We start from the raw sequence: 55,832 nt of genomic DNA, 5'->3' as shown, positions 1-55,832 counted from the left end.
TCCAGCAGCGCATCCATCATGCCCTCGACGAACCATTCGGCCATGGTCTCGCCCGGATGCTGGCGCGCGATCACCCAGATCTTCTTTTCCGCCTGCGGGTTGCCGATCACGACCAGGTTCATGTCGCGGCCGTCGATCGTGGTGCCGATGTCGTGCACGCGCGCGATCGGGTTCTCGGCCACTTCGCCCAGCAGGCGCAGGTGGCGTTCCCAGGTGTAGGGCTCGAAATAGGCGTAGTAGATGCTGTCGAGTTCAGGCGTATGGTTGATCGTCATCACCTGGCCGTCGAAGCTGGTCGGCACGCGGAACCAGTTCTCGGTGTCGTAGCTGGCGGCGACCTGGTAGTCCTCGAAACCCTTCGGGTAGGTGGCCTGGCCCGCGTTCAGGATGCGGATCGCGCAGGCCTGGCCGCGCGCGCCCTGCAGGCGGAAGTGGAACCATTGATGGATGTCGGCGTGCGAATCCTTGCGCAGGTTCAGGTCGATCGCCTTGGGGCCGTCGACCCGGAGGACCTCGATGGCGCCGGAGTCGAAGGTCTGGCTGATTTTGATGGGCATGGCGGAATCCTTCATTGTCCGTTCAAGAGAAGCGCATCATACGGGGATGTAGCGTGCGATGCGCCAGGTTGGCGGGCCGCGACGCGGGCGGCCCACCCTGCCCGGCCTGCGCCGGTGCACTGCCTGATGGGATTACTGCGCGTCGAGATCGATCAGGTCCTTGGTGTACATCATCATGATCTGGCGCATCAGTTCGACGTTGCTGCGGTCCAGCACGACGGTCAGGTCTTCCTTGCTGTCGAGGGCAAAGTGCATGCGCAGCGCGCCCGGCATTTCCTTGCACTGGACGTACTGGGCGCGCGGGGTATAGGGGTTGTCCCAATCCTGTTGCGTGATCTGCGGGCCGGCCGGGGGGGCGACGAGGTTCGGGTCCCGGTTTGCCGGCAGGTGCTTCAGCAGCCAGAACACGATGGAGGCCGGTACATAGATGCCCAGGTCGCTGGCGCCCTTGTTGGAGAACTTGACCAACAAGAGATTGCCGACGCGATCGCAGGACATGGACATGCTCTTGACTTGACGAATTACCGCAGGTTTCACGACGATATTCCTAGGGAAAAGGTTGAAAAAGGCGCAGCGATTCTACCGCATCCCACCATCGCGTTGTGTGGTATCCGTGGTTCGAAAAACAAAACGGGGAGCTTGCGCTCCCCATTGTCGACTTGCTGCCGCCTCCTGCCGCGCGGGAGGGGCTACACGGCGTGCTTACTCTTTCGAGCCGCGACCGCCTTGCGAGTTGCGGCCGCCCTTGCTGGAGGCTGCGCGCGACGGGCCGCCCGAGCCGGCGCTGGCCGACTGACGGTTGCCGTGGCTCATGCTGCCGGCACGGCGGGCTTCTTCCGAGGTGAACTCGTGGGCCGTTCCCTTGGCGTGGGCGGCCTTGCCGCCCTGGCTGGCGATTTCACGCTGGCGTGCAGGGTCCATCGAAGCGAAACCGCGGTTGCGGGTGCCGCTGCTCTGGCTGTTTCCGCCCTGATTGCTGCCCTGCTTGTTACCTTGATTACCTGAGGCCATGATGATTTTCTCCCTTGTACGCATATGAACCGCCGCGTCCTGCGGCAGGCGTGTTACCGATCAAAACCGAAGCCCGATGAGTGACCGGCGAAATCATCTTAGGTAGCACTGATGAATGCCGGTATAGGACGCTTTCAGATGACTTTGTAGGACTTCACGCGACAGAAAATGCATTAATGAAATTGTACTTCCAGTAGTCAATAAACCCTTCAGTATCCGTCCTACACCGCATTCCTACGTCTTCCTATACTGTGTTCAAGGGTGTACGCGCATCATGGCAACATATGCGGGGCGCATGCCCCTGCAAGGACACAGCGAAAGGAGTGGACATGGACGCGAACCAACGTAGTGAGTTCAACAACCAGACCAATAATGGCGCCAACGAGAAATGGACGCCGGGCGCCAAGGGCAATACCCAGTCCGGCCCGCTGGACCATACCTATCCGCAAGAACCGGACCGGCAGGCCATCCGCGGCGAAAACGAAATGCGCCCGACCGACGATCCGGCGCGCATGGGGCAGCAGGAAGTGGCTGCCGAAGACGGGGGGCGCGTCGACGACGAAACCACCCTGCCGGGCCCGGTTCCCGACGACCTGCCCGGCGGCTCGCTGCAGAGCCAGCAGACCGGCGGCTCGGGCCCGCAGCAGGGCATCACCGACAGCCACCAGCGCCAGATGGAACAGCATTCGGGCGCCTGGGGCCTGCTGGAGCAGCCGGTCGGCCACCGCGACAAGCATTCCGGCACTGACCTGCGCGCCCATCCGGCCAACCAGCAGGGCCATACCCAGGACACCGAGCGCATGAACCCGCACGACGCAAGGCAACCCGAACTGCAGGGCGGGTCGCTCGGCCCGCAGCACGGCGTGGCCCCAGGCACTTACCAGTCCCAGGGCACGACTGCCCAGGTGGGCTACGGCAACAGCCAGAGCGACACGGCGAAGGGTCCGGGTACCGGCATGGCGATTGGCCCGAACGATACCAAACAGCAAAGGAGGGAACGATGAGCCAGCAAGAGAACCAGAACCGGCAGTCAAGCACCGACCGCAGCGGCTCGCAGACCGGCCCCGGCGGAAGCGAAGGAAAGGCGGAGCTGCACAAGTCGAACGACTCCGCCGGCGGCCTGCCGCGCAGCCCGGGCAACAGCGGCCCGCGCACCGAGGACAAGAGCTGGAAGCCGGGCCAGAGCATGCAGAACGTCCCCGATCCGGTGCACGAATCGAACGACGCCGCCGGCGGATTGCCGAAGAGCCCGGCGGGCGCCAACCGCCTGGCGGGCGACCGCAAGATGGACGACGATACCGGTTTCTCGCGCAAGTGAACTAGCGTAGCCCGGTTTCCCGGGGAAGGTGGCCCTGCCGCCCTTCCCGCTCCACGCCCCAGCCTTCAGGCCCCATCCGGGCCGATCATTGATCCACCTCCAAGCCGCAACACCCTGAGGGAACCCATCCGTTCCCGTCCGACTCCAACCGCACTCAACACGCCCCGTCGTCCGCACGCCGCGGTGGCGGCGCCTGTGACTGGAGACGAGACATGCCTGCAACGACGGATGACGCAAGGATCGCGGTTTCGGTGGTGGTGCCCGCCTGCGGCCGCATGGATCTGCTCGACCGCTGCCTGGACGCCCTGCTGCGCCAGCAGTTCGATCCGCATCACTACGAAATCATCGTCGTCGACGACGAGCCCAACCACAACACCCTGCACCTGGTGGCCGGCTGGCGCACCCGCACCCTCGAGCGCGGCCCGCGCCTGTCCTACGTCGCCAACCCGGGGCCGGTCGGCCCGGCCTCATCGCGCAACCGCGGCTGGCGCGCCGCGCGCGCGCCGATCGTCGCTTTCACCACCGACGACGCCGTGCCGGAACCCGGCTGGCTGGCCGAAGGCATGGCCGCCTTCGGCGACGAGATCGACGTGGTCTGCGGCAGCATCCAGACCCCGATGCCGGCCCGTCCCACCGAATACCAGCGCAGTGCCCACAGCCACGAGGAAGCCGATTTCACCAGCGCCAGCTGCTTTTTCCGCAAGACCGCCCTGGCCCGGCTCGACGGCTTCGACGAACGCTTCAGCGTGCCGCGCGGCAGCGATGCCGACATGTATTTCCGGCTGCTCGAACACGGCGTCGCCGTCGTGCATGCCCCACGCGCGCTCGTGGTCCACCCGCTGCGGCCGGTGCCCTGGGGCGCCAGCCTGCTGCAGATCCGCCACGCGGTCTTCGACGCCCTGCTCTACAAGAAACACCCGGCGCTGTACCGCCAGCGCGTCGAGCCGCGCCCGCGCTGGGACCATTACGTCGTCGTCGGCGTGCTGCTGCTGGCGCTGGCGGGCCTGCTGGCCGGGCTGCCGGTGCTCGCCGGCCTGGCCTTCGCCGCCTGGCTGCTGCTCACCGGGCGCCTGTGCGCGCAGCGGCTGCGCGGCGTGGCGCACACGCCGGCGCACGTGGCCGAGATGGTCGTCACTTCGGCGCTGCTGCCGCCGCTGGCCGTGTTCTGGCGCCTGGCCGGCGCGGTGCGCTACCGTGTCCGCTTCGCGTGAGGCCGCCATGCGCAGACTGAAAGTCCTCACCTGGCACACCCATGGCGCCTACCTGCATTACCTGTCGCACGCGCCGCACGATTTCTACGTGCTGTCCAAGCCCGGCCATCCGCCCGGCTACGGCGGGCGCTGCGGCAGCATGCCATGGCGCGACAACCTCATCGAGCTGCCGGCCGAGCGGGCACGCCAGCACGAATTCGACTGCATTCTGTTCCAGGACGTTCCGCTATTCGAGCCTCGGGCTGGCCGGCATCGAGGCCATGATGGCAGGGCTGCCCGTGGTCGCCCTGGCCACCACCGAAATGGCGACCGTGGTCGAGAACGGCGTGTCCGGCTACGCCGCGACCGACCTGGCCAGCCTGATCGGCCACATGCAGGCCTTGCTCGACGATCCGGCGCTGGCCCGTCACCTCGGCGAGGGCGCCCGCCGTACCGCACGCGACCGCTTTTCGATCGGCCGCTTCAGCAGCGACTGGGATGCCGCGCTGCGCCACGTCACCGGCCTGGGCACGACACGGCAGGAGCAAGCATGAAACTCAACGAAGTCCAGGCCGCGGCCAGCGTGGCGTCCGCGGCAGCCCAGGCGGCGCCCCAGGCACTGCCTTCCCCGCCGCTACCCGCGCTACCCGCGCTGCCCGGCGGCGCCGCGCGCCACCGCATCGCGATCATCAGCGACCACGCCTCGCCGCTGGCCGCGCCCGGCAGCGTCGATTGCGGCGGCCAGAACGTCTACGTGGCCCAGCTCGCCCGCGAACTGGCGCGCGCCGGGCACCTGGTCGACGTCTTCACCCGCCGCGACGCCGCCGAGCAGCGGCCGCTCGTGCACTGGTGCGACAACATCCGCGTCATCCACGTGCCGGCCGGCCCGCCGCGCTACCTGCCCAAGGAGCACATGCTGCCCTACGTCGACGCCTTCTCGCGCCACGTCGCCCGCTTCGCGCGGCGCCAGCCGGTGGCCTACGACATCGCGCACGCCAACTTCTTCATGTCGGGCATGGTCGCCCAGCACCTGAAGGCGACGCTCGGCCTGCCCTTCGTGATCACCTTCCATGCGCTGGGGCGGGTGCGCCGGCTGGCGCAGGGCACCGCCGACACCTTCCCGATCGCCCGCATGCGCATCGAAGCGACGCTGATGCGCGCGGCCGACCGCATCATTGCCGAATGCCCGCAAGACCGCCACGACATGGAGCGGCTCTACGGCGCGCCGCTCTCGCGCATCGTGATCGCGCCCTGCGGCTTCTCGCCTGACGAACTGTGGCCGGTGCCGATGGCCGAGGCGCGCGCCCGCCTGGGCCTCGAGGCCGAGCGCTTCATCGTGCTGCAACTCGGGCGGATGGTGCCGCGCAAGGGCGTCGACACCGTCATCCAGGGCGTCGCCATGCTGCGTCACCGCTACGGCGTCGATGCCCAGCTGCTGGTGGTCGGCGGCGATCCCGGCGGCGCCAACGGCAGCCACCCGGGCGACAGCGTCGAGCTGGGTCGCCTGCGCAGCGTGGCGGCCGATCTCGGCGTCGGCGCCCACGTGCGCTTCACCGGCCAGCAGCCGCGCGCCGCGCTGCGCGACTACTACAGCGCCGCCAATGTCTTCGCCAGCACGCCCTGGTACGAACCCTTCGGCATCACCCCGGTCGAGGCGATGGCCTGCGCCCGACCGGTGATCGGCGCCGAAGTCGGCGGCATCAAGAGCACCGTCAACGACAGCGTGACCGGCTTACTGATCCCCTCGCGCGACCCCGCCGCGCTGGCCGACCGGCTGGCGCGCCTGCAGCGCCATCCCGAGCTGGCGCGCGCGATGGGCGAAGCCGGGCGCCGCCGCGCCTGCGAGCACTACACCTGGCGCCACGTCGCCACGCAACTGGCCGCCATCTACACCGACGTGCTGGACACCACCCGCCCGGCGGCGCAAGCCGCCATCCTTCCGACCTGAGGAGCCCATGAGCACCACGACGCTGCACCACCCTTCCCTGCAGGGCAAGGCCGTACCGATCACCGGCGCCGCGGGCGGCCTGGGCGCCGCACTGGCGCGCCGCCTGGCCGCGTCCGGCGCCGGCATCTTCGGGGTCGACCTGCAGGCCGCGCGCCTGGCCGACAGCATGGCGCAGCTGCGCGAACAGGGCGTGCAGGCGCACGCGCTGGGCGTCGACATCGCCGATCCGGCCGCCGCGCCGCGCATCGTGGAACACGCGCTGGGCGTGCTCGGCCGTCTCGACATCCTCGTCAACAATGCCGGCACCGACGTCACCCTGCCGATCGCCGAGCTGCCCGACGCAGACTGGCTGCGCGTGATGGGCACCAACCTCACCGCCCCCTTCCTGCTGTCGAAATACGCGGCCGATGCGATGCGCCGCCAGGGCGGCGGGCACATCGTCAACATCGCCTCGACCGCCGCCAAGCGCGCCTGGCCCAAGGCCAGCGCCTACCACGCCAGCAAGTGGGGCCTGCTGGGCCTGTCGCATGCGCTGCACGCCGAGCTGCGTCCCGACAACGTCCGTGTCACCGCCGTGATCGCCGGCGGCATGCGCACGCCCTTCCTGCTCGAACGCTTCCCCGAGCTCGACGCCGACAGCCTGCAGGATCCCGCCGACGTGGCCGACGCCATCCGTTCGGTGCTGGTGCTGCCGCCGACCACCGTCGTGGCCGAACTCACCGTCCTGCCGCTGCGCGAAACCTCGTGGCCATGAAAGCGATCTTCCTCGACAAGGACGGCACCCTGGTGGACGACCTGCCCTACAACGTCGAGCCGCGCCGCATCCGGCTGGTGAGCGGCGCCGGCGCGGCCCTGCGCCTGCTGGCACGGCTCGACTACCGATTCTTCGTCGTCACCAACCAGTCCGGCATCGCGCACGGCTGCTTCGGCGAAGAAGCCATGGGACCGGTCGCCGACCGCCTGGCCGACCTGCTGTTCCGCGAAAACCTGGCGCTGGCCGGCTTTTATTACTGCCCCCACCATCCACTGGGCACCGTCGGGGACTATGCCGTGATGTGCGCCTGCCGCAAGCCCTCGCCCGGCATGCTGCTCAAGGCCGCCAACGACCACGCCATCAACCTGCGCGAATCCTGGATGATCGGCGACATCCTGCACGACGTCGAAGCGGGCAACCGCGCCGGCTGCCGCACCCTGCTCATCGACAACGGCAACGAGACCGAATGGCGGCTCGGCCCGCGCCGCGTCCCCACCCGCATGGCGCCCGACCTGTATGCGGCGGCCACGCTGATCGCCGCCCACGAGGAGCTTCGGTGAGCAATCGCTTGCCGCCTTCCTGGCGGGGCGCGCGCCGCATCCTGTGCGTGCGCCTCGATTCGCTCGGCGACGTGCTGATGTGCACGCCGGCGATGCGCGCCCTGCGCGCCTCGATTCCGGGCTGCTACCTGACCCTGCTCACCTCGCCGTCGGGCGCGGCCGCGGCGCCATACATCCCCGAGCTCGACGCCGTCATCGGCTACCGGGCGCCGTGGATGAAGCACGCACAGCCGGCCACCCCAAGCGCATTGCAAGACTGCGCAAAACGACTGACCGACGGGCCGGCCGTACCTGGCGCCGGGCGTTTCGACGCCGCCGTCATCTTCACCTCGTATTCGCAAAGCCCGCTGCCGGCCGCGACGCTGTGCCACCTGGCCGGCATCCCGCTGCGCCTGGCCTCCTGCCGCGAGAACCCCTACCAGCTGCTCACCGACTGGGTCCCCGAGCGCGAGCCCGAACGCGCGACGCGCCACGAAGTGCAGCGCCAGCTCGACCTGGTCGGCCACGTCGGTTGCACCACCGCCGACACCGCGCTCTCCTTCGCCGTCCCGGGCGCGGCCGCGGCGTGTGTGAAAACCATGCTCGAGGCGGCCGGAATCGACCCGGCGGCGCCCTACCTGGTGCTGCATGCCGGCGCCAGCGCCGCCTCGCGCCGCTACCCGATCCGGCACTGGCAAGACCTGCTCGGCATGCTGGGCGCGCGCTTTGGCTTTCCGCTCATCCTCACCGGCGACCAGGGCGAACGGGAATCGCTGCGCCCGCTCACCGAGACCCGGACCGGGCCGGTGCATTCGCTGATCGGCAAGCTCGGCCTGGGAGAACTGGGCGCGCTGATCCGTTCCTCGCGCCTGCTCATTACCGGCAATACCGGACCGGCGCACATCGCCGCCGCTGTCGGCACGCCGCTGGTGGACCTGTACGCGCCGACCAATCCCCAGCCCCCCCTGGCGCGTCGCGCACCGCCTGCTGTTCCACGACGTCAGCTGCCGCAATTGCCTGCGCAGCCGCTGCCCGCAAGGACACCACGCCTGTCCCGAAGCCCTGGCGCCAAATACGGTATTGGAGGCGGCCGCCGAGCTGCTGGCAAGCGCCCCGGAACAGCCGGCGCGCACCGCGGATGCGGCCCTGGCCTTCGCCTAACCGGGTCCGTATTGACGCTGTCCACATGCGAAAGCGCAAAAGACTGGGCGCAAACGTATAACAAAAACTCAAGTATTCCGACGAGCTCTGATATAATTTCGGAGTTCGTCGGGGCGTAGCGCAGCCTGGTAGCGTACCTGCATGGGGTGCAGGGGGTCGGAGGTTCGAATCCTCTCGCCCCGACCAACAAAATCAAACACTTACAGCGAAAGCTGTACAGATCAACAGTAGTGTATATTAGATGGTCATCTAATATAGACGCCATCTCAAACGATCCGCCACACGTAAATTTCAGGCTTGTTAGCCCGATGATGCATCGGTACTTTCGCCTATGGACGTGATGGTTCATCTCCACCCTGGGCCAGAAGTGACGCTCATATAGTTCCCAGCCATTGACAAAGTTACATCTTTTATGCAACTGAAAACCGGAAGTCACAAATTGACAACAATCAGCATTGTCTCGCAGTCAATTTTGTGTGAAGATGCTTCGAAGAGCCAAGCATCATTCCCTCAACGATTCCGGAGACAACGTGAATGTACACGTACCAAGAATTTTGTGAGCAATATCTTCTGGCATATGCACACAAAGGGGGCGTTAAGGTCAAAGCACTAGGTCGCATTGATCCGCAGTGGTTCGAAGAACTCAAGAAGGAGGTTGCTTGGATTATCGGCGGCCAACCTTCCTCTAACGTTGGTGACAAAGCTCATACAACTTATTGGACGCAACCACAAGGATCCGCACGGCAGTTCTCGCTCTACAACGCGACTGGCAAGAGTGATGAGTTCCTAACGGATTTTGCCCCTCCAAGCAAGGTGCCAAAAAAGCTAACCTTCCCCGACTTGGCCGCCATTTCGAGGTTTGCTGCACTGTTTGGGAATGACCTTGTTAATTTGCGTCTAAACGGCCTCGGTTCCAGTTCGCGACTCTCGCTGCATGAAGAGAGTCCAATTACTGCAACGCCATCAGGGCGCACGTTCCGTGTACGCTTCCACCTTCCAATCGTGACAAACGATGCTGCAAGGATGCTACTTGACGGTGAAGAATTTCACTTCGAAGCTGGCAATCTCTATTTCTTCCATCACGGCTGCGTCCACGCTGCGCTTAACGAGTCGGACAGTCACCGCTATCACTTCGTTCTCGACTGTGAACTAACACCTAAGTTGTTCCATAAACTATTTGCAGGTATCAGTAACGAACCTGGCTTCATACCGTTTACTGAAACCGAATCAACTCTTCTTTCCAAGGGAACTGCAGTCGAGTTTGGCGAATTTATTACCGAAGAAGGAAAGAGAATTACCGGAATTAACTATGGGCGTCGGGTGCCACGAGCAACCGACTGGTATCGCTCAAATTACCCCTCTGTGTTCGGTCGGATAGATAAGCTATTCAGCTCCTCAAAAACGGCCTAAGCTGTTAACGCTTGGGTAGGAGCTGGCGAATGCTATCTTGCGCTTCTATCCGAGCGCGCCGTTTTAGGTGGCGCGCTTGTCTTTAGCTTGGGAAGCCGCACATAGAATTGCTCAACCATGCGGGCTGCTGACCGATTCTTGCTCCACAATATCGCTTAAGATCATCGGCTAAAGCGCAGTATTCATGCGGCGCTTGTTGCCTTTGTGGAACAATTCTACTGTGTTCATCAAAGCCCACCAGCACCCGACATCGAATTTAACCCAGCCGAAGGACAGGCTGAGCCTCCCCTGGCGCACTACTTCAGCAACAAAGGGGATCCGTTCAAGTCGGTGTTGCCGGCGCTGACGGATGGCGGCGCGGAAGAGCGGGTGCCCGCTGGCTACAAGATTCCGATCAGGTCAACCCGCAAGTGGTGGAGGCCCGGAACACCGGGCCATCAGACAGGATCAGGGCCGCTTCAGCTGCCCGATGACGCTCGCCACCTTGGTGGTGATCACATCGACTGCCGGGCCATTGGCGCCGTGCGGCAGGATGACGTCGGCGTGGCGCTTGGTCGGCTCGATGAACTGCTTGTGCATCGGGCGTACCGTTTCCAGGTACTGGATGACGATGCTCTCCGTCGTGCGGCCGCGCTCGGCGATATCCCTTTGCATGCGGCGGATGAAGCGCACGTCGGCCGCGGTGTCGACGAAAATCTTCAGCGACATCATCTTGCGCAGGTCCGCGTCATACAAGGCAAACAGGCCTTCGATCACGATGACCGGGGCTGGCTTGACGGGAATGGTCTTGCTGGAACGGTTGTCGATCGTGAAGTCGTACTCCGGCATCTGGATCGTTTCGCCATTGCACAAGGCCTGGACGTGCTGCACCATCAAGGGCCAGTCGAAGGCTTGCGGGTGGTCGTAGTTCTGCTTGCGGCGGACTTCCGGACTGAGGTCGGATTGGTCGCGGTAGTAATCGTCCTGCATCACGACCGACACCATCTCGGTGCCGAAGGAAGCAAGCACTTGCTGGGTCACCGTCGACTTGCCACTGCCGCTTCCGCCGGCGACACCAATGACAAACGGGGAGAAAGAAATCTGATTCATCCCCGAATGATACCGGAGCGGCGGCCGAACCGACAGGCCGTCGATCCAAAATGCAGCCTTCGGCAAGCCTGCCGGGCCTGCCCGGGCTTGCCGGCGTGCGCGGGCAACACCCCGCCTACTTCCACTCCCCCCGCAAGGCCAGCACCTGCTGCTGCAGATACTCCGGCGAGGCCGCCTCCGGCGCCACCGGCTGTCCTACCGCCAGCGCCAGCCGCGAGCGGATGCCGCGCGCGAAGGAGCGCTCGAACAGGTTCGACGGGTCGCGCGTGAACACGCTGCCCCACAGGCCGCGCAGGGCCATCGGAATCACCGGCACCTTGTTGCGCTCGACGATCTTGGCGATGCCGCTGCGGAATTCGTTGATCTCGCCGGTACTGGTGAGCTTGCCCTCGGGGAAGATGCACACCAGTTCGCCCTGGTGCAGCGCCTCCGCGATGTCCACGAAGGCCCGCTCCATCATGAAGGGATCTTCCTTGGCCGGCGCGATCGGGATCGCCTTGGCGGCGCGGAAGATCCAGCGCAGGAAGGGCGTCCTGAAGATGCGGTGGTCCATCACGAAGCGGATCGGGCGCGGGCTGGCGGCGCCGATGACGAGCGCGTCGACGTAGCTCACGTGGTTGCAGACCAGCACCGCCGGGCCTTCGTCGGGGATGCGGTCGGCGTCGATGGTGCGCACGCGGTAGCCGGTGTGGATCAGCATCCAGGCCAGGAAGCGCATCAGGAATTCCGGCACCAGCGAGAAGATGTACGCGGCCACGCAGGCGTTCAGCAGCGCCGTCACCAGGAACATCTCGGGAATCGTGAAGCCCTGCCCCAGCAGCACGATCGCCACGCCGGCGGCGGCCACCATGAACAGCGCGTTCAGGATGTTCATGCCGGCAATGGTGCGCGAGACGTGTTTCTGGTCGCAGCGGGTCTGGATCAGGGCGAACAGCGGCACGATGAACAGGCCGCCGAACACGCCGATCAGGACCAGGTCGAACATGATGCGCCATGCGCCCGGCAGGCCCAGCAGGGTGAGCGCGCCCACGGTGGCGGCGCCGTTGAGCTCCGCATAGGCCACGCTGGCGAAATACAAGTCGATGCCGAACAGCGACAGGCCGATCGAGCCGAAGGGCACCAGGCCGATCTCGACCTTGTGGCCGGACAGCTTCTCGCACAGCAGCGAACCGGCGCCGATGCCGAGCGAAAACACGGTCAGCAGCAGCATGATCACGCTGTGGTCGCCGTGCAGGTAATCCTTGGCGTACAGCGGGAACTGCGACAGCAGCAGGGCGCCGTAGAACCAGAACCAGGAATTGCCCAGCATCGACAGGAACACGGTGCGGTTCTGGCGCGAGAATGCCAGGTTGCGGATCGATTCGGCAAACGGGTTGCGGCTGATTCTCAGCTCCGGCGCCGGCGCCGGCGACGGCGGGATGCGCCAGCTGGCCGCCAGGCCCAGCACCGCGCACAGCAGGGTGCCGCCGGCGACCAGTTCGATGCCCCAGGGTTTGACCCCGACCAGCAGGGTGCCGGCGACCTCGCCCAGCAGGATGCCGACGAAGGTGCCCATCTCGATCACGCCGTTGCCGCCGACCAGTTCTTCGGATTTCAGGTGCTGCGGCAGATAGGCGTACTTCACCGGGCCGAACAGGGTCGAATGCAGGCCCATGCCGACCACGGCGGCAACCAGCACCCACAGCGTGTGGGTCAGCCAGCCGATGCCGGCCACCAGCATGATGGCGATTTCCAGCAGCTTGACGAACCTGGCCATGCGCGCCTTGTCGAACTTGTCTGCGACCTGGCCCGCTGTCGCCGAGAACAGCACGAAAGGCAAAATGAACAGGCCGGCGATCAGGTTGTTCAGCATGCCCGGGTCGGCGGTGGTCCAGTTCGCCGTGTCGAAGGTCAGCGCGACCAGCAGCGCGGTCTTGAACAGGTTGTCGTTGAAGGCGCCAAAGAACTGGGTCCAGAAAAAGGGGGCGAAGCGGCGCTGGGTCAGCAGGGAAAACTGGCTCGGTTGGCTCATGCGGGTCGGCTCGGGCTTGGATCGTGAACAGGAAGTGGTAATCTACAGCAGGGACTGGCAGCAGCACAAAGCAATTGCTCGGCCTGCGTATTGCGTTGCCGATACTAATACGTAAAGTCTCGACTGGCGATACCGGATGGGTAAAAAGCATAGACCGTCGCGCCGTTCAAGCGGCGTACGGTGTCAAGCCCCCGCTTTGATAAACTTGGTTGAAACGTCTCAAGCGATCGTACAGACGGCAGAATTGTGCAGCGCAGCGCAGGTAGAATCCACGGATGACTCCTGCCGACTTCCTCCTCCGCTACGCCAGCGTGACAACCGCGCTGTTCGACCACATCGAACACGACATGCTGGCCCTGTCCTGTGCGTTCATCGACGATGACGAAGCCTCTCCACCGGCATGGCACGAGGTGCTGCCGCCGCCTGCGCGCCAGCCGCAGGACATCCCGCTCACCTGAACCCGGCCGGGACGGCGGGCGCGCGACCCCAAAAAAAATGATTCGAATTTGCGACAGATGCCGCAAAATTCGAATCATGTTTGCGCCTTGCCTGCCGGGAGGGCGCAAGCTGCGCCGGCCCGACCACGGGCATGATCAGGCCAGCGTTTCCAGGCGGATACGCGTAACCTTGCCGATCACCGCCGGCAACTGCTCGATCTTCGCGATCGCCGCGTTGATGTTCTTCTCGCGGGTCTGGTGGGTCAGCATGATGATGTCGAGGTTGACCTGGTTGCCCGGCTCCTTCTGCAGCACCGCGTCGATCGAGATGCCGGCGTCGGCCAGGATGCGGGTCAGGTCGGCCATCACGCCCAGCTGGTCCTTCACGTAGACGCGCAGGTAGTAGCTGGTGGTGATCTCTTCCATCGGCACGATGGCGACGTCGGTCATCTGGTTCGGCTGGAAGGCCAGGTGCGGCACGCGGCAGTAGGGGTCGACGGTGGCCAGGCGGGTCACGTCGACCAGGTCGGCGATCACGGCCGAGGCGGTGGGTTCCGAGCCGGCGCCCTTGCCGTAGTACAGCGACGCGCCGACGGCGTCGGCCTGTACCAGCACCGCGTTCATCGCACCTTCGACGTTGGCGATCAGGCGCGCCGCCGGGATCAGGGTCGGGTGCACGCGCAGCTCGATCCCTTCGCCGCTTTCGGTATGGGTGCGGCGCGTGATGCCCAATAGCTTGATGCGGTAGCCGAGCTGCTCGGCATACGAGATGTCGCGCGCCTGCAGCTGGCTGATGCCCTCGATGTAGGCCTTGTCGAACTGCACCGGGATACCGAAGGCGATCGCCGACATGATGGTGAGCTTGTGCGCCGCGTCCACGCCCTCGATGTCGAAGGTCGGGTCGGCTTCGGCATAGCCCAGTTCCTGCGCCTGCTTCAGCACGGTGGCGAAATCGAGGCCCTTCTCGCGCATTTCCGACAGGATGAAATTGGTGGTGCCGTTGATGATGCCGGCCACCGATTCGATCCGGTTGGCGGTCAGGCCTTCGCGCAGCGCCTTGATGATCGGCACGCCGCCGGCCACGGCCGCCTCGAAGGCTACCGTCACGCCCTTTTCCTGGGCCGCGGCGAAGATCTCGTTGCCGTGCAGCGCCAGCAGGGCCTTGTTGGCGGTGACCACGTGCTTGCCGTTGGCAATCGCCTGCAGCACCAGCTGGTGCGGCAGCTCGTAGCCGCCGATCAGTTCGACCACGATGTCGATGTCCGGACTATTGACCACTGCGAACGGGTCGCCCACGACCTCCACGCCGGCGCCGACGATCCCGCGCGCGCGCTCCAGGTTGCGCGCCGCCACCATCGTAATCTCGATACCGCGGCCGGCGCGGCGCCGAATGTCCTCCTGATTGCGTTGAAGAACGTTGAAGGTGCCGGCACCGACGGTGCCGATGCCCAGGAGGCCTACTTTGATGGGTTTCATGATCTCGTATCTCGTTAATCGACCAAACTAAGGTTCGACCGTGCCACCTCAGCGCCCGTGGCGTCGTCGGTAGCCGTCCAGGAAGCGTGCGATGCGTCCGCAGGCGTCCGTCAGGTCGTCGGAATTAGGCAGGAACACCAGCCGGAAATGGTCCGGGGCGATCCAGTTGAAGCCGGTGCCTTGCACCAGCAGCACTTTTTCCTCGGATAGCAGTTCGCAGATGAACTGCTGGTCGTCCGTGATCGGGTACATCGCCGGATCGAGGCGTGGGAACATGTACAGCGCAGCTTTTGGCTTGACGCAGGACACGCCCGGAATATCGGTCAGCAGCTTGTGCGCGAGGTCGCGCTGTTTCAACAGGCGTCCGCCGGGGCCGACCAGGTCGGCGATGCTCTGGTAGCCGCCCAGCGCGGTCTGGATCGCGTACTGGCCCGGCGCATTGGCGCACAGGCGCATCGAGGCCAGCATGTTCAGGCCCTCGATATAGCCCCTGGCGTGGCGTTTCTCGCCCGACACCACCATCCAGCCGGCGCGGTAGCCGCAGGAACGGTAGTTCTTCGACAGGCCGTTCAGGGTCAGGAACAGCACGTCGTCGGCCAGCGAGGCGATCGATACGTGCTCCTCGCCGTCATACAGGGTCTTGTCATAGATCTCGTCGGCGTAGATGATCAGGCCGTGCTGGCGCGCCAGCTCGACGATCTCGAGCAGCACCTCGCGGTGGTACAGGGCGCCGGTCGGGTTGTTCGGATTGATGACGACGATCGCGCGCGTGTTCGGCGTGATCTTCTTGCGCATGTCCTCGATGTCCGGCAGCCAGCCGCTCTGCTCGTCGCACACGTAGTGCACCGGGGCGCCGCCCGCCAGGCTGACCGCCGCGGTCCACAGCGGGTAGTCCGGCGCCGGCACCAGCACTTCGTCGCCGTTGTTGAGCAGGCCCTGCATGGCCATCACGATCAGTTCCGAGGCGCCGTTGCCCAGGTAGATGTCATCGATGCCCACGCCGGCGATGTTCTTGCCCTGCGTGTAATGCATCACCGCCTTGCGCGGTGCAAACATGCCCTTCGAGTCGGTATAGCCGGCCGCGCCATGCATGTTACGGATCATGTCGTGCACGATCTCATCGGGTGGATCGAAACCGAACACGGCCAGGTTGCCGATATTCAGCTTGATGATCTTCTGGCCGTCGTCTTCCATCTGACGGGCCTTTTCCAGGGCCGGGCCACGGATTTCGTAGCAAACATCGTCCAGCTTGTTCGATTTCAGGATCGGTCGCAAAGTGTCCCCTGTGAGGTATGGCGGGCGCACCCCCTTGGCGATGCGCTTTGTTGCACTGCGAAAAATACCATTCTGCCGAAAGCGCACGATTTAAGCAACCACGCTTCTCCCGGTTACAATGCTCCTTTCGCCGCGGCCTTGCCAGGCCGCGCCAACCCTGCCGTTCGCGGCCCGCTTCTGCGCCGCCCGCGGCCTACATTCGCGATACGATGAAGCTCCATTCCGACAATACCCAGCAGTACCAGACCGTCACCGGCTACGATGCCAGCGGGGTCGAGATCAACGCCGAGCGTTACAACTACAGCCTGACGGTGATGCCGGAAGTGCCGCCGCGTGCCTGGCCCGTCGCGCGCTTCGAAGACCTGACCGCCGCCCATTTCGAAGACATCGCCAAGGATGCGCCGGACGTCGTGGTACTCGGCACCGGCGAGCGCCAGCGCTTCGTCCATCCGAAACTGGTGGCCAGCCTGTCGGCCCTGCACGTCGGCGTCGACTGCATGGACAGCCAGGCCGCCTGCCGCACCTACAATGTCCTGATGGGCGAGGGCCGCAAGGTCACCCTGGCGCTGATCATCGGCGCCTGATTCCGGCGCAACCCGCGCTGCCGCAGCGCGCCACGCGCGGCCGGCACGGCTGCGCCCTGGCTCGTCCCTTCCGCACAAGACCAATAACGATATGAACCCATCGGCATTTGCCTTCATCATCACCGGCGTCATCCTGAATGCCGCCGCCCAGCTTCTGCTCAAGGCCGGCACCAATGCCCTCGGCGGCGCCATCCACCTTACCCGCGACAACTGGTTCACGACCGGCCTGAAGGTTGCCACCCAGTGGCCGATCGCGCTGGGCATGCTGTGCTACGGCGTCTCGCTGGTGGTGTGGATCCTCGGCCTGTCGCGCACCGACGTCACGGTCGCCTACCCGATGCTCTCGCTCGGCTACGTGATCGGCGCCTTCGGGGCCTGGATGTTCCTGGGCGAAGTGATCTCGCCACAGCGCATGCTGGCGATCGGCGTGATCATGCTGGGCGTCGTCCTGTTGGCGCGGAGTTGAGACGCAAACAAGACGCAAATATTTTCCATTTTGCATCTTGAAGAAATGAAATCTTGCGCCATATTGCGCGGAAGACCCCATCCTGGCCGGCCCTGCCCAGTCGCCGCGTACATACAGGACTAGCAAGGGCCGGCTGCGGCGATTATCATTCCGGTATCCGCCGCCCTGCCCCTGCAGGGACCCGGCGGCAACGCCATGACACCAGGAGAACCCCGTGGCCGAAAGCCTAACCGCCGCAACCGTCGAGAATTTTTCAGCCCCCATGACGGGAGGCCAGACCTTCGAGCTGGCCGGACGTCCCGCGAAGTACACCGTGCTGTACTTCTATCCCAAGGACAACACCCCGGGCTGCACGACCGAGAGCATCGCCTTCCGCGAGGCCCATCCGGAATTCCAGGCCGTCGGCGCCGAGATCTACGGCATCAGCCGCGACAGCCTGCGCTCGCACGAAGGCTTCAAGGGCAAGCTCGGACTGCCCTTCGAACTGATCTCGGATCCGGAAGAAGCCGTGTGCAATCAGTTCGGTGTCATGAAGATGAAAAACATGTACGGAAAACAAGTGCGCGGCGTTGAGCGCAGTACGTTTATCATTGACGCTCAAGGCCGATTGGTGAAAGAATGGCGTGGCGTGAAAGTCAACGACCACGTGGCCGAAGTGCTGGAATTTCTGAAGAGCCAGCCCTGAAAAAGGATGGCTCCAGCAACCAGTTTCTTAACTTTAGCTGGATTATTGCCACCTATTTTGAGTCTCCGAGCATCTCATCCGCTTTACTCCTCCCGCTGCCGCCGGACCGGCATCCTCCGGCTGCAGCCCAAACCTCAGCAAGACCCCAAAGTAGCATCGTTTCCGTGCAGCGGCGCGCCCGTGCTGCGCCCGCACGTCCCTAAGTCCCTATTTGAATCGAGAACCTGATGCCACTGCCAAAAATGCCAAGCAAGCCAGCGACCATGCTGCTGGCGAAAGATTACCCCAAGGCGGAACCGGGCAAGTCGCCCGTGCGCCCGGCGTCCGCCAAGGCCGATGCCGACCTCGAAGAACTGATCAGCGGCCAGGCCGTGCCGACGCCCAAGGCGAACAAGGCGCGCAAGGCCAAGGCGGCGGCGCCTGCCGCCAATGACGCCGCAGTCGCCGGTACCACGGCCGGCAGCACCGGCACCGCGCCGGTGAACGTGGTCGACGCCCCGGCCGCCGCAGCGCCGACCGGCGAAGCGCCGCTGGCCAAGGGCCCGGCACGCAAGTCGAAGGACGGCGTGGGCGCGCGCCTCCGCGAGCCCGATGCCGACCAGCCGCATCCGGTCAAGCACAAGGCTGTCGAAGTCACCGTCAAGTCCTCCACCAGCCGCAAGGCCGACCGCAGCGGCACCACCAAGGTGTTCGTGCTCGACACCAACGTGCTGATGCACGACCCGACCTCGCTGTTCCGCTTCGAGGAACACGACGTCTACCTGCCGATGATGACGCTCGAGGAGCTCGACAACCACAAGAAGGGCATGTCGGAAGTGGCGCGCAATGCCCGCCAGGTGGCGCGCACGCTGGACGCCCTGATCGCGAACGTCGACGACGACGCCATCGAGGCCGGCATCCCGCTGGCCAAGCTGGGCAACAAGGACGCGCGCGGCCGCCTGTACTTCCAGACCAACCTGGAATCGGCGCCGCTGCCGGAAGGTCTGCCGGAAGGCAAGGCCGACAACCAGATCCTGGGCGTGGTGCGTGCGCTCGAAGAGCGGATGAAGGGCCGCGCCATCGTGCTGGTGTCGAAGGACATCAACATGCGCATCAAGGCGCGCGCGCTGGGCCTGCCGGCCGAGGACTACTTCAACGACCATGTGCTGGAAGACACCGACCTGCTGTACTCGGGCATCGTCCAGCTGCCGGACGATTTCTGGAACAAGCACGGCAAGGACATGGAGTCCTGGCAGGAAAGCAAGAACGGCTACTCCACCACCTTCTACCGGATGACCGGGCCGGTGATCCCGACCCTGCTGGTGAACCAGTTCGTGTTCATCGAGCCGCAGAACGGCGAAGCGCCCTTCTACGGCCAGGTGAAGCAGATCAACGGCAAGACCGCGGTGTTCCAGACCCTGCGCGACTACAGCCACAACAAGAACAACGTGTGGGGCATCACGGCGCGCAACCGCGAGCAGAACTTCGCGCTCAACCTCCTGATGAACCCGGAGTGCGACTTCGTCACCCTGCTGGGCCAGGCCGGTACCGGCAAGACCCTGCTGGCGCTGGCCGCGGGCCTGGCCCAGGTGCTGGAGACCAAGCAGTACAACGAGATCATCGTCACCCGCGTCACGGTGCCGGTGGGCGAGGACATCGGCTTCCTGCCGGGTACCGAGGAAGAGAAGATGTCGCCGTGGATGGGCGCCTTCGACGACAACCTCGAAGTGCTGATGAAGTCCGACAGCGACGGCGGCGACTGGGGCCGCGCGGCCACGCAAGACCTGATCCGCTCGCGCATCAAGATCAAGTCGCTGAACTTCATGCGCGGCCGCACCTTCGTGAACAAGTTCCTCATCATCGACGAGGCGCAGAACCTGACGCCGAAGCAGATGAAGACCCTGGTCACGCGCGCCGGCCCCGGCACCAAGATCCTGTGCCTCGGCAACATCGCCCAGATCGACACGCCTTACCTCACCGAAGGCTCGAGCGGCCTGACCTACGTGGTCGACCGCTTCAAGGGCTGGAGCCACAGCGGCCACGTCACCCTGGCGCGCGGCGAACGCTCGCGCCTGGCGGACCACGCCAGCGAGGTGCTGTAAGCTTGCCTTCGATCCCGCCTGCCGCCCCGGCGGCAGGCGCCATCCCGAAACGCTCACCGCAAGGTGGGCGTTTTTCATTGGTGCCCACTATTCGCCACGCATGATCTTTCCACTGAAACTGCTGCTCGTCCCTTCCCTGATCGCCCTCGTCACCCTGGCCGGCCGCCGCTGGGGGCCGGGCGTGGCCGGCTGGCTGTCGGCCTTCCCGATCGTCTCCGGTCCGATCCTGCTGGTGATCTCGCTCGAACAGGGGCCGGCCTTCGCCGCCAGCGCGGCCGGCAACACGCTGCTGGCGGTGCTGGCCATCCTGGTCTTCAGCGTCGCCTATGCGCGCTGCGCCCGCCGCGGCATGCCGCGCGCATTGACCGCCGCCCTGCTCGCCTACGGCATGGCCGTGCTGGTGCTGCAGGCCCAGCCCGTCCAGCTGCCGCTGTGGGCCGGCTTCGCCGCCGTCGTGATCGCGCTGCTGGTGGCGCCGCGCCTGTTCGGTCCGGCACCGGCGCCGGCCGCCGCCGTCAAACCTGCCAATGACCTGCCCTGGCGCATGCTGGCCGGCGCCCTGCTGTCGCTGAGCGTCACCCATGCCGCCGCGAGCCTCGGCCCGCGCCTGTCCGGCCTGTTCGCGATGTTCCCCGTGATGAGCACGGTGCTGGTCGGCTTCTCGCACCGTGCAAACGGTCCCGGCTTTGCGGTGGCGCTGCTGCGCGGCATGGTCAACGGCTACTATGCCTTTGCCGTGTTCTGCCTGGCGCTGTCGCTGCTGCTGGGTTCGCAGCCGATCGGGCTGACCTTCCTGCTGGCGACCGCCGCCGCACTGGTGGTGCAGTTGGGCGTCAAATGGGCCTGCAGCGTCCTTGCGCGCAAGGATTTGCCCAAGGCGCGTGCCGGCGGCCAGAAGGCAGCATAGAATAGCCGCGTCCGATCCAACCGAGGAGAGAGTCCGATGCCGCACATGCTGTTGATCCATGAACCCGTCGGCCAGCGCGCCACCCGCAGCGAGGCCGAGGGTCGCGCCGTCTACGACCGGATGCTGCGCTGGGGCGACGACCTGCGCAGCCGCGGCCTGTTGCTGGGGGCGGAATCGCTGGCCTCGCAAGACAAGGCGGTGCGCGTGAGCGTCCCGTCCGGGGGCACCGGACCGGGGAAGGCGCGCATCGTCGACGGCCCGTTCGCCGAGGCCAAGGAAATGGTCGGCGGCTTCTTCCTGGTCGATGTCGACACCCGCGAAGAAGCGGTCGCGCTGGCGCAGCAGTGCCCGGCGGCGGAGTGGGCGACGGTGGAGGTGCGCGGCCTGGCACCCTGCTTTGACCGCTGAGAAAAACATTTTCATCCGCGATGTCGAATGAGGCAGGCTCCGTTCGTCGTGGCAGATGGAAGCCCTCCAGGCGCTTCCATCCCCACGACAAGGAGACCACCATGCGTTTCATGATCATCGTCAAGGCCACTCCCGACACGGAAGCCGGCATCATGCCTGCCCAATCCCTGTTCGACGCCATGACCGCGTACAACCAGGAGCTGGCCCGCGCCGGCGTCCTGCTCGACGCCAACGGCCTGCGCCCGAGCCGCGACGGCTGGCGCATCCGCTACGACGAAGGACGCCGGACCGTCACCGACGGCCCGTTCGCCGAGACCAAGGAGCTGGTCGCCGGCTACACCCTGATCCAGGTGCGCTCGCGCGAGGAGGCGATGGAGTGGTCGCGCCGCTTCCCCAACCCGCACGGCGAGCTCGCCGATCCCGAGATCGAAGTCCGCCAGCTCTACGAGCCGGCGGACCTGCCCGCTTGACGCCCCCACGAAAAAGGAACCAGCATGAAAAAGCAGATTGCCCTCACTCTCCCGGTCCGGGACCTCGAACGCAGCAAGGCCTTCTTCGCCGGACTCGGTTTCGGCTTCGACGCCCGCTTCAGCAACCAGCACGCGGCCGGCCTGGCCGTTTCCGACGACATTTGCGTGATGCTGGTGTCCGAAGCCTTTGCCGGCACCCTGTGCGCCAAGCCGCTGGCCGACCCGCGCACCAGCCGGATCGCGACGCTGTGCCTGTTCTGCGACAGCCGCGCCGAGGTCGACGCCCTGGTGAGCAAGGCCCAGGCCCTCGGCGCCACCCTGCCGGAACCGGCGGAGGACCACGGCTTCATGTACCAGCACGGCTTCGAAGACCTGGACGGCCACATGTGGGCGCTGACGTACATGGACAGCATGCCCGGGCAGCAGGCCGCCGCCTGAGCAGACAAGGAGAGCACCATGAACAAGCAGATCTACGTGAATCTTCCAGTGAAGGACCTGGAACGCAGCAAGGCCTTCTTCGGCGCGCTGGGTTTTTCATTCAACCCGCAGTTCACCGACCAGAACGCCGCCTGCATGATCGTCAGCCAGGACATCTACGTGATGCTCCTCACCGAGCCCTTCTTCCAGGGCTTCACCCACAAGCCGGTGGCGGATGCCCGGACGAGCACCGAAGTGCTGCTGTGCCTGTCGTGCGACAGCCGCGCCGCGGTCGACGACATGGCGGCCAGGGCCCTGGCCGCCGGCGGCGCGCTGCCGAACGCGCCGAAGGACCACGGCTTCATGTACCAGCACGGTTTCGAGGACCTCGACGGCCACATGTGGGAGCTGGCCTATATGGAGAGCATGCCCGCGCAATCGGCGGAAGCGGCGCAAGCAGCGGACCCCGCGATCTGATGGATGCACAGGTCGAGCGCAGCATCGCCGCCGTCTGGCGCATCGAATCGGCGAAGATCGTGGCCGTGGTGGCGCGCATGGTGCGCGACGTCGGGCTGGCCGAGGAACTTGCCCAGGATGCGCTGGTGGCGGCCCTCGAGCACTGGCCGCGGCAAGGCATCCCGGACAATCCGGGCGCCTGGCTGACCACCACGGCCAGGCATGCCGCGCTCGACCGGATGCGGCGCGACCGCCTGCTGCGCCAGAAACTCGAGCAGATCGGCCTCGACCTCGAGGCGCAGGAGGCCCTGGTCGTGCCGGATTTCGTCGACACGCTCGACGCCGCCCGCAACGACGTCTTCAAGGACGATCTGCTGCGCCTGATGTTCACCGCCTGCCACCCGGTGCTCTCGCGCGATGCGCGCCTGGCGCTGACGCTCAAGCTGCTGGGCGGCCTGTCCACCCAGGAGATCGCGCGGGCCTTCCTGGTGCCCGAGGCCACCATGGCGCAACGCATCGTGCGCGCCAAGCGCAGCCTGGGCGAAGCGCGGGTGCCGTTCGAGCTGCCGCCGCCGCAGGAACTGGGCGAGCGCCTCGGTGCGGTGCTGGAAGCGGTCTACCTGATCTTCAACGAAGGCTATACCGCCACCGCCGGCGAGGACTGGATGCGACCGGCGCTGGTGGACGAGGCCCTGCGCCTCGGGCGCATGCTGGCCGAACTGGCGCCGGGCGAGCCGGAAGCGCACGGCCTGGTCGCGCTGATGGAACTGCAGGCTTCGCGCATGGGCGCGCGCCTCGACGCGCAGGGGCGTCCGGTGCTGCTGCTCGACCAGGACCGCGCGCGCTGGGACGGCGTCCTGCTGCGGCGCGGCCTGGCCGCCCTCGAGCGCGCCGCAGGGCTTGGTCGACCCGTCGGCCTGGCGCGCGGGGCCTACCTGCTGCAGGCCGAGATCGCGGCCTGCCACGCGCGCGCCCACGTCGCCGACGCTACCGACTGGCAGGCCATCGCCGCGCTGTACGGCGAACTGGCGCAGGTCCAGCCCTCGCCGGTGGTCGAGCTGAACCGGGCGGTGGCGGTCGGCATGGCCGACGGTCCGGCCGCCGGCCTGCTGCTGGTGGACGCGCTTGCGCAGGAAGGCAAGCTGGCCGGCTACCACTGGCTGCCGAGCGTGCGCGCCGACCTCCTGGCCAAGCTGGGCCGCAGCGAGGAGGCGCGCCGGGAATTCGAACGCGCCGCCGCCATGACGGCCAACAGCCGCGAGCGCGAACTGCTGCTCGAACGCGCCCGCACCCTGCGCCCCTGACACGAAAACGCCCCGTGGAATTTCTGGAAAGTGTCGCCATGTTGCGAGCGGCTGTACATGGCGGCGGTGCGGCAATGTTGAAAATTACAATTTCCCGACGCTTCGGCAGGCAAAGCCGCTATCATGATCGACATTCCAAAAGATAAAGGCAGTCTGGCAGGGGAGTCCCGATGAAATTCCGCTTCTGGGGGGTGCGTGGTTCGATACCCTCCCCAGGTCCACGCACGGCGCGCTACGGCGGCAACACCACCTGCATCGAAGTGCGCACCGACGACGACACCCTGATCGTCCTCGACGGCGGCACCGGGCTGTTCCCGCTGGCCCAGCACCTGCTGGCGCAGCCGCGCAGCGGGCAGGCTGCGCCGCTCGAGGCCAACATCTTCATCACCCACAGCCACTGGGACCACATCCACGGCCTGCCCTTCTTCACGCCGCTGTTCATCAAGGGCAGCCGGGTGCGCCTGCACGGCGCGCATGACCCGGTGAGCGGCCGCGGCATCGAGCACGTGATGGGCGTGCAGCTGCAGAACAGCTACTTCCCGGTCAGCGAAACCCAGTTGGGCGCCACCATCGAATACCGCACCCTCGACATCGGCGTGCCGGTCGAGGTCGGCGACGCGGTGGTGGGTAACGTCCTGATGAACCACCCGGTGACCAACCTGGGCTACCGCATCGCCTGCGGCGGGCGCGCGCTGTTCTTCACCGGCGACCACGAGCCCTGGCACAACCCCTATGCGCCGGACGACGCCGCCTTTGGCGCCTTCGAAGCCCACCTGGCGCAGCGCCAGCACGCCATCGACGCCGCCATGGAAGGCGTGGACGCGCTGATCGTCGACTGCTCCTACACCCGCGAAGAGTACCCGTCCAGGGTCGGCTGGGGCCATGGCACTTTTGACGCCGCCATCGAGATGGCGCTGCGCGTCGGCGCCCGCGCCCTGTACTGCACCCACCACGAGCCGACCCGCGGCGGCGACGAGCTCGAGGCCGCGTTCGCCGCGGTGACGGCGCGCTGGCGCGAGCGCCTGGGCGCACTGCAGGTGCAGCTGGCCTTCGAGGGCCTCGAGGTGGGCCTGTGACGGAGGACGAGGCCGCCGGCCAGCCCGCCTTGTTCCGCAAGCGCCAGCAGGTCACCTTGCCGGCAGCAGCCAGATTTTTTCACTTGTCAGGAGAAGACGCATGAAATACCTGCCGCTTTGCGCCGCCCTCGCCATGGCCCTCGGCCTGGCCGGCTGCGCCACCGACACCCCCGCCACCGGAGAGAAGATCGCCCGCGAAGAGGCCTATGCCCCGGTCGGCACCTTCATCCCGCGCAAGAACGGCACCGGCCTGGGCGCTGCGCCGGTGACTGCCGTCGACAAGACCGCGGTCGAGAATGCGCGGGCCATGAATTCCAACGGCGTGGCCGGCATGCCCAACAAGTGATGCGGCCGCGGCGCGGCTGAAGAAAGAACAGCGCCGCCCGGTTCAGGAGCGCAGGCGGCCGGCGCCGGCATGCGCCGCCGGCGCCCGGTACTCTTCCGGAGGCACCGGCCGCGAGAAGAAATAGCCCTGCCCCTCGTCGCAGCCGAGCGTCTGCAGCAGCTGCATCTGGCGGCGGCTCTCGATGCCCTCGGCCACCACCCGCATGCCGAGCGCATGGGCCATCGCGATCATCGAGGCGATCAGGGTGTCGCCGTCCGGGTGCTCGATCCGCAGCACGAAGGCGCGGTCGATCTTGAGCACGTCGAAGCGCAGCCGCTGCAACTGCGACAGCGAGGAGTAGCCGGTGCCGAAGTCGTCGATACAGAGCTTGATGCCCAGTTCGCGCAGCTGGCTGAACACGGCGGATTCGCCGATTCCCTCCTGCATCATCGACGATTCGGTGAGCTCGATTTCCAGCAGCGAGGGCGAAATGCCGTGGCGAGCGATGGCGCTGCGGAACTGCGTCATCACGTCGGACTGGCTGAACTGGCGCGGCGAGATGTTGACCGAGACCGGCACCGGCGCCTTGCCGTCGCGCGCCCAGCGCGCCAGCTGGCCGCACACGCTGTCGATCACCTGCTCGCCCAGCTGGACGATCAGGCCGGTTTCCTCGAGCAACGGTATGAAACGGTCGGGCCCGGTCAGGCCCTGGCCCGGGCGGTCCCAGCGCACCAGCGCCTCCATGCTGGAAGCGGCGCCGGAGACCAGGTCCACGCGCGGTTGGTAGTGCACCACGAACTGGTGCTGGTCGAGCGCGCGGCGCAGCTCCATCTCGGTTTCGAGCCGGCTGCGGATGGCCTCGAAGAAGCGCGACTGGAAGAAGCAGAAGTTGCCCTTGCCTTCGGTCTTGACCGCGTACATCGCGATGTCGGCGTTCTGCAGCAGGGTCTCGGCGTCCTCGCCGTGCTCGGGGTACAGGCTGATCCCGATCGATGCGCCGAGCACGTTGGTCGTATGCTGCAGGTGGAAGCCGTCGCGGAAGGCCGCCAGCACGCGCCCGGCGACGTGCTCGACGTCCGCCACGCTGCCGACCTGTTCCAGCACCACCACGAACTCGTCGCCGCCGAGGCGCACCACGTGGTCGCGCGGGCGCACCGCCAGCTTCAGGCGTTTGCCGACGGTGCGCAGCAGCTCGTCGCCGGCCGCATGCCCGAGCGCGTCGTTGACCGTCTTGAAGCCGTCCAGGTCGATGAACAGCACCGCCAGCTTGCGCCCGGACGCGCGCGCGCCGTCGATCGCGCGCGGCAGGTATTGCTGGATCCAGTAGCGGTTCGGCAGGCCGGTGAGCTCGTCGGAACTGCTGCGCCGCTCGAGCTCGGCCAGGTGGGCCTTGGACTCGCTGATGTCGCGGATCGTCACCGCCAGGTCGCCGTCGGCGCGTACTGCCTTGTAGCGGATCCAGTGCGCTTTCAGGGGCTGCTCCGGTCCGGGCGCCACCGGCAGCTCGCGGTCGTAGAGGCCGGTGTCGTAGGCATGCACCAGCCGCGCGCAGGCCTTGGCGAACAATTCGCCGTCGTAGAACTCGGACAGGCGGTGTCCGATCAGCTCCTCGGGCCGCTTGCCGAACATGCTGGCGCCGTAATGGTTGCAGTCGACCACGGCGAAATCGCGGATGACGCCGTGCCGGTCGCGCAGCGGGCGGTTGATGAAGAAGCCGTCGCCGGCATCCTCGGTGGCCAGGCGGTAGCTGGCACGGATGGTCTCGATCTGGTAGCGGCGCCAGCGCGCGTGGACGTAGGTGCCGGTGATCAGCAGTGCGGCCAGCACGATCCAGCCGGTGTTCCACCAGGCCTCGGCCAGCTGTTCCTCGCGGTGAGCCCGGTAAGGCGCCATGGCGGAATAGGCGTCGATCGCCACGATGCCGACCAGGTCGAGGTCGGGAAAGGGCTGCCAGCCGACCACGCGCAGCCGCCCATCGGCAAACCAGCGTCGGCTGCCGAGCCAGGCCACCCCGGCCGCCCTGTCGGAGGGCATGGGCGCGAGCAGGAAAGGCTTGCGGTAGGAATGGACGGTGGCGCCGGTGCGGGTAGCCAGGATGGCGCCGTCGCGGCGCGCCACCCCGACGAAACCGTCGTCGCCCATGACCGGATCGGCGTAGTGCTGCGTGAAGAAGGCGGGCAGGACCGTGATCAGCACCACGCCGTCGAAACGCCCTTCGGGCGAGCGCAGCGGGCGCGAAAAAGCCACCACTTCGCGCCCGGTGAGCTGGCCGTCGAGCGGGCCGCTCAGGTACAGGCGGTCGGCGCCGGCGCGCTGCTGCTCGACAAAGTAAGGCTTGTCGCCGAAATACTTGCCCACCGCGTGCGGATGGCTGCTGGTGAGCACGAAACCCTCGCGGTCGATGAAGGCGACCGCAGAAATATACTGCTGGGCGAAGATGCCGGCCTCGATGGTGCCGGCCAGGTCGCCGCGGTAGCCCGCGGTGACCCAGGCATGGCGCAGCAGGAGCAGGAGCCGGTCGGTTTCGGCAATCGAGCGCCGGGTACGAATGACCAGGTTGCGCGCATAGGCGTCGGCCCGCTGCTCCAGCTCGATCCCGCGGTCGCGCCGCTCGCCCGCGAGGTCGTTCAGGACGAAGCCCCACAGGACCGCGGCGGCGGCCACGGCGATGGCCGGCCACACGAGCAGGAGCGCCAGCCGCTCGCGCAGGAAGGCCAGAAAGGGCCCCAGCGGCCCCAGCGGGCCCAGCGGGCCGAGCGCCCCGAAAGGGATCGAGGTTCCGCCCGGCATTTTCTTGTCGGTACGCGGATTCATCTGTGGACATGCACGGCGTGCGGCGAACCAGTATAACCCGCGCATGCGGCGGCGCAGGCCGGCCGCGCCAACCGTACGCCGCCCAAAAAAAGAGCCCGGCAGTGCCGGGCTCTTCGATACAGCAAGCGCTGTCTTACATGATGTGGGTGCCGATCCACCAGGCCACCGCGGCCATGAAGGCCGACGCCGGGATGGTGAAGATCCAGGCCCAGACGATGTTACCGGCCACGCCCCAGCGCACCGCCGATGCCTTCTGCGAGGCGCCCACGCCGACGATGGCGCCGGTGATGGTGTGGGTGGTCGAGACCGGGATGCCCCAGAAGCTCGCCATCAGGAGGGTCATGGCGCCGCCGGTTTCGGCGCAGAAGCCGCCGACCGGTTTGAGCTTGGTGATCTTCTGGCCCATGGTCTTGACGATGCGCCAGCCACCGAACAGGGTGCCGAAGCTGATCGCCGCATAGCACGAGATGATGACCCAGGTGGGCGGATAGGCGTCGGCCGGGTTGGTGTAGCCGGCGGCGATGAGCAGCATCCAGATGATGCCCATGGTCTTCTGGGCGTCGTTGCCGCCGTGTCCGAGCGAGTAGCCGGCCGCCGAGGCCAGCTGCAGGCGGCGGAACCAGACGTCGACCTTGCGCGGGGTGGATTTCACGAAGATCCAGGACACCAGCAGCATGATGACCGAGCCGAGCACGAAGCCCAGCAGCGGCGCCAGCACGATGAACAGCACGGTCTTGAGCAGGCCGGCCGAGATCAGCGCGCCGGTGCCCGACTTGGCCACCGCTGCCCCCACCAGGCCGCCGATCAGCGCGTGCGACGAGGACGACGGGATGCCGTAGTACCAGGTGATGATGTTCCACACGATGGCCCCGACCAGGGCCCCGAAGATCACGTAGTGGTCGACCACATGCGGGTCGATGGTGCCCTTGCCGATGGTCTGCGCCACCTTCATGCTGACCACGAAGATCGCGATGAAGTTGAAGAAGGCGGCCATGGCCACGGCGGACTGCGGCTTCAGGACGCCGGTCGACACGACGGTCGCGATGGCGTTGGCAGAGTCGTGGAAGCCGTTCATGAAGTCGAACACCAGCGCCAGCAGCACCAGCATGCCCAGCACGTAGATGCTGATATGTAGAGATTCCATAATTATTCTTGTTCTGCGCGGTGCTTACGCGTTTTCGACGATGATGCCTTCGACGATGTTCGCCACGTCTTCGCAGCGGTCGGTGACAGTCTCGAGGATCTCGTAGATTGCCTTCATCTTGATCAGGTTGCGCACGTCCGGTTCGTCGCGGAACAGCTTCGACATGGCGGCGCGCATCACGTGGTCGGCATCCGACTCGAAGCGGTCGATCTCTTCGCAGATGGCGACGATCTTCTGGGCGTTGCCCATGTCGTGCAGCAGCGCGACGGCTTCCTGCACCTTCTTGCAGGCCGACAGGCACAGTTCGGCCAGGCGCGCGGCTTCCGGGGTGACGGCGTGCAGGTCGTACAGCGAGACGGTCTGCGCTGCGTCTTCCATCATGTCGAGGATGTCGTCCATGCTGGTGATCAGCTTGTGGATGTCGTCGCGGTCGAGCGGGGTGATGAAGGTCTTGTGCAGCAGGTCGACGGTGGCGTAGGTGATCTTGTCAGCCTGTTTTTCGATGCTCTCCACGGCGTGGGTGCGGTTTTCCAGGTCGTCGAAGTGGGTCATCAGGCCAACCATCTCCTGCGCGCCCTTCACGCACAGCGCGGCGTGCTGGTTGAACAGGTCAAAAAACTTGCCCTCCTGGGGCATCAGGCGTCCGAACATTTTATTCTCCGTTGTGAATCTCTTGGGACTTCAAAACCGCTGCCACGGCTGGCGGCGGCAAAGTGAACCGGCTTGTTGCCGGCTTATAGTGAAAGTGACACTTCGCTTGGCACTGCTCGAACTTAGTCGCCCTGGTAGATGGCGAGGTTACCGCTGTAGTTGCCAAACTTGGTGTAGGAGCCGATCCAGGTAAGGCGAATCGCCCCGATCGGGCCGTTACGCTGCTTACCGATGATGATCTCGGCGGTTCCCTTATCCGGCGAGTCGGGATTGTAGACCTCGTCACGATACAGGAAGATGATAACGTCGGCGTCCTGTTCGATAGCGCCCGATTCGCGCAGGTCGGACATGACGGGACGTTTGTTGGGTCGTTGTTCCAGCGAGCGGTTCAGCTGGGACAGGGCAATGACGGGGCAATGCAGCTCTTTCGCCAGGCCCTTGAGCGAACGCGAGATCTCCGAGATCTCGGACGCGCGGTTGTCGCCCGGCTGGCTGCCCTGCATCAGCTGCAGGTAGTCGACGATGATCAGGCCCAGCTTGCCGCACTGGCGCGCCAGGCGTCGTGCCCGTGCGCGCATCTCGATCGGGTTCAGCGCCGGCGTCTCGTCGATGTAGAGCTGGGCGTCGTTCATTTTCTGGATGGCGTGCGTCAGGCGCGGCCAGTCCTCGTCGTTCAGGCGGCCGGTACGCAGGCGGTGCTGGTCGAGCTGGCCGACCGAACCGAGCATACGCATGGCCAGCTGGGCGCCGCCCATCTCCATCGAGAACACGGCCACCGGCAGGCCGGCTTCGATCGCCACGTTCTCGCCGATGTTGACCGAGAACGCCGTCTTGCCCATCGACGGACGGCCGGCCACGATGACCAGGTCGCCCGGCTGCAGGCCCGAGGTCATGCGGTCGAGGTCGATGAAGCCGGTCGGCACGCCGGTGATCTCGCCCTGGTTCTCGCGCGAATACAGCTCGTCGATGCGCTCGACCACCTGGGTCAGCAGCGGCTGGATCGGGTTCCAGCCCTGGGCGCCGCGGGCGCCGGATTCGGCGATCGCGAAGATCTTCGACTCGGCCTCGTCGAGCATCTGCTTGACTTCCTTGCCTTGCGGGTTGAAGGCATTGCCCGAGATCTCGTCGGCGACGGTGATGAGTTTACGCAGGATGCCGCGGTCGCGCACGATCTCGGCGTAGCGGCGGATATTCGCCGCCGACGGCGTGTTCTGCGCCATCGCGTTCAGGTACTGCAGGCCGCCCACTTCCTCGGCCTTGCCGAGCATGTTGCAGGCTTCGTAGACCGTGATCACGTCCGCCGGCTTGCCGGCGTTGATCAGGCGGACCATCTGTTCGAAGATGATGCGGTGGTCGTAGCGGTAAAAATCGTCCGCGTGCATGAAGTCGGCAATGCGGTCCCAGGCCGCGTTATCGCGCAGGAGGCCGCCGATGACGGACTGCTCTGCTTCGATGGAATGCGGCGGGATGCGCAGGGAATCGACTTGCGGATCGGATGGGGAATTCATGGCGGGCATTATACCGTTTCCGGTCACACGGCTGACATCATTGGTGAGAATTTCCACCAATAAAAAAGCCGGGCGAACCCGGCTTTTTCATTTATACAACAACGCACTGGTGGGCATACACCCACCCTGCGCTTGTCTGCTATTAAGCAGCTTCGCCGACGACGGCGATGGTGATCTCCGAGACGACGTCGGTGTGCAGCGCGACGGCGACCGGGAACTCGCCGGTGGTCTTCAGCGGACCCGTCGGCATGCGAACCTGCGACTTCTCGACGGCGAAACCTTGCTTGCTCAGGGCTTCGGCGATGTCGAAGTTGGTGACCGAACCGAACAGACGGCCGTCCACGCCCGCCTTCTGGGCGATGGTGACGGTCATGCCGCTCAGCTTGTCGCCTTGTGCCTGGGCAGCCGACAGCTTTTCAGCTGCTGCTTTTTCCAGTTCGGCGCGCTTGACTTCGAACTCGGCCACGGCTGCCTGGGTGGCGCGGCGTGCCATCTTTTGCGGGATCAGGAAGTTACGTGCGTAACCGTCCTTGACTTTGACGACGTCGCCCAGGTTGCCGACGTTGACCACTTTTTCGAGCAGGATAACTTGCATATTTATTCTCCAGGTATTCTGACTGACGTGCCGACGATTAGGCGTTGTGCAGGTCGGTGTACGGCAGCAGCGCGAGGTAGCGTGCGCGCTTGATGGCGGTGTCGACCTGGCGCTGGTAGTGCGCCTTGGTGCCGGTCAGGCGTGCCGGCATGATCTTGCCGTTTTCCTGGACGAAGTCCTTCAGGGTGTCGACGTCCTTGTAGTCCACCTGTTCCACGCCTGCGGCGGTGAAGCGGCAGAACTTCTTGCGCTTGAACAGCGGGTTCTGCTGTTTGCGCTTGAGTTTTTCTTTAGCTTTGTTTTTGTCGAACTTTTTACCGAATGCCATTTCGAGGCTCCTGTATCTAATCTAAATTGGCCGTGTCGCTGGGCGACTATGCGGCACTGAAATCAATGATGTGAAACACCAAGGCTTTGCTGTTGCGGTTCTTCCGTGCGAGGAATCCTTCGAAGCGGTAGGCGGCGCCGAGTTCGGCGTCGGCAACCCGGCCTGAAATCGTGCCCGCGGCCAGCGCGGGGATATCAAACTCGACCTGCCTTGCCACCCCTGCCTCTTCCTGCTGCGAACTGTGCATCAGGATGACGCCCACGATGGGGACGCCGGCCGGGGTATAACGCAGTACGTCACGCTCCGCGATGGTCGCGATGAGCTGGAACTGGTTCACTGCGCTGTGTCGCTTCCTGCTGAATTCCTGGGGAAAAACTTAGGCAGCTGCGGCCGGGGCAGCGGCAGGCGCTGCGGCTTCTGCGCGGTGGCTCTTGGCTGCGTCTTCGCGCTGGACCGACTTCATCATCGGCGACGGTGCGGTTTCGGCCTTCTTCATCTTGACGGTCAGGTGACGCAGGACGGCATCGTTGAACTTGAATGCGGTTTCCAGCTCGACCAGGGTCTCGTTGTCGCACTCGATGTTCATGCAGATGTAGTGGGCTTTCGGCAGCTTCTGGATCTGGTAAGCCATCTGGCGACGGCCCCAGTCTTCCACGCGATGGATGTTACCGCCGCGGCTGGTCACCGTGGTCTTGTAACGCTCGATCATCGCCGGGACTTGCTCGCTCTGGTCCGGGTGGACGATAAAAACGATTTCATAATGACGCATGCAACACTCCTTAAGGACGTTTAAACAAATGCCCACCTCGGCGTCAAGACGAGTGTGGGAAGGGAAAGCCTGCCATTATAGCCGGAAAAATGCGTCGATGGGAATCGGGGGCGTGGCCTGGGCGCAGCAAAGCCCGGCGGTTCGGGGCGGCATGCGTGCGTCGCACCACACTTCGTGGGCGTTTCAGACTGCATTGCACAATTTTTTTACAGTTTTCCCGTGTTTGCCCTTGCGCATATCAGAATACTGTACAAAAATACAGTCTGCTCTTACAACCATTTGCCGTAACACACCCATGCTCAAGCTCACTGCAAGGCAAGAACAGATCCTTAACCTGATCAAGGAAGCGATCGAAAACACCGGCTTCCCGCCGACCCGCGCCGAAATCGCGGCCGAGCTGGGTTTCAAATCGGCCAACGCGGCCGAAGAACACCTGCAGGCGCTGGCGCGCAAGGGCGCGATCGAGATTTCGCCGGGCACCTCGCGCGGCATCCGCCTGGTCGGCGCCTCGGTCGAACAGGTCCCGCTGGTGCCTGCGGCCCTGATGATGTCGCTGCCGCTGGTCGGCCGCGTCGCCGCCGGCTCGCCGATCCTGGCCCAGGAACACGTGGAAGCCACCTACTCCGTCGACGCCGCCATGTTCTCGGCGCGCCCCGACTTCCTGCTGAAGGTCAAGGGCTGGTCGATGCGCGACGCCGGCATCTGCGACGGCGACTTCCTCGCGGTCAAGAAGATCGACAGCGCCAAGAACGGCCAGATCGTGGTCGCCCGCCTCGGCGAAGAAGTCACCGTCAAGCGCTACCGCAAGACCGGCAACCTGGTCGAGCTGCTGCCGGAAAACCCGGACTTCAAGGTGATCCAGGTGTCGCCCGAAGACGAGTTCGCGCTGGAAGGCCTGGCGGTCGGCCTGATGCGCAGCTGGCACTGAGCCTCCCGCGCTTCCGGCATCGTCCGCGAATGCGTGGGCCCTCGTGGCCCACGCGTCGCCGGTGAAGATCCTGATTACTGAATCTTCTTGTCCGCCCAGTACGAGTCCTTCTTGGCGGACTTCACCATCTTGTTGTGCTCTTCCACATAGGCCTCGGTCGCCGAGCGCCAGGCGGCGAAGTCCGCCAGCAACAGCTTCGAACTTACCTTCGCCTCTTCGCTCAGGTTGCTGTGCAGCTGGGTCAGGTAGGCAGTCGACTTCTCCATTTCTTCCTTGTTCATCAGCTTCTGGATGTCCGGCGGAATGCGCTTGGTGAGCGGGGTCGCCTCGTTCAGGTTGGTAACGAACTTGTTGTAGCACTCCTGCCACGCGGCCACGGCCGCGCCGATGCGGTCGATATCGGCATTGATCTTCGACATCGCCGGAATGCGCGGCGTCACGCAGCGGAACTCGCCCGACTTCAGGTCTTCGCCGTCGTAGCCGCTGATCCAGTAGTCGATTTCCTTGCGGCGCTGGGCGCGCTGGTCGATCATCTCGAGCGAAGCGGCGGCGATCTTGTTGCCCTTGGCGGCAGCCTTCTTGAACAGCGCGGCCGCCCTGGCCTCGTCCACCTCGCCTGCTTCGCCATAGAAGTACATCTGGCCCAGCGCCTGCTGGGCGGCCGGATTGCCGGCATTGGCCAGCCTGGTGTAGATCTTCACGGCCGCAGCGTAGTCCTTTTTTTCGAACAGGGCGTTGGCGTCTTCCAGCTCGCCGGCAAAGGCGGCGCCGCACAGCAGCAGGGATGCAAGGAACAGCTTGGTCTTCATGGCAGAGGAGGATGAGGGAAAGAAATCCCATGATAGCGGCATTCCCCTGCCCCGCTCAACCGCTGATGCAAAAACGGCAGCCGAGGCTGCCGTTTTCATGTTGCGCCGACCCCGTTCAGGCGTCCAGCGCCTGGCGGAAGTCCGCCAGCAGGTCGTCGGTATCCTCGATGCCCACCGAAACGCGAATCAGCGACTCGGCAATGCCCATGCTGGCGCGCCGCTCCGCCCCCATCTCGAAGAAGATGGTGTGCGCCACCGGGATCACCAGGGTGCGGGTGTCGCCCAGGTTGCTGGCCGGGATGCCAAGCTGCAGGCGGTTCAGGTAGTCGAAGCAGTCGATATCCTCGCGCAGCTCGAAGCTCATCAGGGAGCCGCCCGCGCGGAACAGCACCTCCGTGATGCCGTGCTGCGGGTGCGAGGCCAGGCCCGGGTAGTGCACCGCCGCCACGCGCTCATCGGCCTCCAGCATCCGGGCCAGCGCCAGCGCGTTGCCGCAGGTGCGTTCCATGCGCAGCGCCAGGGTCTCGGCGCCCACCGCGATGTGGTGCGCCGCTTCCGGCCCGAGGGCCGCGCCGAAGTCGCGCAGCGCCTTGGCGCGCAGCTGGGCCAGGCCCTGGGCTGCGACCGGCTGCTTGCGGAAGTTGGGCGCGATGTGCGGGTAGGCGCTCCAGTCGAACAGGCCGGTGTCGGTCAGCGCGCCGCCCAGCGCGTTGCCGTGACCGCCGATCGACTTGGTCAGGGAATTGACCACCAGGCCCGCCCCCACCGCCTTCGGACGGAACAGCCAGGGGGTGGTCATGGTGTTGTCGACCACGTACAGGATGCCGCGCTCACGGCACAGCTGGCCGATGCGCGCCAGGTCGGCCACCTGGGTGCGCGGGTTGGCGATGGTCTCCACGAACACCATGCGCGTGTCCGGCTTCAAGACTGCTTCGACGTTGGCGACATCGGTCGCATCGACGAAATCGACGGCGACGCCCTGGCCGGCCACGGTTTGCCACAGGCTGTTGGTATTGCCGAACAGGAAGGAGGACGAGACGATGTGGTCGCCCGCGCGCAGCAGCCCCTGGAACAGCGCGCCGATGGCGCCCATGCCGGTGGCGAAGCAGATGGTGCCGACGCCGTCTTCCATCTTGCTGATCTTGTCCTCGAGCGCGCCGACGGTCGGATTGCCCTGGCGGCCGTAGCGGAAGCCCGGCTCCTTGCCCTGGAACACCGACGCCAGCTGGCGCGCGTCGCCGTAGCCGAAGGCCACCGAGGTGTGCACCGGCTTGTGCAGAGAGCCGTGCTCGACCGCCTTGCGGCGGTCGTTGTGCAGGACGGTGGTGGTGAAGCCGTACGAAGCCGGCTTTGCTTGCGACTCACTCATGGGAGGCCCCCGTCACTCCGCCGTGACCGGACGGTTGAGGTTGAGCTGGTTGGTCGGCGCGTCCTCGACCGGCTTGCTGCTGCCGTTGTGGCGTGCCGATTCCTGGAGGTCCAGGTATTCCGGTGTCACGTCGCCGGTGACGTAGACGCCGTCGAAGCACGAGGCCTCGAAGTTCTTCAGGGCCGGGTTGACGTCCGAGATCGCGCGCTTGAGCGCATCGATGTCCTGGTAGACCAGGCGGTCGGCGGTGATCTCCTGGCAGACTTCCTCGACCGTGCGGCCGTGGGCGATCAGCTCGTCGCGGGTCGGCATGTCGATGCCGTACACGTTCGGGTACAGCACCGGCGGCGCGGCCGAGGCGAAGAAGACCTTGCGGGCGCCGGCGTCGCGCGCCATCTGCACGATCTCGCGGCTGGTGGTGCCGCGCACGATCGAGTCGTCGACCAGCAGCACGTTCTTGTCCTTGAATTCGGAAGCGATCGCGTTGAGCTTCTGGCGCACCGACTTCTTGCGCATGCCTTGCCCAGGCATGATGAAGGTACGGCCGATATAGCGGTTCTTGATGAAACCTTCGCGGTACTCGACGCCGAGCTTCAGCGCCAGCTGGATCGCTGCCGGCCGCGAGGAATCGGGGATCGGCATCACCACGTCGATCTCGTCGACCGGGATCTCCTGGCGGATCTTGTCGGCCAGGTATTCGCCCATGCGCAGGCGGGTCGCGTACACCGAGGCGCCGTCGATCACCGAATCGGGGCGCGCCAGGTAGACGTACTCGAAGGCGCAGGGGTTCAGCGACGGATTCTCGGCGCACTGGCGCTCCGACAGCGTGCCGTCGTTGGCGATGAAGACCGCCTCGCCCGGCGCGATGTCGCGCACGAAGCGGAAGCCCAGGCCTTCCAGCGCCACCGACTCGCTCGCCACCAGGTATTCGGTGCCGTGCTCGCCCTCGTTCACGCCGAGGCACAGCGGACGGATGCCGAACGGATCGCGGAAGGCCAGCATGCCGTGGCCGGCGATCTGCGACACCACCGCATACGCGCCGCGCACGCGGCGGTGCACTGCGGCAACCGCCTTGAAGATCGCATCGGTGTCCAGCGTGTAGCCGTCGGCCGCTTCCTGGATCTCGTGGGCCAGCACGTTGAGCAGCACTTCCGAGTCGGAATCGGTGTTGATGTGGCGGCGGTCGTTCTTGAACAGCTCTTCCTTGAGCTGGGCCTGGTTGGTCAGGTTGCCGTTATGGGCCAGGGTGATGCCGAACGGCGCGTTGACGTAGAACGGCTGCGCTTCCTCTTCGCTCGAGGAGCCGGCGGTCGGGTAGCGGCAGTGGCCGATACCGGTATTGCCCTGCAGCGAACGCATGTTGCGCGTGCGGAACACGTCGCGTACCAGGCCGTTGGCCTTGTACATCGAGAACATGCTGCTGTGATTGGTTGCAATGCCCGCCGCGTCCTGGCCGCGGTGCTGCAGCAGCAGCAAGGCGTCATACAGAAGTTGGTTGACGGGATTGTTCGAGACGACGCCGACGATGCCACACATGGTGCGCTCCTAAAACTGGACTGCGTGATTACAAAAAGTGAAAACGGTATTTCAAAACTTGATGTGCTGCCCGAGTGCGGCAGGGAGAAATGGTTTGACGGTGCGCGCGCCGGTTTCCGCCATGGGCGACAGCAGCGCGTTTCTCCAGAAATCCTGTTCCGGGATGGAAGTCATCCCACACAATATGACGGCGGCCAGCACGATTACAATGCCACGCGCTAATCCAAACAATCCGCCCAGGCCGCGGTCCGCAAGGCTCAGTCCGGTGGCCGTGATCAGGGCCCCGATCGCCAGCGACAGCAGGCCCATCAGGATGCGCACGCCGAGGAACAGGAGCACGAAGGCCATGATCAGGCGTGCGGTCTCGCCGGGCAGCAACGCGGGCAGCATCGGCGCCAACTTGGCGCCATAGGCGTTCGCCACCACGAAGGCCACGATCCAGCCCAGCAGGGACAGGATTTCCTTCACCAGGCCCCGCAGGGTGGAAATGATGACCGACGATACCAGTACGAACAAGACCAGGTAATCGAAAATCGTCACGCCGCCAGCCCTTGCTTCATCTGGCGGGTCAGAGCGGCACCATGGTGCCGGACAGGCCCATGGCGATCAGTTTCGAGCGGATCTTCTCGCCCTCTTCCTTGCTGTACGGCCCCACCCGCACGCGGATCAGGTCGCCGGACCGCTCGGTGAACGAGGACACGCCGGCGGCACGCAGGCGGCCCTGCAGCTCGTCGACCTTTTGCTGGGTCGCCAGCGCGGCGACCTGCACCACGTATTTCTGGGACGGCCCGGCAGCTTTCACGGCCGGCTTGCCCTCGAGAATGGCGATGGCGCGCGCGGCGTCGTCCTGGGCCGGGCGCACTTTTTCTTCCGCCGGCTTGGCGGCCGGCTTCTCGGCCGGCTTCTCGATCTTCTTCGCTTCCAGCTCGGCGACCTTCGGATGCGCTTCCGGTTTCGGCTCGCGCTTCGGTTCCGGCTTCACCGGCTCGGGCTTGTGCTCGATCTTCGGCGCAGCCGGCGCGGCCGCAATGTCGAGCGTGCGCAGCGGCGCCGGATCGGCCGGCGGGGCCGCAATGCGCGCCGCCGGCGCAGCGCTCGGCGCCGGGACATTGTCCGGCGCTGCGGGCGGCGCGACCGCGGTATCTTCCGGCTCGACGATCTCTTCGCCGCTGTCGACGGTGCTTGCGGCCGGCACCGGCAGCGGCGCCGCCTTGTCCTTGGACGGGATGTTGATGGCAATGTCGGCGCCGAGCGGCTTGGGCTCGGAGTCGAGCAGCATCGGCAGGCCTACCGCGGCGGCGAGGGCCAGCGCGATCGCGCCGACCAGGCGGCGGCGCGCGCGCTTCTTCTCGGGCAGGATCGGATCGGCGCCGGTGCGCGCGCGTCCCCGGGTCGCGCCTTCGCCGGCGTGGGACGCCCGCTTGGAGCGGGCGTGCTCGCCATAGGCGGCATCGTCATCCTTGACGAAATGGCCGCTGTCCCGGACAGTGTCTTGCTTGTTTTTGCTACCGAACGAGAACAAGCCCATGCGTATGTAGAATCAGTGTAGAGAGTGTTTGCGGGCCGCCATGACGCCGGCGACCGTGTAGAACGAGCCAAAGACCACAATTCTATCATTCTCTCCTGCGCGGCTCACTGCATCTGCATAGGCTTCGGCCGGCGTGGTGAATGGCGTGACCGAAAAATCGGTTTCTTTCGCGCCCGCGGGCTTCAATGCAGCGATCTTTTTCGCCAGCTGTTCCGGCTGCGCGGAGCGCGGCGACGGCAGCGCGGTGACGCACCAGTGGTCGACGATGTCGCGCAGCGGGGCGATCACGGCCTCGATGTCCTTGTCTTCCATGATGCCGAATACCGCGTAGGTGTAGCGGTGGAAGCCCATGTTGCCGAGGTTGTGCGCGAGGGCCGCCGCGGCATGCGGGTTATGGGCCACGTCCAGCACCTGGGTCGGACGGCCCGGCAGCACCTGGAAGCGCCCCGGCAGCTCGACCATGGCCAGGCCGGCGCGTACTTCCTGCGCGCCGCAGGGCAGCTGCATGCGCAGCACTTCGAGCGCGGCCAGCGCGGCGGCGGCGTTGAGCAGCTGGTTGGCGCCGCGCAGGGCCGGATAGGCCAGCGAATTGCGGCGCTGGCCGCGCCCGCCGTAGCTCCATTGCTGCTGGTCGCCCTGGTAGTTGAAATCCCGGCCCAGCAGCCACAGGTCGGCGCCGATGCTTTCGGCGTGCTGGACCAGCGTCGTCGGGGGCACCGGGTCGCTGCAGATCGCCGCCTTCCCCGGGCGGAAGATGCCGGCCTTCTCGAAGCCGATCTTCTCGCGGGTGTCGCCGAGGTAGTCGGTGTGGTCGATGTCGACGCTGGTGACGATGGCAACGTCGGCGTCCACCACGTTGACCGCATCGAGGCGTCCGCCCAGGCCGACCTCGAGGATCGCCACGTCCACGTCCGCCTGCGAGATCAGGTGCATGATCGCCAGCGTGGTGAATTCGAAGTAGGTCAGCGACACCTCGCCGCGCACCGCTTCGACCGCATTGAAGGCCGCGACCAGGGCTTCGCTTGATGCCATCTCGCCGTTGATGCGGGCGCGCTCGTTGAAGTCGAGGAAGTGCGGCTTGATGTACAGGCCCACGCGGTAGCCGGACTGCAGCAGCACGGCTTCCAGCATGGCGCAGGTCGAGCCCTTGCCGTTGGTGCCGGCCACCATGATCACGGGACAGCTGAAGGCGAGCCCCATGCGTTCCTTGACGGTGCGCACGCGGTCGAGGCCCATGTCGATATGGGTTTCGGCATGGCGCGACTCGAGCAGCGCCAGCCAGTCGGGCAAGGTGGTCGGGAGAGTGGACATTGGATGAAATTCAGTGAGTGCGCGCGGGGCGCTGGTGCGGACGCTGGGCGTCCGCACCAGGACGGAGCTTGAGCTCTACCTCAGGCCAGCGCGTCGGCGGCCTGGTTCTGCAGCAGCGCCAGCAGGCGGGCGATTTCTTCGCGCATCTTGCGGCGGTCGACGATCATGTCGACGGCGCCCTTCTGCACCAGGAACTCGGCGCGCTGGAAACCTTCCGGCAGCTTTTCGCGCACGGTGTTCTCGATCACGCGCGGACCGGCGAAGCCGATCAGGGCCTTCGGCTCGGCGATGACGACGTCGCCCATGAAGGCGAACGAGGCCGAGACGCCGCCCATGGTCGGGTCGGTCAGCACGCTAATGAACGGCAGCTTCTTTTCCGACAGCTTGGTCAGCATGGCGGTGGTCTTGGCCATCTGCATCAGCGACAGCAGGCCTTCCTGCATGCGGGCGCCGCCGGTGGCGGTGATGCAGATGAACGGCACTTTCTGCTCCAGCGCCACCTGGGCGCCGCGGGCGAAGCGTTCGCCGACGACCGAACCCATCGAGCCGCCCATGAATTCGAATTCGAAGCAGGCCACCACGACCGGCAGGCTCATGATCGAGCCGCCCTGCACGATGAGCGCATCGGTTTCGCCGGTGGCGTCCATGGCCTGCTTGAGGCGGTCCGGGTACTTCTTGCTGTCCTTGAACTTCAGGGTATCGACCGGCAGGGCTTCCTGGCCGATCTCGTAGCGACCGCCCTCGTCGAGCAGCGCATCGAGGCGCTCGCGGGCGCGGATGCGCATGTGATGGTCGCACTTAGGGCAAACGTGCTGGTTGGATTCCAGGTCGGCGCGGTACAGGACCGATTCGCACGACGGGCACTTGACCCACAGCCCTTCGGGCATGGTCTTGCTCTTGGCGGCGTCGGAGCGCTGGATCCGTGGGGGCAGCAGTTTTTCTAGCCAACTCATCTTTTCTCCTTGCGGCAAGTCTTCGAAGTGGCGGTAGTGTAGCCGCAAGCGTGCCGCTTGTCGAATGATGTCGCCCTGCCAATTGGCATTCAGACATGATTGCTCCTTGCTCCCCTTTTACCTGTGTTCCGCGCGGCAGCGCCTACTTGCTGTCCACTTCGCTGGTGGTGAATTCGAATCCACCGACCTTGCCGGCGACGATGTTGTAGACCCAGGCGCCGATTGCGGTGAAGATGAAGCCGAGGATGGTGTACAGGACCGGCATCAGGATCAGCATGGTCAGCGAAAGGCCTTGTCCGCTGGCAGACGCAGGAATTGCCATGATCGCCACCATCGGCAGGGACAAGACCAGATAGAGAACAGCCATGACCTTGGCTGACTGGAGGACGGAGACGTGGACGATCTGTTTTTTCATGGCTACCTGCCGGGCTGGTTAATAAAAGGAACACAGGCAATGTAACCCAAGCTGCAACAGAGGGGAATGCCATCCGCGCATCCCATTCACCACGCTTAAAACAGGGACGCCGACTGGCGCCCCCACATGCTTCGCAGCAAGCGAAATTCGCTCAAGCGTCCAGCGCGCTGCGGATCCCCGCGGTAAAGCTGCGCACCGCCTCCACGGCGTTCTCTTTTGGCACCGACTCCAGCTCCTGGATGATCCGGCTGCCGATCACCACCGCGTCCGCCACTTCCGCCACCGCGCGCGCCGTGGCGCCGTCGCGGATGCCGAAGCCGACGCCGATCGGCAGTTTGACGTGCTCGCGGATGGCGCCGACGCGGCGCGCCACGTCCTGGGTATCGATGCTGCCGGCGCCGGTGACGCCCTTGAGCGACACGTAGTAGCTGAAGCCGCTGCCGTACCTGGCCACCTGCTGCACGCGCGCGGTGGTCGAGGTCGGGGCCAGCAGGAAGATCAGGTCGAGGTCGCTCGCGCGCATGGCCTCGGCAAAGGCCGCGCATTCTTCCGGCGGATAGTCGACCACGATGGCGCCGTCGGCGCCGGCTTCCTTCGCGCAGCGGATGAAGTTGTCGGGGCCGATGCGCTCGATCGGATTGGCGTAGCCCATCAGGACCACCGGCGTGCTGGTGTCGGTCTTGCGGAATTCGCGCACGAAGCCGAAGACATCCTGCAGGCCGACGTTGAACTTGAGCGCGCGTTCGCAGGCGCGCTGGATCACCGGGCCTTCGGCCATCGGGTCGGAAAAGGGAACGCCCAGCTCGAGGACGTCGGCGCCGCCCTCCACCAGGGCGTGCATCAGCGGCACGGTCAGTTCGGGCCCGGGGTCGCCGGCGGTGATGAAGGTCACGAGGCCGGTCTTGTTCTGCGCCTTCAGGGCGGCAAAGGTCGATGCAATACGGGACATGCTGTTCTTTCTTGTCAAAGGTTCACGGAGGATGGGCGAAGCAGCCGATGGTTCAGCTGAAATCCAGCCCCATCCTCTGCGCCACCGTGTGCATGTCCTTGTCGCCGCGGCCCGACAGGTTGACCAGGATGAGCTGGTCCTTCGGCAGGGTCGGCGCCAGCTTGGTCGCGTAGGCGATCGCGTGCGAGGACTCCAGCGCCGGGATGATCCCTTCGATGCGGCAGCAGTCGTGGAAGGCGGCCAGCGCCTCGTCGTCCGTGATCGACACGTATTCGGCGCGCTGGATGTCCTTCAGCCAGGCGTGTTCCGGTCCCACGCCCGGGTAGTCCAGGCCGGCCGACACCGAATGGGTCTCGATGATCTGTCCGTTCGCATCCTGCAGCAGGTAGGTGCGGTTGCCGTGCAACACGCCCGGGATGCCGGCGCTCAGCGAGGCCGCATGCTTGCCCGTCTCCAGTCCCTCGCCCGCCGGCTCGACGCCGACCAGCTTCACGCCCGGTTCGTCGATGTAGGGGTAGAAGATGCCCATGGCGTTCGAGCCGCCGCCGACGCAGGCCAGCACGTAGTCGGGCTGGCGGCCGGTCATGGCCGGCATCTGCACGCGGCATTCCTCGCCGATCACCGACTGGAAGTCGCGCACCATCATCGGATACGGGTGCGGACCGGCCACGGTGCCGATGATGTAGAAGGTGCTTTCGATGTTGGTGACCCAGTCGCGCATCGCTTCGTTGAGCGCGTCCTTCAGGGTCTTGGAGCCGGATTCCACCGGCACCACGGTCGCGCCCAGCAGTTTCATGCGGTAGACGTTCTGGGCCTGGCGCTTGACGTCCTCGCTGCCCATGTAGACCACGCACTCCATGCCGAAACGCGCGCAGATGGTGGCGGTGGCCACGCCGTGCTGGCCGGCGCCGGTCTCGGCGATGATGCGCTTCTTGCCCATGCGGCGCGCCAGCAGGGCCTGGCCGATCACGTTGTTGATCTTGTGTGCGCCGGTGTGGTTCAGGTCTTCGCGCTTGAAGAAGATCTGGGCGCCGCCGAGCTGCTCGGACCAGCGCTTGGCGTGGTACACCGGCGAGGGACGGCCGACGAAGTGGGCCAGCTCGTAGCGGAATTCTTCGAGGAATTCGGGGTCGTTCGAATAGCGCGCGTAGGCCTCGTTCAGCTCGGCCAGGGCGTGCGACAGGGTCTCGGCGACGAAGCTGCCGCCATAGGGGCCGAAGTGCCCGCGCTGGTCGGGCAGTTGATAGTCAGGGGTCTGGAACAGCGGAGCATTTCCGCTAGGACGATCTTTCATGATGGTTCTCACTCGAAATGATGGCGTCGGCCGCCCGCACGGCGCCGATGAAGTCGGCGATTCTGCGGGCATCCTTGATGCCCTTCTGCGCTTCGACGCCACTGCTGACGTCGACCGCGAAGGGACGAACACGTACCACCGCGTCAGTCGCGTTTTGTACGTTCAAGCCACCACTCAAAACGACCCGAGGCGCGAGCTCTTTTGGGACGAGAGACCAATCGAAAACCTTTCCTGCGCCGCCGTAAGCGTCCACCCAGGTATCCAGCAGGAGGCCGGAGAACCAGGGGCTGGCGGCGCGGTATGTGCGCTCATATTCTAGCAGTTCGTCCGGGCTTGTGTCCGGCCTGACGCGGTAGGCCCGCACGAAGGGGCGCTGCAGGGCGGCGGCCAGTTCGGCGCACTGTGCGGGCGTTTCGTCGCCATGGAACTGAATCAGGGACAGCGGCGCATGCGCCGCCACCGCCCGCGCCTCTTCCAGGCTGGCGTTGACGAACAGCGCCACCGCGCTCACGAAGGGCGGCAGCGCCTTGCACAGCTCGCCAGCCTGGGCAGGCGTGACGTAGCGCGGGCTTTTCGGGTAAAACACGAAACCCAGCGCGTCGGCGCCGGACTGGACGGCCGCGCGCAGGTCTTCCTCGCGCGTGATGCCGCAAATCTTGATACGGGTGCGTTGCATAGCTGATTCCAGGTGGCGTGGCTCAGAGCCAGGGAAGCGGATGGGATGGCTCCTGCGGCAGTCCCCACTTGGGATCGTAATCGATTTTGGCCAGGTACAGGCCGTCCGGCATGAAAGTGGGCGCCGCCACGTCGCGCGAGCGGCTCTCCAGCACTTCTTTCATCCAGCCGGGCTCGTTGCGGCCCGTGCCCACGTAGATCAGCGAGCCGACGATGTTGCGCACCATGTGATGGAGAAAAGCGCTGGCGCGCACCGTGAACACGAGCACGTCGCCATAGCGCTGGATGCCGACCTCGTGCATCTGCTTGACCGGCGAATTGGCCTGGCAGCCCGAGGCCCGGAAGGCCGAGAAATCGTGCTCGCCGAGCAGGTGTTGCCCGGCCTCGACCATGCGCTCGACGTCCAGCGGACGGAACACCCACCCTGCCCGGCCGGCCAGCAGTGCCGACGGGTTCGGGTTGTTGTAGAGCACGTAGTGATAGGTGCGCGAGCGCGCCGAGAAGCGCGCGTGGAATTCGTTGCCCTCGGGATCGGGCGCGACCTCGTGCGCCCAGCGCACCACGATCGAATCGGGCAGGAAGGCGTTCACGCCGCGCACCCAGCTCTGCATGGCGCGGTCGAGCTCGGTGTCGAAGTGGACCACCTGCTCGATGCCGTGCACGCCGGCGTCGGTGCGGCCGGCACAGGTGGTGGCAAGCGGCGTGCAGGCGAACTTCTCGAGGGCGATCTCGAGACGGTCCTGGACCGTGTTGCGCGCCGGTTGCTTCTGGTAACCGTTCCAGGTGGTGCCTACATACTGGACACCCAGTGCGATGCGCCTCACGCGAGCAGCGAGCGCATTGCGCTGGCCTTGCTCACCTGTTCGCTGCTGCCGCCCTTGATGACTTCATCGAGCAGCTCGCGCGCACCTTCCTTGTCGCCGATCTCCTGGTAGGCGATCGCGAGGTCGAGCTTTGTTTCCATTTCCATGTGTTCGGGCGAGAGTGCGGCCGGCTCGGCTGCCTGCTCCGGCAGCTGCGTCGGCTGTTCGGGCGACGGCAGGTCGAGGTCGATGTCGGCCAGGTCGAAGCTCGGCTCCAGCGCTGCGCCCGCGGCAGCGTTTGCCGGGATTTCTTCCAGCGCGAACGGCTCGGCAGCATCCGCCGGCATGTCGAAGTCGAAGGACGCGGCGGCCGCTGCCGGCGCAGGCGTGGCGGCGGCCGGCGGTGCGTCGAACTCGAAGGGTTCCACCGAGGCTTGGGACTGGGCCAGGGCCGGGGCCGGCGCCGGTGCAACTTCGCCCGGGCTGCCGAAGTCCATGGTATCGAGGTCGAACAGCGGATCGTCCGCGCCGAGCGCGGACGCCGGGGCGGCGGCCACGGCAGGCAGCGCGTCGTGGAACGGGGTCGCCTCGGCCACGCCGGCGGGCGCCGCCGGGGTCGCCGGCAGGCCGAAGTCCATCGTATCGAGGTCGAACAGCGGGTCCTTCTCTTGCGTGGCGGCGACCGCCATCGACACCTCGTCCTCGGCCACCGCAGGCAGCGGCGGCAGGTCGAACTCGGCGGCCAGGCCGGCCATGTCGACGGCCGGGACATCCGCCGCATCGCGGGCCTCGGCCTGCGGCGCCCGCTCCGTATCCGGAGACGGGTCGCCGAAACTCATGTCGAAGGCCAGGTCGAAGGATTCTTCGCTGGCGGGAGCCGGCGCCGCGGTGAGGTCGGCCGGCGTGATCGGGTCCAGCCCAAAGTCGAGGTCCGGCACGGCGGTCGCATCCTGGGCCGCGTCCGGGCCGGCCATCGCGATCGGTTCGGTGCTGCTGACCGGCTCGAAGGTCAGGCCGCCCAGGTCGAAGTCGAGCGCGTTGTCCTCGGCGCGTGGTTCGGCAGCGGCATCGAGCGCCGGCACCGCGGTCGCTTCCAGCTGCTCCTCATGGTCGGCGTGATCCATCGCCGCATAGGCGCCGGCGCCCAGGACGGCTGCCGGAGCGCCGCTGCGGAAGGCGTCTTCCAGCTGCTTCGACAACAGCGACTGCTGGTCGCGTTCCTGCGGGCTCGGGGTGTGCGCGGCCGGCATGCTGCCGCCGGCATACAGCGGATTGGTCGGGTCGATGCTCAGGCCCAGGGCTGCGGCCTGGGCCCATTCGTCGCCCTGGCCGCGCGTCATGCCATACAGCTCGCCGGCCTGGGTCTCGAAGGCGCGCAGGTCCTTGCGGGCGGCGTAGATCTCGAGCAGCTTGAGGCGCACCGGATGCCGTTCCGGTTGGGTGCGCAGGGCTTCCTTCAGGATCTCTTCGGCCTGGGCATCGCGGCCGTAGGCGATGTAGACGTCGGCTTCGGCGACCGGATCGACCTCGTTGGTGTCGAGCTGCGAGGCCGACGGCGCGAAGCTGGAGTTGAACACGCTGTTGCTGGTGTCGACGCTCTGGCCGCCCGCTTCCGCGAACAGCGAATGGGCGGCCTGGCCCGGCACGCCCAGCACCGACGGTTCCGCGACCACCGACTTGGGGCCGTCCTTTTTCTTCCTGCGGCGCTGCGAGAGGCCCAGCGCGGCCAGCAGCAGGATGGCGGCGCCGCCGGCGACGTAGTTGATGTTGTCCATCAGCGTGTCGGCGAAGCCCTTCTCTTGCGGCTTGGCCGGCTTCGGCGTCTGCGGCCTGGCCTTCTCGGCAGGCTTGGCTGCCGGGGCGGCCGGCGCTTGCGCGCCCTTCTCGGCCGCGGCGCCGGCGGCAGTACCCGCGGCAGCGGCCACGGCCGCGTTCTCGGCCTCGCTGCCGGAGCGGCTCTTCACCGTCATCAGCTCTTCGAGCTCGTTGACGTTCTTCTCGAGTTCCTTGACGCGCGCCTGGGCCTGGGCCAGCTCGCGCTCGCGCGCGATGCTGTCTTCGGCGCTGGCGTTCGTCGCGCCGTCGCCGGGCGCGCCGCCCTTGGCCGGGGTGGCCTTGGACAGGCGCAGCTGGTCCTGCGATTCGTTGGCGGCGGTCGGGCGCTCCTCGACCTTGGCGGTGATCTTGCCGGCCGCGCTCTGGCCGGCCTGCGGCGCGCGCTGCGGCGCCGCGTTGGCGACCTGCCCCGCCAGCTTGTTGCGGTAGGCATTGAAGTCGGCCGCGTGCGCGATCACGACGCCGCGCGCTTCGGCGTCGCCGCTGCTGCCCCCCCGGATGGCGCCTGAATCCGGCACCGACAGGATCTGGCCCGACTTCAGGCGGTTCATGTTATTGCCGATGAAGGCATCCGGATTGGCGCGGTACAGCGCCACCAGCATCATGTCGAGCGAGATGTCGGCCGGGCGCAGCTTGGCGGCGATCTTGCCGAGCGTGTCGCCCGGGCGCACGCGGTAGCTCGACGCGGCGGCGGCCGGCGTGGCGGCCGGAGCGGCGGCACGCGGCGCCGGCGCTTCGCGGCGCGGCTGTTCCTGCGGCTGCTGGGCGACCGTGCTTGCCGGCTGGACCGGCTGGGCCGGCGCGGGACGCGCCGCCGGCTGGGCCGCCGGGCGCGTTTCCGCCGCCACCTGGGCCGACTGGGTCGCGCGCAGTTCGGCCGGGTCGAGCAGGAAGGTGTACTCCCGCACCAGGCGGCCATTGTTCCAGGACAGCTCGAGCAGCATGTCCACGAACGGCTCGTTCAGCGGCTGCGTCGAGCTCACGCGGATGACCTGGCGGCCGGCGCGCTGCTCGACATTGAAGCGCAGCGACAGCAGGGCCGGGTTGAAATCGATATTCGCCGAGCGGAAGGCTTCCGGCGAGGCCAGCTTCACTGCCAGGCTGGATGCGTCCTCACCGGCGGTCGTCGTCAGTTCGATCTCGGCGCGCAGCGGCTGGCCGAGCGCCGACAGCACCGTCAGTTTTCCGAGGCCGGCAGCTTGGGCGGCGGGCGACAGGAGCACGGCGCTGGCCACGGCCGCGGTGACTGTTTTCAGCGCAAACGCCATGAGCGGAGGACGGTGAGGAAAATGCATAGTTGGCAGCGAAAGTTAGCTAAGGAAAGTTGACCAGAGGAAAGACGTTTCCCGGGAGTCTCAACATATCATCATGCTCTGGAGCATGCAAGCTCCCCGCGCACATGGAAGGCGCGGCGACTGGGGATGTGTGGCCAGAATGACCGATGCGGAGTGAAATTGATAGCGTTTGATTACAAGCGCTTAGCAATTTTACAGGAGGTATGGCAAGGCTGCCAACATGCGTCGGGTGGACGGCGCTGCCGTCCACCCGAGGGAACAGCTTTACTTGTCGAGCACGATGCGCAGCATGCGGCGCAGCGGCTCGGCGGCGCCCCACAGCAGCTGGTCGCCGACGGTGAAGGCCGACAGGTAATCGTTACCCATCGACATCTTGCGCAGGCGGCCCACCGGAATGGTCAGCCCGCCGGTGACGGCGGCCGGCGACAGCTCGACCATCGAGGCTTCGCGGGTGTTCGGCACCACCTTCACCCACTGGTTGTGCGAGGCAATGATGTCGTTGATCTCGTCCAGCGGCACATCGCGGGTCAGCTTGATGGTCAGCGCCTGCGAGTGGCAGCGCATGGCGCCGATGCGCACGCACAGGCCGTCCACCGGAATCGCCCTGGAACCAAAGCCTTCGCCGCGGCCGAGGATCTTGTTGGTCTCGGCGCCGGCCTTCCACTCTTCCTTCGACTGGCCGTTGCCCAGGTCCTTGTCGATCCACGGGATCAGGTTGCCGGCCAGCGGCACGCCGAACTGCCTGGTTTCTTCCGCGGACAGCCCATGCTGGGTGGCCAGCACGGTACGGTCGATCTCGAGGATGGCCGAGGCCGGGTCGTCCAGCAGCGGCTTGACGGCGCCGTTGATGGTGCCGAACTGGGTCAAGAGTTCGCGCATGTGCTGGGCGCCGCCGCCCGATGCGGCCTGGTAGGTCATGGAAGTCATCCACTCGACCAGGCCTTGCTCGAACAGGCCGCCCAGGCCGATCAGCATGCAGGAGACGGTGCAGTTACCGCCGATGAAATTCTTCACGCCGCGCGACATGGCGTTCTTGATGACGTCCTTGTTCACCGGATCCAGCACGATGACAGCGTCGTCGTTCATGCGCAGGGTCGAGGCGGCGTCGATCCAGTAGCCGTTCCAGCCGCTGGCGCGCAGCTTCGGGAACACCTCGGTGGTGTAGTCGCCGCCCTGGCAGGAGATGATGATCTCGCACTTGGACAGCTCGGCAATGTCGGTGGCGCTCTTCAGCGTGGTTTCGTTCTTCGCCATCTTGGGTGCGGCGCCGCCCGGGTTCGAGGTGGTGAAGAACACCGGCTCGATGTGGTCGAAATCGCCCTCTTCCTGCATGCGCTGCATCAGGACCGATCCCACCATGCCGCGCCAACCTACCAAGCCTACCAGTTTCATGTTTTTTCCTTGGAGTATCTACAATCTATTGCAGGGCTGCGAGGACCGCATCGCCCATTTCTTCGGTACCGACCTTGCTGGTACCGGCTTCGTAAATGTCGGGAGTGCGCAGGCCCTGGGCCAGCACCCGCTTGACCGCGTTCTCGATGCGGTCGGCCTGCTCGGCACGCCCGAACGTAAAGCGCAGCATCATCGCCGCCGACAGGATGGTCGCCAGCGGATTGGCCACGCCCTGGCCGGCGATGTCCGGCGCCGAGCCGTGCGAAGGCTCGTACAGGCCCTTGTTGTTCGCATCCAGCGAGGCCGAGGGCAGCATGCCGATCGAGCCGGTGAGCATGGCGGCGGCGTCCGACAGGATGTCGCCGAACATGTTGCCGGTGACGATGACGTCGAACTTCTTCGGCGCCCGCACCAGCTGCATGGCGGCGTTGTCGACGTACATGTGCTCGAGCTCGACGTCCTGGTATTCCTTGTGCACCTCGGTGACGATGTCGCGCCAGAACTGGAAGGTTTCCAGCACATTGGCCTTGTCGACGCTGGTGACGCGGCGGTTGCGCTTGCGCGCCGCCTGGAAGGCCACGTGGGCGATGCGGCGGATCTCGCCTTCGGCATAGCGCATGGTGTCGAAGCCTTCGCGCTGGCCGGCGAACGGGCCGTCCGGGCATTCGCGCACGCCGCGCGGCTTGCCGAAATAGATGTCGCCGGTGAGCTCGCGGATGATCAGGATGTCCAGGCCGGACACGACCTCGGGTTTGAGCGTGGAGGCGCCTGCAAGTTCCGGGTACAGGATGGCCGGACGCAGGTTGGCGAACAGGCCGAGTTCGCGGCGCAGGCCGAGGATGGCCTGCTCGGGACGCAGCGCACGCTCGAGCGTGTCGTACTTGTAGTCGCCGACGGCGCCGAACAGCACCGCGTCGGCTTCCTTCGCCAATTTCAGCGTGCCCTCGGGCAACGGGTGGCCGTGGGCCGCGTAGCCGGCGCCGCCGACTTGCGCGGTTTCGAGTTCAAAGGGTTCGCCCAGCGCGTTCAGGACCTTGACCGCCTGGTCCATGATCTCGGGGCCGATGCCGTCGCCCGGCAGGATTGCGATTTTCATGCGTTCTCTCTCAAATCGTGTTGGCCAGCCACGGCTGCGCAGCCAGGTGGCGCTGTTCGAAGACGCGGATGTCGTCGGCGTGGCGCAGGGTCAGGCCGATGTCGTCCAGGCCGTTGAGCAGGCAGTACTTGCGGAAATCGTCGATGGCGAAGCCGTAGGCGATGCTGCCGTCCGCGCTGCCGATGCGCTGCTGCTCGAGGTCCACGGTCAGCTTGAAGCCGGGCGTGCTTTCCACCGCCTTGAACAGTCCGTCCACCTCTTCTTCGGACAGCACGATCGGCAGCAGGCCGCTCTTGTAGCAGTTGTTGAAGAAGATGTCGGCAAAGCTCGGCGCCACGATGGCGCGGAAGCCGTACTGCTGCAGGGCCCAGGGCGCGTGCTCGCGCGAGGAGCCGCAGCCGAAGTTCTTGCGCGCCAGCAGGATCGAGGCGCCCGCGTAACGCGGCTGGTTCAGCACGAACTCCGGATTGACCGGACGGCTGCTGCAGTCCTGGCCCGGCTCGCCGTGATCCAGGTAGCGCCACTCGTCGAATAGATTCGGGCCGAAGCCGGTACGGCGGATCGATTTCAGGAACTGCTTCGGGATGATGGCGTCGGTATCGACGTTGGCGCGATCCAGCGGCGCCACCAGGCCTTCGTGTACGGTGAATTTATCCATGGCCGCTCCGGCTCCTTGCTCTTGTTGAATGATTATTTGCCGCCGGCGCTGGTGACGACCTGACCGACCTTCTGCACGTCCTTGCCGATGCCCGAGATGGTGTTGCAGCCGGTGAGGACGAATGCGGCGGCGAGTGCGAGGGCGATGACTTTCTTCATGATGTTCCTGTTGTTACGGTTAAAGCGGTATTAACGTTTCAAAGTGCGCGTACGTCGACAAAGTGACCGGCGATGCCTGCGGCGGCCGCCATCGCGGGCGAGACCAGGTGGGTACGGCCGCCCTGCCCCTGGCGTCCCTCGAAGTTGCGGTTCGAGGTCGAGGCGCAGCGCTCGCCCGGCTCCAGGCGGTCGGCGTTCATCGCCAGGCACATCGAGCAGCCCGGCTCGCGCCATTCGAAACCGGCGTCCTTGAAGACGCGGTCGAGGCCTTCGCGCTCGGCCTGTTCCTTGACCAGGCCCGAACCCGGCACCACCATCGCCAGCTTGACGGTGGGCGCGCGCCGGCGGCCGCGCACGACCTCGGCGGCCGCGCGCAGGTCTTCGATGCGCGAGTTGGTGCAGGAGCCGATGAAGACCTTGTCGATCCGGATCTGGTCGATCGGGGTGTTCGGCGCCAGGTCCATGTAGGCCAGCGCCTTTTCGATGGCGCCGCGGCGCACCGCATCGCTTTCCTCGCGCGGGTCCGGCACGCGGCCGTCCACCGAGGTGACCATCTCGGGCGAGGTGCCCCAGGTGACCTGCGGGCGGATCTCCGATGCGTCGAGTTTCACCACGGTGTCGAATTGCGCGCCTTCGTCCGAATGCAGGGTGCGCCAGTAGGTCACGGCCTGTTCCCATTGCTCGCCCTTGGGCGAGAACGGGCGGCCCTTGACGTAGTCGATGGTGGTGTCGTCCACCGCGACCATGCCGGCGCGCGCGCCCGCTTCGATCGCCATGTTACAGACCGTCATGCGGCCTTCCATCGACAGCGCGCGGATGGTCGAGCCGCCGAATTCGATGGCGTAGCCGGTGCCGCCGGCGGTGCCGATCCTGCCGATCACGGCCAGCACGATGTCCTTGGCGGTCACGCCCGGCAGCAGTTCGCCTTCGACCTGCACCAGCATCGACTTCGATTTCTTGGCCAGCAGGGTTTGCGTGGCCAGCACGTGCTCGACTTCCGAGGTGCCGATGCCGTGCGCCAGGCAGCCGAAGGCGCCGTGGGTGCTGGTGTGCGAGTCGCCACAGACCACGGTCATGCCGGGCAGCGTGGCGCCCTGCTCCGGGCCGATCACGTGCACGATGCCCTGGCGCTTGTCGTTCATGTCGAAGTAGGTCAGGCCGAAGCTCTTCGCGTTGGCGTCCAGGGTCTCGACCTGCAGGCGCGAGGTGGGGTCGGCGATGCCCTGGGCGCGGTCGGTGGTCGGCACGTTGTGGTCGGCCACGGCCAGGTTGCTGGAGGTGCGCCATAGTCCGCGGCCGGCCTCGCGCAGGCCCTCGAAGGCTTGCGGGCTGGTGACTTCGTGCACCAGGTGGCGGTCGATGTAGAGGACTGTGGTGCCATCGGCGTCGGCACGCACGACATGGGAATCCCAGAGTTTGTCGTAGAGCGTTTTTTGCATGGTCTATCCGGTGAACGCGATACCCCTGATGCGGGGACGATTTTTGATTATGCCATAATTGTGCACTGCCGCACCAAGCCGGGGCAACGCATTTTTCTGCCAATCAATCCACGTACATGCAAATATTATTTGCATAGACAACTTGCGATGCAAATTAAAAAAGCCTGAGCGGGCTTGCTCAGGCTTTTGTATGCGCTTTTGTCACAGAGTGGAAACAATCCCCGCTTTGCGCACTGCGGTAACTACGTAGGGTGGTCGGCAAAGCCGACCACCCTACGCCGCGAGGCGCACGTTGCTGCGGCAGCCATCCATCAGGAAGGACAGGCCGACCACCAGCACCAGTTCGCCCTCGGCCGAACGGGCGGTGCCCGTGATGCCTTCGACGGAGAGCGCGGTCATCGGCTTGATCACCAGGTCGGCCGTGCCGTCCACCGCGTTCACCGCCAGGATGTAGGGTTGCGGCGCGTTGATGACGATGCCGACGCGTTCCGAGCAGGCTTCGTAGCCCAGCGCCAGGGCCAGCGAACGCACCGGCAGCGGGCGTCCCTGGTCCTTCAGCACCGGCGCGCCGCCGACGCACTGGAACTCTTCCGGCAGCTCGACCACGCGCTCGACGACGGCCATCGGCAGCGCCAGCGAGGCGCCCGAGGTCGACACCAGCATGGTCGGGACGATCGACAGTTCGATCGGCAGGCGGATCGCAAACTTGGTGCCATGGCCGAGCGACGAATCGATGCGGATCGCGCCGCGGTTCTTCTCGACCGCGGTCTTGACCACGTCCATGCCCACGCCGCGCCCCGACACCGAGGAAGCCACTTCCTTGGTCGAGAAGCCCGGCAGGAACACCAGCTGGTAGGCGTCGTCGTCGTTCGGGGCGCCGTTCTCGCCGATCAGGCCCTTGTCGATCGCCTTGCGGCGCAGCCTGACCGGGTCCATGCCCTTGCCGTCGTCCTGCAGCACGATCATGACGCTGTTGGCTTCCTGCCATGCCTTGAGCAGGATGAAGGCCTTGGCCGGCTTGCCGGCGGCCACGCGTTCTTCCGGCGACTCGACGCCGTGGTCGAGCGCGTTGCGCAGCATGTGCACCAGCGGGTCGTACAGGCTGTCCACCACCACGCGGTCGACCTCGGTCTCGGCGCCTTCGATGGTCAGTTCGACATCCTTGCCCAGGTCCTTGGCCAGCTCGCGCACCAGGCGCGGGAATTTCTGGAACAGGCGGCCGACCGGCTGCATGCGGGTGGCCAGCGTGGCGCGCTGCAGTTCGGCCGAGTAACGCGACGCGCGTTCCAGGGTCTCGGTGAGCGTGGCCATCAGGGCGGCGGCCGGGCCTTCGAACTTGAACTGCTGCAGGCGTTCGAGCAGCACGGCGGCCTGGTTGGCGGCCTGCACCGATTCGCCCGCCACTTCCAGCAGTGCGTCCAGCTTGACCGCATCGATGCGGATGCTTTCGTCCTTGGCCGGGGCGCTTGCTGCGCGCGCATCGGCGACCTTGTCGTTCTGGCGGCGGTCGACGCCGTCCCAGCCGCCCGGTTTGGCGGCCGGCGCAGCGTCGGCAGCGGCAGCGGCAGGCGCCTGGGCAACAGCCGCGGTGGCGGCCACGGCCGGCGCCGATCCTGCGGCAATCGCGACGCTCGCGGGCACTACGGCGTTGTACATGCCAACCCAGTCGAGGCCATCGTCACCTGCGGCCGGGACTGCGGCAAGGGCGACAGGCGCAGCGGCGACCGCTGCAGCCGCGGGTACGGCGGCCGGCGCCGCAGCCGGAGCGGCCGGGGCTGCGCTCGGCGCGCCCTTGCCTTCGATCGCGTCCTTCAGGATGCGTTCGAGCGCTTCCGGCATCTGCGCCAGGCCTTCCGGCGGCGTGCCGTTGTTGAGGTCGTTCAACTGGTCGGCCACGAAGCCGGAGGCTTCGAGCGCGGCTTCGATCGCGAGCGGCGTGACCGGCGCGGCGCCGGTGCGCAGCGCGTCGAACAGGTTCTCGGTCAGGTGGCAGGCCGCGACCAGCGCGGGCAGGCCCATGAAGCCGGCGCCGCCCTTGATCGTGTGGAAGGAACGGAACACCGCGTTCAGCGTTTCCTTGTTGTCGGGATCGCGTTCGAGGCGCAGCAAATGTTCTTCAACATTCACTGCAAGGTCCATCGCCTCGACGACGAAGTCCTTGAGCATATCGTCCATTAGAACCCCAGATCGGCCAGAAGATCGTCAACACTGTCCTGGTTCAGTG

57 protein-coding genes, 1 tRNA gene and 1 pseudogene (2 of these 59 running past the window's edge) are annotated in these 55,832 nt (G+C 65.9%); 24 read left to right on the top strand and 35 right to left on the bottom strand.

All coding sequences use genetic code 11. The annotated features are described in order from the left end of the window. The 3 genes from AB3347_RS14710 to AB3347_RS14700 form a co-directional block, all read right to left on the bottom strand. A protein-coding gene (locus AB3347_RS14710) for a M14-type cytosolic carboxypeptidase (RefSeq protein ID WP_369092549.1) crosses the window boundary here: on the bottom strand, window positions 1-557 show its 5' portion. Its footprint begins 565 nt before the window's first position; the window shows 557 of its 1,122 coding nt (coding positions 1-557); its start codon is at window positions 555-557; the stop codon falls past the left edge of the window. A gap of 132 nt (window positions 558-689) precedes the next feature. Continuing rightward, complete coding sequence (locus tag AB3347_RS14705) at window positions 690-1,055, bottom strand: hypothetical protein (RefSeq protein WP_369092548.1); 366 nt, start codon at window positions 1,053-1,055, stop codon at window positions 690-692. A 204-nt stretch (window positions 1,056-1,259) separates the two neighbouring features. Further along, window positions 1,260-1,568, bottom strand: a complete 309-nt coding sequence (locus tag AB3347_RS14700; protein WP_159703246.1) for a KGG domain-containing protein — start codon at window positions 1,566-1,568, stop codon at window positions 1,260-1,262. A gap of 329 nt (window positions 1,569-1,897) precedes the next feature. Between AB3347_RS14700 and AB3347_RS14695 the strand changes: the two genes are divergently transcribed. The 10 genes and pseudogenes from AB3347_RS14695 (at window position 1,898) to AB3347_RS14650 (ending at window position 9,888) form a co-directional block, all read left to right on the top strand. Further along, window positions 1,898-2,572 (top strand): hypothetical protein, encoded by a 675-nt coding sequence (locus AB3347_RS14695; protein ID WP_369092547.1) that lies wholly within the window; start codon window positions 1,898-1,900, stop codon window positions 2,570-2,572. Next, window positions 2,569-2,886 (top strand): hypothetical protein, encoded by a 318-nt coding sequence (locus tag AB3347_RS14690; RefSeq protein WP_369092546.1) that lies wholly within the window; start codon window positions 2,569-2,571, stop codon window positions 2,884-2,886. Before AB3347_RS14695 ends, AB3347_RS14690 begins: the two co-directional genes overlap by 4 nt. Window positions 2,887-3,098: 212 nt before the next feature. Continuing rightward, window positions 3,099-4,097 (top strand): glycosyltransferase family 2 protein, encoded by a 999-nt coding sequence (locus tag AB3347_RS14685; protein ID WP_369092545.1) that lies wholly within the window; start codon window positions 3,099-3,101, stop codon window positions 4,095-4,097. A 7-nt stretch (window positions 4,098-4,104) separates the two neighbouring features. Further along, window positions 4,105-4,630 (top strand): annotated as a pseudogene (locus tag AB3347_RS14680) (glycosyltransferase). Continuing rightward, window positions 4,627-6,024, top strand: coding sequence for a glycosyltransferase (locus AB3347_RS14675; RefSeq protein WP_369092544.1), 1,398 nt, complete (start codon window positions 4,627-4,629; stop codon window positions 6,022-6,024). The pseudogene AB3347_RS14680 and the gene AB3347_RS14675 overlap by 4 nt, the downstream one beginning before the upstream one ends. 7 nt (window positions 6,025-6,031) lie before the next feature. Beyond that, window positions 6,032-6,778, top strand: a complete 747-nt coding sequence (locus AB3347_RS14670; protein ID WP_369092543.1) for an SDR family oxidoreductase — start codon at window positions 6,032-6,034, stop codon at window positions 6,776-6,778. Then, complete coding sequence (locus AB3347_RS14665; RefSeq protein ID WP_369092542.1) at window positions 6,775-7,338, top strand: D-glycero-alpha-D-manno-heptose-1,7-bisphosphate 7-phosphatase; 564 nt, start codon at window positions 6,775-6,777, stop codon at window positions 7,336-7,338. Before AB3347_RS14670 ends, AB3347_RS14665 begins: the two co-directional genes overlap by 4 nt. Then, complete coding sequence (locus AB3347_RS14660) at window positions 7,335-8,597, top strand: glycosyltransferase family 9 protein (RefSeq protein WP_369092541.1); 1,263 nt, start codon at window positions 7,335-7,337, stop codon at window positions 8,595-8,597. Before AB3347_RS14665 ends, AB3347_RS14660 begins: the two co-directional genes overlap by 4 nt. Further along, a tRNA-Pro gene (locus AB3347_RS14655) sits at window positions 8,588-8,664 on the top strand. Before AB3347_RS14660 ends, AB3347_RS14655 begins: the two co-directional genes overlap by 10 nt. Before the next feature lie 348 nt (window positions 8,665-9,012). Further along, a complete protein-coding gene (locus tag AB3347_RS14650) occupies window positions 9,013-9,888 on the top strand; it encodes an aspartyl/asparaginyl beta-hydroxylase domain-containing protein (RefSeq protein ID WP_369092540.1) in 876 nt (291 codons plus the stop codon). Between the two features lie 447 nt (window positions 9,889-10,335). Here AB3347_RS14650 and udk read toward each other — a convergent pair whose 3' ends face one another. Both udk and AB3347_RS14640 read right to left on the bottom strand, forming a co-directional pair. Further along, window positions 10,336-10,977, bottom strand: a complete 642-nt coding sequence (udk, locus tag AB3347_RS14645) for a uridine kinase (RefSeq protein ID WP_369092539.1) — start codon at window positions 10,975-10,977, stop codon at window positions 10,336-10,338. 115 nt (window positions 10,978-11,092) lie between these two features. Next, entirely contained in the window at window positions 11,093-12,988 is a 1,896-nt protein-coding gene (locus AB3347_RS14640) for an MFS transporter (RefSeq protein ID WP_369092538.1), read from the bottom strand. A 275-nt stretch (window positions 12,989-13,263) separates the two neighbouring features. On the opposite strand from AB3347_RS14640, the gene AB3347_RS14635 reads away from it, so the two are divergent. Next, window positions 13,264-13,446 carry a hypothetical protein gene (locus tag AB3347_RS14635; protein ID WP_369092537.1) on the top strand — a complete coding sequence of 61 codons (183 nt, stop codon included), beginning with the start codon at window positions 13,264-13,266 and terminating at the stop codon, window positions 13,444-13,446. A gap of 135 nt (window positions 13,447-13,581) precedes the next feature. Here AB3347_RS14635 and AB3347_RS14630 read toward each other — a convergent pair whose 3' ends face one another. Both AB3347_RS14630 and AB3347_RS14625 read right to left on the bottom strand, forming a co-directional pair. Continuing rightward, window positions 13,582-14,901: a homoserine dehydrogenase gene (locus tag AB3347_RS14630; RefSeq protein WP_369092536.1), complete on the bottom strand. Its 1,320-nt coding sequence runs from the start codon at window positions 14,899-14,901 to the stop codon at window positions 13,582-13,584. Between the two features lie 48 nt (window positions 14,902-14,949). Further along, entirely contained in the window at window positions 14,950-16,176 is a 1,227-nt protein-coding gene (locus AB3347_RS14625; protein WP_369092535.1) for a pyridoxal phosphate-dependent aminotransferase, read from the bottom strand. Between the two features lie 209 nt (window positions 16,177-16,385). Between AB3347_RS14625 and AB3347_RS14620 the strand changes: the two genes are divergently transcribed. From AB3347_RS14620 to AB3347_RS14565, 12 genes are all read left to right on the top strand, one after another. After that, complete coding sequence (locus AB3347_RS14620; protein WP_369092534.1) at window positions 16,386-16,760, top strand: Mth938-like domain-containing protein; 375 nt, start codon at window positions 16,386-16,388, stop codon at window positions 16,758-16,760. Between the two features lie 91 nt (window positions 16,761-16,851). Beyond that, complete coding sequence (locus tag AB3347_RS14615; RefSeq protein ID WP_369092533.1) at window positions 16,852-17,226, top strand: EamA family transporter; 375 nt, start codon at window positions 16,852-16,854, stop codon at window positions 17,224-17,226. A gap of 214 nt (window positions 17,227-17,440) precedes the next feature. Further along, complete coding sequence (locus AB3347_RS14610) at window positions 17,441-17,911, top strand: peroxiredoxin (protein WP_369092532.1); 471 nt, start codon at window positions 17,441-17,443, stop codon at window positions 17,909-17,911. A 227-nt stretch (window positions 17,912-18,138) separates the two neighbouring features. Continuing rightward, on the top strand, window positions 18,139-19,992 hold the full coding sequence (locus AB3347_RS14605; RefSeq protein ID WP_369092531.1) for a PhoH family protein: 1,854 nt from the start codon (window positions 18,139-18,141) through the stop codon (window positions 19,990-19,992). Window positions 19,993-20,092: 100 nt separating this feature from the next. After that, window positions 20,093-20,899, top strand: a complete 807-nt coding sequence (locus AB3347_RS14600) for a hypothetical protein (RefSeq protein WP_369092530.1) — start codon at window positions 20,093-20,095, stop codon at window positions 20,897-20,899. A gap of 36 nt (window positions 20,900-20,935) precedes the next feature. Then, a complete protein-coding gene (locus tag AB3347_RS14595; protein WP_369092529.1) occupies window positions 20,936-21,307 on the top strand; it encodes a YciI family protein in 372 nt (123 codons plus the stop codon). A 101-nt stretch (window positions 21,308-21,408) separates the two neighbouring features. Continuing rightward, window positions 21,409-21,777, top strand: a complete 369-nt coding sequence (locus AB3347_RS14590) for a YciI family protein (protein ID WP_369092528.1) — start codon at window positions 21,409-21,411, stop codon at window positions 21,775-21,777. Window positions 21,778-21,801: 24 nt separating this feature from the next. Beyond that, window positions 21,802-22,215 (top strand): VOC family protein, encoded by a 414-nt coding sequence (locus AB3347_RS14585; protein ID WP_369092527.1) that lies wholly within the window; start codon window positions 21,802-21,804, stop codon window positions 22,213-22,215. 18 nt (window positions 22,216-22,233) lie between these two features. Beyond that, on the top strand, window positions 22,234-22,671 hold the full coding sequence (locus AB3347_RS14580) for a VOC family protein (protein ID WP_369092526.1): 438 nt from the start codon (window positions 22,234-22,236) through the stop codon (window positions 22,669-22,671). After that, the gene (locus AB3347_RS14575; RefSeq protein ID WP_369092525.1) at window positions 22,671-23,954 is read left to right on the top strand and encodes an RNA polymerase sigma factor; all 1,284 of its coding nucleotides are present in this window, start codon (window positions 22,671-22,673) and stop codon (window positions 23,952-23,954) included. Before AB3347_RS14580 ends, AB3347_RS14575 begins: the two co-directional genes overlap by 1 nt. A 170-nt stretch (window positions 23,955-24,124) precedes the next feature. Continuing rightward, window positions 24,125-25,030 (top strand): MBL fold metallo-hydrolase, encoded by a 906-nt coding sequence (locus tag AB3347_RS14570; RefSeq protein ID WP_369092524.1) that lies wholly within the window; start codon window positions 24,125-24,127, stop codon window positions 25,028-25,030. 100 nt (window positions 25,031-25,130) lie between these two features. Beyond that, window positions 25,131-25,376, top strand: coding sequence for a hypothetical protein (locus AB3347_RS14565; RefSeq protein WP_369092523.1), 246 nt, complete (start codon window positions 25,131-25,133; stop codon window positions 25,374-25,376). 42 nt (window positions 25,377-25,418) lie between these two features. On the opposite strand, the gene AB3347_RS14560 is transcribed toward AB3347_RS14565, so the two are convergent. The 8 genes from AB3347_RS14560 to rpsF all read right to left on the bottom strand — a co-directional run bounded on the left by AB3347_RS14560 (window position 25,419) and on the right by rpsF (window position 33,164). After that, the gene (locus AB3347_RS14560) at window positions 25,419-28,169 is read right to left on the bottom strand and encodes an EAL domain-containing protein (protein ID WP_369092522.1); all 2,751 of its coding nucleotides are present in this window, start codon (window positions 28,167-28,169) and stop codon (window positions 25,419-25,421) included. 133 nt (window positions 28,170-28,302) lie between these two features. Beyond that, window positions 28,303-29,313, bottom strand: a complete 1,011-nt coding sequence (locus AB3347_RS14555; RefSeq protein WP_369092521.1) for an anion permease — start codon at window positions 29,311-29,313, stop codon at window positions 28,303-28,305. Window positions 29,314-29,337: 24 nt separating this feature from the next. Further along, window positions 29,338-29,964 carry a DUF47 domain-containing protein gene (locus tag AB3347_RS14550; protein ID WP_369092520.1) on the bottom strand — a complete coding sequence of 209 codons (627 nt, stop codon included), beginning with the start codon at window positions 29,962-29,964 and terminating at the stop codon, window positions 29,338-29,340. Between the two features lie 122 nt (window positions 29,965-30,086). Beyond that, the gene (locus AB3347_RS14545) at window positions 30,087-31,472 is read right to left on the bottom strand and encodes a replicative DNA helicase (RefSeq protein ID WP_277481735.1); all 1,386 of its coding nucleotides are present in this window, start codon (window positions 31,470-31,472) and stop codon (window positions 30,087-30,089) included. A 142-nt stretch (window positions 31,473-31,614) separates the two neighbouring features. After that, on the bottom strand, window positions 31,615-32,067 hold the full coding sequence (gene rplI / locus AB3347_RS14540; protein ID WP_224942846.1) for a 50S ribosomal protein L9: 453 nt from the start codon (window positions 32,065-32,067) through the stop codon (window positions 31,615-31,617). A gap of 37 nt (window positions 32,068-32,104) precedes the next feature. After that, window positions 32,105-32,395 (bottom strand): 30S ribosomal protein S18, encoded by a 291-nt coding sequence (gene rpsR / locus AB3347_RS14535; RefSeq protein WP_036249492.1) that lies wholly within the window; start codon window positions 32,393-32,395, stop codon window positions 32,105-32,107. A 46-nt stretch (window positions 32,396-32,441) separates the two neighbouring features. After that, window positions 32,442-32,732, bottom strand: a complete 291-nt coding sequence (gene priB / locus AB3347_RS14530; protein ID WP_369092519.1) for a primosomal replication protein N — start codon at window positions 32,730-32,732, stop codon at window positions 32,442-32,444. A gap of 39 nt (window positions 32,733-32,771) precedes the next feature. Beyond that, window positions 32,772-33,164, bottom strand: coding sequence for a 30S ribosomal protein S6 (gene rpsF, locus AB3347_RS14525; protein ID WP_369092518.1), 393 nt, complete (start codon window positions 33,162-33,164; stop codon window positions 32,772-32,774). 295 nt (window positions 33,165-33,459) lie between these two features. On the opposite strand from rpsF, the gene lexA reads away from it, so the two are divergent. Next, a complete protein-coding gene (gene lexA / locus AB3347_RS14520; protein WP_369092517.1) occupies window positions 33,460-34,092 on the top strand; it encodes a transcriptional repressor LexA in 633 nt (210 codons plus the stop codon). A 74-nt stretch (window positions 34,093-34,166) separates the two neighbouring features. Here the strand turns inward: lexA and AB3347_RS14515 are convergent, their stop codons facing one another. From AB3347_RS14515 to AB3347_RS14420, 20 genes are all read right to left on the bottom strand, one after another. Further along, a complete protein-coding gene (locus AB3347_RS14515; protein ID WP_369092516.1) occupies window positions 34,167-34,901 on the bottom strand; it encodes a sel1 repeat family protein in 735 nt (244 codons plus the stop codon). Between the two features lie 115 nt (window positions 34,902-35,016). Further along, complete coding sequence (locus AB3347_RS14510; RefSeq protein WP_369092515.1) at window positions 35,017-36,270, bottom strand: cystathionine gamma-synthase family protein; 1,254 nt, start codon at window positions 36,268-36,270, stop codon at window positions 35,017-35,019. A gap of 12 nt (window positions 36,271-36,282) precedes the next feature. Beyond that, the gene (purF, locus tag AB3347_RS14505; protein WP_369092514.1) at window positions 36,283-37,806 is read right to left on the bottom strand and encodes an amidophosphoribosyltransferase; all 1,524 of its coding nucleotides are present in this window, start codon (window positions 37,804-37,806) and stop codon (window positions 36,283-36,285) included. A 51-nt stretch (window positions 37,807-37,857) separates the two neighbouring features. Continuing rightward, a complete protein-coding gene (locus tag AB3347_RS14500; RefSeq protein WP_369092513.1) occupies window positions 37,858-38,346 on the bottom strand; it encodes a CvpA family protein in 489 nt (162 codons plus the stop codon). A 28-nt stretch (window positions 38,347-38,374) separates the two neighbouring features. Then, the gene (locus AB3347_RS14495) at window positions 38,375-39,334 is read right to left on the bottom strand and encodes an SPOR domain-containing protein (RefSeq protein WP_369092512.1); all 960 of its coding nucleotides are present in this window, start codon (window positions 39,332-39,334) and stop codon (window positions 38,375-38,377) included. 12 nt (window positions 39,335-39,346) lie between these two features. Continuing rightward, window positions 39,347-40,645, bottom strand: coding sequence for a bifunctional tetrahydrofolate synthase/dihydrofolate synthase (gene folC / locus AB3347_RS14490; RefSeq protein ID WP_369092511.1), 1,299 nt, complete (start codon window positions 40,643-40,645; stop codon window positions 39,347-39,349). Window positions 40,646-40,725: 80 nt separating this feature from the next. Continuing rightward, complete coding sequence (gene accD / locus AB3347_RS14485) at window positions 40,726-41,598, bottom strand: acetyl-CoA carboxylase, carboxyltransferase subunit beta (protein ID WP_369092510.1); 873 nt, start codon at window positions 41,596-41,598, stop codon at window positions 40,726-40,728. A 142-nt stretch (window positions 41,599-41,740) separates the two neighbouring features. Continuing rightward, window positions 41,741-42,013 carry a hypothetical protein gene (locus AB3347_RS14480; protein ID WP_369092509.1) on the bottom strand — a complete coding sequence of 91 codons (273 nt, stop codon included), beginning with the start codon at window positions 42,011-42,013 and terminating at the stop codon, window positions 41,741-41,743. Between the two features lie 151 nt (window positions 42,014-42,164). Then, complete coding sequence (trpA, locus tag AB3347_RS14475) at window positions 42,165-42,962, bottom strand: tryptophan synthase subunit alpha (protein ID WP_369092508.1); 798 nt, start codon at window positions 42,960-42,962, stop codon at window positions 42,165-42,167. Window positions 42,963-43,014: 52 nt separating this feature from the next. Beyond that, window positions 43,015-44,256 carry a tryptophan synthase subunit beta gene (gene trpB, locus AB3347_RS14470; RefSeq protein ID WP_369092507.1) on the bottom strand — a complete coding sequence of 414 codons (1,242 nt, stop codon included), beginning with the start codon at window positions 44,254-44,256 and terminating at the stop codon, window positions 43,015-43,017. Continuing rightward, entirely contained in the window at window positions 44,240-44,932 is a 693-nt protein-coding gene (locus AB3347_RS14465; RefSeq protein WP_369092506.1) for a phosphoribosylanthranilate isomerase, read from the bottom strand. The genes trpB and AB3347_RS14465 overlap by 17 nt, the downstream gene beginning before the upstream one ends. Before the next feature lie 22 nt (window positions 44,933-44,954). Then, window positions 44,955-45,755 carry a tRNA pseudouridine(38-40) synthase TruA gene (gene truA, locus AB3347_RS14460; RefSeq protein ID WP_369092505.1) on the bottom strand — a complete coding sequence of 267 codons (801 nt, stop codon included), beginning with the start codon at window positions 45,753-45,755 and terminating at the stop codon, window positions 44,955-44,957. After that, the gene (locus AB3347_RS14455) at window positions 45,752-48,865 is read right to left on the bottom strand and encodes a FimV/HubP family polar landmark protein (RefSeq protein WP_369092504.1); all 3,114 of its coding nucleotides are present in this window, start codon (window positions 48,863-48,865) and stop codon (window positions 45,752-45,754) included. The genes truA and AB3347_RS14455 overlap by 4 nt, the downstream gene beginning before the upstream one ends. Window positions 48,866-49,129: 264 nt before the next feature. Beyond that, entirely contained in the window at window positions 49,130-50,257 is a 1,128-nt protein-coding gene (gene asd / locus AB3347_RS14450) for an aspartate-semialdehyde dehydrogenase (protein WP_369092503.1), read from the bottom strand. 25 nt (window positions 50,258-50,282) lie between these two features. Continuing rightward, window positions 50,283-51,353: a 3-isopropylmalate dehydrogenase gene (leuB, locus tag AB3347_RS14445; protein WP_369092502.1), complete on the bottom strand. Its 1,071-nt coding sequence runs from the start codon at window positions 51,351-51,353 to the stop codon at window positions 50,283-50,285. 10 nt (window positions 51,354-51,363) lie between these two features. Continuing rightward, complete coding sequence (leuD, locus tag AB3347_RS14440; protein WP_369092501.1) at window positions 51,364-52,011, bottom strand: 3-isopropylmalate dehydratase small subunit; 648 nt, start codon at window positions 52,009-52,011, stop codon at window positions 51,364-51,366. Window positions 52,012-52,043: 32 nt separating this feature from the next. Next, entirely contained in the window at window positions 52,044-52,169 is a 126-nt protein-coding gene (locus tag AB3347_RS14435; protein WP_369092500.1) for an entericidin A/B family lipoprotein, read from the bottom strand. 38 nt (window positions 52,170-52,207) lie between these two features. Then, window positions 52,208-53,608, bottom strand: coding sequence for a 3-isopropylmalate dehydratase large subunit (gene leuC, locus AB3347_RS14430; RefSeq protein WP_369092499.1), 1,401 nt, complete (start codon window positions 53,606-53,608; stop codon window positions 52,208-52,210). Window positions 53,609-53,881: 273 nt separating this feature from the next. Next, complete coding sequence (locus AB3347_RS14425; RefSeq protein ID WP_369092498.1) at window positions 53,882-55,783, bottom strand: chemotaxis protein CheA; 1,902 nt, start codon at window positions 55,781-55,783, stop codon at window positions 53,882-53,884. Beyond that, window positions 55,783-55,832, bottom strand: the 3' end of a protein-coding gene (locus AB3347_RS14420) for a protein phosphatase CheZ (protein ID WP_369092497.1). Its footprint extends 829 nt past the window's final position; the window shows 50 of its 879 coding nt (coding positions 830-879); the start codon falls outside the window, past its right edge — the gene reads right to left on this strand; it ends in the stop codon at window positions 55,783-55,785. The genes AB3347_RS14425 and AB3347_RS14420 overlap by 1 nt, the downstream gene beginning before the upstream one ends.

Source organism: Massilia sp. X63 (assembly GCF_041023745.1).
Taxonomy (GTDB): Bacteria; Pseudomonadota; Gammaproteobacteria; order Burkholderiales; family Burkholderiaceae_D; genus Telluria.
The sequence above is the reverse complement of the archived record's forward strand: the minus strand, read 5'-3'. Positions and strand labels throughout refer to the sequence as shown.

Bases quoted from the DNA above. Each gene is read 5' to 3' on its own strand.
- AB3347_RS14705 (WP_369092548.1), bottom strand. From the start codon at position 1,055: ATGTCCTGCGATCGCGTCGGCAATCTCTTGTTGGTCAAGTTCTCCAAC.
- AB3347_RS14700 (WP_159703246.1), bottom strand. From the start codon at position 1,568: ATGGCCTCAGGTAATCAAGGTAACAAGCAGGGCAGCAATCAGGGCGGA.
- AB3347_RS14695 (WP_369092547.1), top strand. From the start codon at position 1,898: ATGGACGCGAACCAACGTAGTGAGTTCAACAACCAGACCAATAATGGC.
- AB3347_RS14690 (WP_369092546.1), top strand. From the start codon at position 2,569: ATGAGCCAGCAAGAGAACCAGAACCGGCAGTCAAGCACCGACCGCAGC.
- AB3347_RS14685 (WP_369092545.1), top strand. From the start codon at position 3,099: ATGCCTGCAACGACGGATGACGCAAGGATCGCGGTTTCGGTGGTGGTG.
- AB3347_RS14675 (WP_369092544.1), top strand. From the start codon at position 4,627: ATGAAACTCAACGAAGTCCAGGCCGCGGCCAGCGTGGCGTCCGCGGCA.
- AB3347_RS14670 (WP_369092543.1), top strand. From the start codon at position 6,032: ATGAGCACCACGACGCTGCACCACCCTTCCCTGCAGGGCAAGGCCGTA.
- AB3347_RS14665 (WP_369092542.1), top strand. From the start codon at position 6,775: ATGAAAGCGATCTTCCTCGACAAGGACGGCACCCTGGTGGACGACCTG.
- AB3347_RS14650 (WP_369092540.1), top strand. From the start codon at position 9,013: ATGTACACGTACCAAGAATTTTGTGAGCAATATCTTCTGGCATATGCA.
- udk (WP_369092539.1), bottom strand. From the start codon at position 10,977: ATGAATCAGATTTCTTTCTCCCCGTTTGTCATTGGTGTCGCCGGCGGA.
- AB3347_RS14640 (WP_369092538.1), bottom strand. From the start codon at position 12,988: ATGAGCCAACCGAGCCAGTTTTCCCTGCTGACCCAGCGCCGCTTCGCC.
- AB3347_RS14635 (WP_369092537.1), top strand. From the start codon at position 13,264: ATGACTCCTGCCGACTTCCTCCTCCGCTACGCCAGCGTGACAACCGCG.
- AB3347_RS14630 (WP_369092536.1), bottom strand. From the start codon at position 14,901: ATGAAACCCATCAAAGTAGGCCTCCTGGGCATCGGCACCGTCGGTGCC.
- AB3347_RS14620 (WP_369092534.1), top strand. From the start codon at position 16,386: ATGAAGCTCCATTCCGACAATACCCAGCAGTACCAGACCGTCACCGGC.
- AB3347_RS14615 (WP_369092533.1), top strand. From the start codon at position 16,852: ATGAACCCATCGGCATTTGCCTTCATCATCACCGGCGTCATCCTGAAT.
- AB3347_RS14605 (WP_369092531.1), top strand. From the start codon at position 18,139: ATGCCACTGCCAAAAATGCCAAGCAAGCCAGCGACCATGCTGCTGGCG.
- AB3347_RS14600 (WP_369092530.1), top strand. From the start codon at position 20,093: ATGATCTTTCCACTGAAACTGCTGCTCGTCCCTTCCCTGATCGCCCTC.
- AB3347_RS14595 (WP_369092529.1), top strand. From the start codon at position 20,936: ATGCCGCACATGCTGTTGATCCATGAACCCGTCGGCCAGCGCGCCACC.
- AB3347_RS14590 (WP_369092528.1), top strand. From the start codon at position 21,409: ATGCGTTTCATGATCATCGTCAAGGCCACTCCCGACACGGAAGCCGGC.
- AB3347_RS14585 (WP_369092527.1), top strand. From the start codon at position 21,802: ATGAAAAAGCAGATTGCCCTCACTCTCCCGGTCCGGGACCTCGAACGC.
- AB3347_RS14580 (WP_369092526.1), top strand. From the start codon at position 22,234: ATGAACAAGCAGATCTACGTGAATCTTCCAGTGAAGGACCTGGAACGC.
- AB3347_RS14575 (WP_369092525.1), top strand. From the start codon at position 22,671: ATGGATGCACAGGTCGAGCGCAGCATCGCCGCCGTCTGGCGCATCGAA.
- AB3347_RS14570 (WP_369092524.1), top strand. From the start codon at position 24,125: ATGAAATTCCGCTTCTGGGGGGTGCGTGGTTCGATACCCTCCCCAGGT.
- AB3347_RS14565 (WP_369092523.1), top strand. From the start codon at position 25,131: ATGAAATACCTGCCGCTTTGCGCCGCCCTCGCCATGGCCCTCGGCCTG.
- AB3347_RS14560 (WP_369092522.1), bottom strand. From the start codon at position 28,169: ATGAATCCGCGTACCGACAAGAAAATGCCGGGCGGAACCTCGATCCCT.
- AB3347_RS14555 (WP_369092521.1), bottom strand. From the start codon at position 29,313: ATGGAATCTCTACATATCAGCATCTACGTGCTGGGCATGCTGGTGCTG.
- AB3347_RS14550 (WP_369092520.1), bottom strand. From the start codon at position 29,964: ATGTTCGGACGCCTGATGCCCCAGGAGGGCAAGTTTTTTGACCTGTTC.
- AB3347_RS14545 (WP_277481735.1), bottom strand. From the start codon at position 31,472: ATGAATTCCCCATCCGATCCGCAAGTCGATTCCCTGCGCATCCCGCCG.
- rplI (WP_224942846.1), bottom strand. From the start codon at position 32,067: ATGCAAGTTATCCTGCTCGAAAAAGTGGTCAACGTCGGCAACCTGGGC.
- rpsR (WP_036249492.1), bottom strand. From the start codon at position 32,395: ATGGCATTCGGTAAAAAGTTCGACAAAAACAAAGCTAAAGAAAAACTC.
- rpsF (WP_369092518.1), bottom strand. From the start codon at position 33,164: ATGCGTCATTATGAAATCGTTTTTATCGTCCACCCGGACCAGAGCGAG.
- lexA (WP_369092517.1), top strand. From the start codon at position 33,460: ATGCTCAAGCTCACTGCAAGGCAAGAACAGATCCTTAACCTGATCAAG.
- AB3347_RS14515 (WP_369092516.1), bottom strand. From the start codon at position 34,901: ATGAAGACCAAGCTGTTCCTTGCATCCCTGCTGCTGTGCGGCGCCGCC.
- AB3347_RS14510 (WP_369092515.1), bottom strand. From the start codon at position 36,270: ATGAGTGAGTCGCAAGCAAAGCCGGCTTCGTACGGCTTCACCACCACC.
- purF (WP_369092514.1), bottom strand. From the start codon at position 37,806: ATGTGTGGCATCGTCGGCGTCGTCTCGAACAATCCCGTCAACCAACTT.
- AB3347_RS14495 (WP_369092512.1), bottom strand. From the start codon at position 39,334: ATGGGCTTGTTCTCGTTCGGTAGCAAAAACAAGCAAGACACTGTCCGG.
- folC (WP_369092511.1), bottom strand. From the start codon at position 40,645: ATGTCCACTCTCCCGACCACCTTGCCCGACTGGCTGGCGCTGCTCGAG.
- accD (WP_369092510.1), bottom strand. From the start codon at position 41,598: ATGAGTTGGCTAGAAAAACTGCTGCCCCCACGGATCCAGCGCTCCGAC.
- AB3347_RS14480 (WP_369092509.1), bottom strand. From the start codon at position 42,013: ATGAAAAAACAGATCGTCCACGTCTCCGTCCTCCAGTCAGCCAAGGTC.
- trpA (WP_369092508.1), bottom strand. From the start codon at position 42,962: ATGTCCCGTATTGCATCGACCTTTGCCGCCCTGAAGGCGCAGAACAAG.
- trpB (WP_369092507.1), bottom strand. From the start codon at position 44,256: ATGAAAGATCGTCCTAGCGGAAATGCTCCGCTGTTCCAGACCCCTGAC.
- AB3347_RS14465 (WP_369092506.1), bottom strand. From the start codon at position 44,932: ATGCAACGCACCCGTATCAAGATTTGCGGCATCACGCGCGAGGAAGAC.
- AB3347_RS14455 (WP_369092504.1), bottom strand. From the start codon at position 48,865: ATGCATTTTCCTCACCGTCCTCCGCTCATGGCGTTTGCGCTGAAAACA.
- asd (WP_369092503.1), bottom strand. From the start codon at position 50,257: ATGAAACTGGTAGGCTTGGTAGGTTGGCGCGGCATGGTGGGATCGGTC.
- leuB (WP_369092502.1), bottom strand. From the start codon at position 51,353: ATGAAAATCGCAATCCTGCCGGGCGACGGCATCGGCCCCGAGATCATG.
- leuD (WP_369092501.1), bottom strand. From the start codon at position 52,011: ATGGATAAATTCACCGTACACGAAGGCCTGGTGGCGCCGCTGGATCGC.
- AB3347_RS14435 (WP_369092500.1), bottom strand. From the start codon at position 52,169: ATGAAGAAAGTCATCGCCCTCGCACTCGCCGCCGCATTCGTCCTCACC.
- leuC (WP_369092499.1), bottom strand. From the start codon at position 53,608: ATGCAAAAAACGCTCTACGACAAACTCTGGGATTCCCATGTCGTGCGT.
- AB3347_RS14425 (WP_369092498.1), bottom strand. From the start codon at position 55,783: ATGGACGATATGCTCAAGGACTTCGTCGTCGAGGCGATGGACCTTGCA.